This window comes from Photobacterium sp. 270122K (genome assembly GCF_059941365.1).
Window position 1 is genome coordinate 173,015 of the sequence record NZ_JBPOEN010000006.1, and the last position, 57,671, is coordinate 230,685.

General features: G+C 48.8%; 51 protein-coding genes, 1 pseudogene and 1 riboswitch (2 of these 53 running past the window's edge). Of the genes and pseudogenes, 23 read left to right on the forward strand and 29 right to left on the reverse strand.

Going from position 1 to position 57,671, the window contains the following annotated elements:
• Positions 1 to 2,963 carry the 3' portion of a DNA repair ATPase gene (locus ACSF8W_RS12710; RefSeq protein ID WP_500847692.1) on the forward strand. Its footprint begins 2,011 nt before the window's first position, so 2,963 of the gene's 4,974 nt are visible here — the last part of the coding sequence; its start codon lies off the left edge, out of view; it ends in the stop codon at positions 2,961 to 2,963.
• Positions 2,956 to 3,660 (forward strand): phospholipase D-like domain-containing protein, encoded by a 705-nt coding sequence (locus tag ACSF8W_RS12715; RefSeq protein ID WP_500847693.1) that lies wholly within the window; start codon positions 2,956 to 2,958, stop codon positions 3,658 to 3,660. The genes ACSF8W_RS12710 and ACSF8W_RS12715 overlap by 8 nt, the downstream gene beginning before the upstream one ends.
• A 95-nt stretch (positions 3,661 to 3,755) precedes the next feature.
• Here ACSF8W_RS12715 and ACSF8W_RS12720 read toward each other — a convergent pair whose 3' ends face one another.
• Positions 3,756 to 4,808, reverse strand: a complete 1,053-nt coding sequence (locus ACSF8W_RS12720) for a M15 family metallopeptidase domain-containing protein (RefSeq protein ID WP_500847694.1) — start codon at positions 4,806 to 4,808, stop codon at positions 3,756 to 3,758.
• A gap of 178 nt (positions 4,809 to 4,986) precedes the next feature.
• Positions 4,987 to 6,033 carry a ribosome small subunit-dependent GTPase A gene (gene rsgA, locus ACSF8W_RS12725; RefSeq protein WP_500847695.1) on the reverse strand — a complete coding sequence of 349 codons (1,047 nt, stop codon included), beginning with the start codon at positions 6,031 to 6,033 and terminating at the stop codon, positions 4,987 to 4,989.
• A gap of 386 nt (positions 6,034 to 6,419) precedes the next feature.
• On the opposite strand from rsgA, the gene ACSF8W_RS12730 reads away from it, so the two are divergent.
• Complete coding sequence (locus tag ACSF8W_RS12730) at positions 6,420 to 7,070, forward strand: GntR family transcriptional regulator (protein WP_500847696.1); 651 nt, start codon at positions 6,420 to 6,422, stop codon at positions 7,068 to 7,070.
• 107 nt (positions 7,071 to 7,177) lie between these two features.
• Here ACSF8W_RS12730 and ACSF8W_RS12735 read toward each other — a convergent pair whose 3' ends face one another.
• Entirely contained in the window at positions 7,178 to 10,576 is a 3,399-nt protein-coding gene (locus tag ACSF8W_RS12735; RefSeq protein WP_500847697.1) for a mechanosensitive ion channel domain-containing protein, read from the reverse strand.
• Between the two features lie 121 nt (positions 10,577 to 10,697).
• Positions 10,698 to 11,720: a Mal regulon transcriptional regulator MalI gene (gene malI / locus ACSF8W_RS12740; RefSeq protein ID WP_500847698.1), complete on the reverse strand. Its 1,023-nt coding sequence runs from the start codon at positions 11,718 to 11,720 to the stop codon at positions 10,698 to 10,700.
• A 309-nt stretch (positions 11,721 to 12,029) separates the two neighbouring features.
• On the opposite strand from malI, the gene malX reads away from it, so the two are divergent.
• Together malX and ACSF8W_RS12750 are read left to right on the forward strand one after the other, a co-directional pair.
• Positions 12,030 to 13,601 carry a maltose/glucose-specific PTS transporter subunit IIBC gene (gene malX, locus ACSF8W_RS12745; RefSeq protein WP_500847699.1) on the forward strand — a complete coding sequence of 524 codons (1,572 nt, stop codon included), beginning with the start codon at positions 12,030 to 12,032 and terminating at the stop codon, positions 13,599 to 13,601.
• A gap of 187 nt (positions 13,602 to 13,788) precedes the next feature.
• Positions 13,789 to 14,964, forward strand: a complete 1,176-nt coding sequence (locus ACSF8W_RS12750; RefSeq protein WP_500847700.1) for a MalY/PatB family protein — start codon at positions 13,789 to 13,791, stop codon at positions 14,962 to 14,964.
• A 123-nt stretch (positions 14,965 to 15,087) separates the two neighbouring features.
• Here ACSF8W_RS12750 and ACSF8W_RS12755 read toward each other — a convergent pair whose 3' ends face one another.
• Entirely contained in the window at positions 15,088 to 15,543 is a 456-nt protein-coding gene (locus ACSF8W_RS12755) for a hypothetical protein (RefSeq protein ID WP_500847701.1), read from the reverse strand.
• Between the two features lie 521 nt (positions 15,544 to 16,064).
• Here ACSF8W_RS12755 and ACSF8W_RS12760 point away from each other — a divergent pair.
• From ACSF8W_RS12760 to ACSF8W_RS12770, 3 genes are read left to right on the forward strand one after another with little or no spacing between them, the layout of a single operon-like run.
• Positions 16,065 to 16,394: a UxaA family hydrolase gene (locus ACSF8W_RS12760; RefSeq protein ID WP_500847702.1), complete on the forward strand. Its 330-nt coding sequence runs from the start codon at positions 16,065 to 16,067 to the stop codon at positions 16,392 to 16,394.
• Positions 16,394 to 17,569 carry a UxaA family hydrolase gene (locus ACSF8W_RS12765; protein ID WP_500847703.1) on the forward strand — a complete coding sequence of 392 codons (1,176 nt, stop codon included), beginning with the start codon at positions 16,394 to 16,396 and terminating at the stop codon, positions 17,567 to 17,569. The genes ACSF8W_RS12760 and ACSF8W_RS12765 overlap by 1 nt, the downstream gene beginning before the upstream one ends.
• A gap of 53 nt (positions 17,570 to 17,622) precedes the next feature.
• Positions 17,623 to 18,582, forward strand: coding sequence for a DMT family transporter (locus tag ACSF8W_RS12770; RefSeq protein ID WP_428480106.1), 960 nt, complete (start codon positions 17,623 to 17,625; stop codon positions 18,580 to 18,582).
• A gap of 114 nt (positions 18,583 to 18,696) precedes the next feature.
• Here ACSF8W_RS12770 and ACSF8W_RS12775 read toward each other — a convergent pair whose 3' ends face one another.
• The 6 genes from ACSF8W_RS12775 to ACSF8W_RS12800 all read right to left on the reverse strand — a co-directional run bounded on the left by ACSF8W_RS12775 (position 18,697) and on the right by ACSF8W_RS12800 (position 24,462).
• Positions 18,697 to 19,353 carry an SUKH-3 domain-containing protein gene (locus tag ACSF8W_RS12775; protein ID WP_500847704.1) on the reverse strand — a complete coding sequence of 219 codons (657 nt, stop codon included), beginning with the start codon at positions 19,351 to 19,353 and terminating at the stop codon, positions 18,697 to 18,699.
• Positions 19,338 to 19,724: a hypothetical protein gene (locus ACSF8W_RS12780; RefSeq protein ID WP_500847705.1), complete on the reverse strand. Its 387-nt coding sequence runs from the start codon at positions 19,722 to 19,724 to the stop codon at positions 19,338 to 19,340. The genes ACSF8W_RS12775 and ACSF8W_RS12780 overlap by 16 nt, the downstream gene beginning before the upstream one ends.
• A gap of 32 nt (positions 19,725 to 19,756) precedes the next feature.
• Positions 19,757 to 20,428, reverse strand: coding sequence for a GAD-like domain-containing protein (locus ACSF8W_RS12785; protein ID WP_500847706.1), 672 nt, complete (start codon positions 20,426 to 20,428; stop codon positions 19,757 to 19,759).
• A gap of 50 nt (positions 20,429 to 20,478) precedes the next feature.
• The gene (locus tag ACSF8W_RS12790) at positions 20,479 to 21,144 is read right to left on the reverse strand and encodes a hypothetical protein (RefSeq protein ID WP_500847707.1); all 666 of its coding nucleotides are present in this window, start codon (positions 21,142 to 21,144) and stop codon (positions 20,479 to 20,481) included.
• Positions 21,141 to 22,355, reverse strand: a complete 1,215-nt coding sequence (locus ACSF8W_RS12795) for a hypothetical protein (RefSeq protein ID WP_500847708.1) — start codon at positions 22,353 to 22,355, stop codon at positions 21,141 to 21,143. The genes ACSF8W_RS12790 and ACSF8W_RS12795 overlap by 4 nt, the downstream gene beginning before the upstream one ends.
• A gap of 175 nt (positions 22,356 to 22,530) precedes the next feature.
• Complete coding sequence (locus ACSF8W_RS12800; protein WP_500847709.1) at positions 22,531 to 24,462, reverse strand: BCCT family transporter; 1,932 nt, start codon at positions 24,460 to 24,462, stop codon at positions 22,531 to 22,533.
• Between the two features lie 185 nt (positions 24,463 to 24,647).
• A riboswitch (Lysine riboswitch) is annotated at positions 24,648 to 24,820 on the forward strand.
• Between the two features lie 87 nt (positions 24,821 to 24,907).
• Here ACSF8W_RS12800 and ACSF8W_RS12805 point away from each other — a divergent pair.
• Complete coding sequence (locus ACSF8W_RS12805; RefSeq protein WP_500847710.1) at positions 24,908 to 26,491, forward strand: Na+/H+ antiporter NhaC family protein; 1,584 nt, start codon at positions 24,908 to 24,910, stop codon at positions 26,489 to 26,491.
• Between the two features lie 191 nt (positions 26,492 to 26,682).
• On the opposite strand, the gene ACSF8W_RS12810 is transcribed toward ACSF8W_RS12805, so the two are convergent.
• From ACSF8W_RS12810 to ACSF8W_RS12820, 3 genes are all read right to left on the reverse strand, one after another.
• Positions 26,683 to 26,943 (reverse strand): methylated-DNA--[protein]-cysteine S-methyltransferase, encoded by a 261-nt coding sequence (locus tag ACSF8W_RS12810; RefSeq protein ID WP_500847711.1) that lies wholly within the window; start codon positions 26,941 to 26,943, stop codon positions 26,683 to 26,685.
• On the reverse strand, positions 26,874 to 27,182 hold the full coding sequence (locus tag ACSF8W_RS12815; RefSeq protein ID WP_500847712.1) for a hypothetical protein: 309 nt from the start codon (positions 27,180 to 27,182) through the stop codon (positions 26,874 to 26,876). The genes ACSF8W_RS12810 and ACSF8W_RS12815 overlap by 70 nt, the downstream gene beginning before the upstream one ends.
• 483 nt (positions 27,183 to 27,665) lie before the next feature.
• Positions 27,666 to 28,577 (reverse strand): LysR family transcriptional regulator, encoded by a 912-nt coding sequence (locus ACSF8W_RS12820; RefSeq protein ID WP_500847713.1) that lies wholly within the window; start codon positions 28,575 to 28,577, stop codon positions 27,666 to 27,668.
• 120 nt (positions 28,578 to 28,697) lie between these two features.
• Here ACSF8W_RS12820 and ACSF8W_RS12825 point away from each other — a divergent pair, with 120 nt between their 5' ends.
• The 5 genes and pseudogenes from ACSF8W_RS12825 (at position 28,698) to ACSF8W_RS12845 (ending at position 33,119) form a co-directional block, all read left to right on the forward strand.
• Complete coding sequence (locus tag ACSF8W_RS12825; RefSeq protein ID WP_500847714.1) at positions 28,698 to 29,132, forward strand: carboxymuconolactone decarboxylase family protein; 435 nt, start codon at positions 28,698 to 28,700, stop codon at positions 29,130 to 29,132.
• A gap of 45 nt (positions 29,133 to 29,177) precedes the next feature.
• Positions 29,178 to 30,197, forward strand: coding sequence for an LLM class flavin-dependent oxidoreductase (locus tag ACSF8W_RS12830; protein WP_500847715.1), 1,020 nt, complete (start codon positions 29,178 to 29,180; stop codon positions 30,195 to 30,197).
• Between the two features lie 47 nt (positions 30,198 to 30,244).
• Entirely contained in the window at positions 30,245 to 30,505 is a 261-nt protein-coding gene (locus ACSF8W_RS12835) for a hypothetical protein (RefSeq protein ID WP_428479422.1), read from the forward strand.
• A 506-nt stretch (positions 30,506 to 31,011) separates the two neighbouring features.
• A pseudogene (locus ACSF8W_RS12840) lies at positions 31,012 to 32,363 on the forward strand (sodium/glutamate symporter).
• 30 nt (positions 32,364 to 32,393) lie between these two features.
• Positions 32,394 to 33,119, forward strand: a complete 726-nt coding sequence (locus tag ACSF8W_RS12845; RefSeq protein WP_500847716.1) for a hypothetical protein — start codon at positions 32,394 to 32,396, stop codon at positions 33,117 to 33,119.
• Between the two features lie 74 nt (positions 33,120 to 33,193).
• On the opposite strand, the gene ACSF8W_RS12850 is transcribed toward ACSF8W_RS12845, so the two are convergent.
• The 10 genes from ACSF8W_RS12850 to ACSF8W_RS12895 form a co-directional block, all read right to left on the reverse strand.
• A complete protein-coding gene (locus tag ACSF8W_RS12850; RefSeq protein WP_500847717.1) occupies positions 33,194 to 33,853 on the reverse strand; it encodes a Bax inhibitor-1 family protein in 660 nt (219 codons plus the stop codon).
• 178 nt (positions 33,854 to 34,031) lie between these two features.
• Complete coding sequence (locus ACSF8W_RS12855) at positions 34,032 to 34,529, reverse strand: GNAT family N-acetyltransferase (protein WP_500847718.1); 498 nt, start codon at positions 34,527 to 34,529, stop codon at positions 34,032 to 34,034.
• A 167-nt stretch (positions 34,530 to 34,696) separates the two neighbouring features.
• Positions 34,697 to 35,053 carry a c-type cytochrome gene (locus tag ACSF8W_RS12860; RefSeq protein ID WP_500847719.1) on the reverse strand — a complete coding sequence of 119 codons (357 nt, stop codon included), beginning with the start codon at positions 35,051 to 35,053 and terminating at the stop codon, positions 34,697 to 34,699.
• A 31-nt stretch (positions 35,054 to 35,084) separates the two neighbouring features.
• Positions 35,085 to 35,681, reverse strand: a complete 597-nt coding sequence (locus tag ACSF8W_RS12865; RefSeq protein WP_500847720.1) for a thioredoxin domain-containing protein — start codon at positions 35,679 to 35,681, stop codon at positions 35,085 to 35,087.
• The gene (locus ACSF8W_RS12870; protein ID WP_500847721.1) at positions 35,678 to 36,289 is read right to left on the reverse strand and encodes an SCO family protein; all 612 of its coding nucleotides are present in this window, start codon (positions 36,287 to 36,289) and stop codon (positions 35,678 to 35,680) included. The genes ACSF8W_RS12865 and ACSF8W_RS12870 overlap by 4 nt, the downstream gene beginning before the upstream one ends.
• Before the next feature lie 67 nt (positions 36,290 to 36,356).
• Entirely contained in the window at positions 36,357 to 37,541 is a 1,185-nt protein-coding gene (locus ACSF8W_RS12875) for a YncE family protein (protein WP_500847722.1), read from the reverse strand.
• Positions 37,542 to 37,594: 53 nt separating this feature from the next.
• Positions 37,595 to 39,292, reverse strand: coding sequence for an Lcl domain-containing protein (locus ACSF8W_RS12880; RefSeq protein ID WP_500847723.1), 1,698 nt, complete (start codon positions 39,290 to 39,292; stop codon positions 37,595 to 37,597).
• The gene (locus ACSF8W_RS12885; protein ID WP_500847724.1) at positions 39,285 to 39,911 is read right to left on the reverse strand and encodes a cytochrome c3 family protein; all 627 of its coding nucleotides are present in this window, start codon (positions 39,909 to 39,911) and stop codon (positions 39,285 to 39,287) included. Before ACSF8W_RS12885 ends, ACSF8W_RS12880 begins: the two co-directional genes overlap by 8 nt.
• Positions 39,908 to 40,432 carry a copper chaperone PCu(A)C gene (locus tag ACSF8W_RS12890; protein ID WP_500847725.1) on the reverse strand — a complete coding sequence of 175 codons (525 nt, stop codon included), beginning with the start codon at positions 40,430 to 40,432 and terminating at the stop codon, positions 39,908 to 39,910. The genes ACSF8W_RS12885 and ACSF8W_RS12890 overlap by 4 nt, the downstream gene beginning before the upstream one ends.
• 76 nt (positions 40,433 to 40,508) lie before the next feature.
• Positions 40,509 to 41,510 carry a porin gene (locus ACSF8W_RS12895; protein WP_500847726.1) on the reverse strand — a complete coding sequence of 334 codons (1,002 nt, stop codon included), beginning with the start codon at positions 41,508 to 41,510 and terminating at the stop codon, positions 40,509 to 40,511.
• Between the two features lie 276 nt (positions 41,511 to 41,786).
• On the opposite strand from ACSF8W_RS12895, the gene ACSF8W_RS12900 reads away from it, so the two are divergent.
• Positions 41,787 to 42,761, forward strand: a complete 975-nt coding sequence (locus ACSF8W_RS12900) for a LysR family transcriptional regulator (protein WP_500847727.1) — start codon at positions 41,787 to 41,789, stop codon at positions 42,759 to 42,761.
• A 76-nt stretch (positions 42,762 to 42,837) separates the two neighbouring features.
• On the opposite strand, the gene ACSF8W_RS12905 is transcribed toward ACSF8W_RS12900, so the two are convergent.
• Entirely contained in the window at positions 42,838 to 44,076 is a 1,239-nt protein-coding gene (locus ACSF8W_RS12905; RefSeq protein ID WP_500847728.1) for an NRAMP family divalent metal transporter, read from the reverse strand.
• A 499-nt stretch (positions 44,077 to 44,575) separates the two neighbouring features.
• Here ACSF8W_RS12905 and ACSF8W_RS12910 point away from each other — a divergent pair, with 499 nt between their 5' ends.
• The 4 genes from ACSF8W_RS12910 (at position 44,576) to ACSF8W_RS12925 (ending at position 49,776) form a co-directional block, all read left to right on the forward strand.
• Positions 44,576 to 45,925, forward strand: coding sequence for a serine/threonine protein kinase (locus ACSF8W_RS12910; protein ID WP_500847729.1), 1,350 nt, complete (start codon positions 44,576 to 44,578; stop codon positions 45,923 to 45,925).
• Between the two features lie 6 nt (positions 45,926 to 45,931).
• Entirely contained in the window at positions 45,932 to 47,359 is a 1,428-nt protein-coding gene (locus tag ACSF8W_RS12915; protein ID WP_500847730.1) for a chromosome partitioning protein ParA, read from the forward strand.
• Positions 47,360 to 47,455: 96 nt separating this feature from the next.
• On the forward strand, positions 47,456 to 48,046 hold the full coding sequence (locus ACSF8W_RS12920; RefSeq protein ID WP_500847731.1) for a sigma-70 family RNA polymerase sigma factor: 591 nt from the start codon (positions 47,456 to 47,458) through the stop codon (positions 48,044 to 48,046).
• A 5-nt stretch (positions 48,047 to 48,051) separates the two neighbouring features.
• Positions 48,052 to 49,776: a hypothetical protein gene (locus ACSF8W_RS12925; protein WP_500847732.1), complete on the forward strand. Its 1,725-nt coding sequence runs from the start codon at positions 48,052 to 48,054 to the stop codon at positions 49,774 to 49,776.
• Positions 49,777 to 49,894: 118 nt separating this feature from the next.
• Here ACSF8W_RS12925 and ACSF8W_RS12930 read toward each other — a convergent pair whose 3' ends face one another.
• A complete protein-coding gene (locus ACSF8W_RS12930; RefSeq protein ID WP_500847733.1) occupies positions 49,895 to 50,785 on the reverse strand; it encodes a hypothetical protein in 891 nt (296 codons plus the stop codon).
• Between the two features lie 244 nt (positions 50,786 to 51,029).
• Between ACSF8W_RS12930 and ACSF8W_RS12935 the strand changes: the two genes are divergently transcribed.
• Together ACSF8W_RS12935 and ACSF8W_RS12940 are read left to right on the forward strand one after the other, a co-directional pair.
• Entirely contained in the window at positions 51,030 to 53,285 is a 2,256-nt protein-coding gene (locus tag ACSF8W_RS12935) for a hypothetical protein (protein ID WP_500847734.1), read from the forward strand.
• 273 nt (positions 53,286 to 53,558) lie between these two features.
• On the forward strand, positions 53,559 to 53,699 hold the full coding sequence (locus ACSF8W_RS12940) for a hypothetical protein (protein WP_500847735.1): 141 nt from the start codon (positions 53,559 to 53,561) through the stop codon (positions 53,697 to 53,699).
• A 92-nt stretch (positions 53,700 to 53,791) separates the two neighbouring features.
• On the opposite strand, the gene ACSF8W_RS12945 is transcribed toward ACSF8W_RS12940, so the two are convergent.
• Positions 53,792 to 54,169: a hypothetical protein gene (locus ACSF8W_RS12945; protein WP_500847736.1), complete on the reverse strand. Its 378-nt coding sequence runs from the start codon at positions 54,167 to 54,169 to the stop codon at positions 53,792 to 53,794.
• 63 nt (positions 54,170 to 54,232) lie between these two features.
• On the reverse strand, positions 54,233 to 54,544 hold the full coding sequence (locus tag ACSF8W_RS12950) for a monooxygenase (protein ID WP_428479391.1): 312 nt from the start codon (positions 54,542 to 54,544) through the stop codon (positions 54,233 to 54,235).
• A gap of 123 nt (positions 54,545 to 54,667) precedes the next feature.
• On the opposite strand from ACSF8W_RS12950, the gene ACSF8W_RS12955 reads away from it, so the two are divergent.
• Together ACSF8W_RS12955 and dcuC are read left to right on the forward strand one after the other, a co-directional pair.
• Positions 54,668 to 55,570, forward strand: coding sequence for a LysR family transcriptional regulator (locus ACSF8W_RS12955; protein ID WP_500847737.1), 903 nt, complete (start codon positions 54,668 to 54,670; stop codon positions 55,568 to 55,570).
• A gap of 203 nt (positions 55,571 to 55,773) precedes the next feature.
• Complete coding sequence (gene dcuC / locus ACSF8W_RS12960; RefSeq protein WP_500847738.1) at positions 55,774 to 57,126, forward strand: C4-dicarboxylate transporter DcuC; 1,353 nt, start codon at positions 55,774 to 55,776, stop codon at positions 57,124 to 57,126.
• Positions 57,127 to 57,314: 188 nt separating this feature from the next.
• Here the strand turns inward: dcuC and ACSF8W_RS12965 are convergent, their stop codons facing one another.
• Positions 57,315 to 57,671, reverse strand: the 3' portion of a protein-coding gene (locus ACSF8W_RS12965) for a hypothetical protein (RefSeq protein ID WP_500847739.1). 231 nt of this gene lie beyond the right edge of the window; the window shows 357 of its 588 coding nt (coding positions 232-588); its start codon lies beyond the right edge, outside the window — the gene reads right to left on this strand; its stop codon occupies positions 57,315 to 57,317.

Sequence of the window (57,671 nt, forward strand, 5' to 3'; positions counted from 1 at the left end):
AAGTCTCTTCCATGCTGAATGCCACGTCAGCACGGTTACGACAAAAACATCAAGCCTTGCGCGGTAATGAAGCCAAAGCGGAGTTTAGCTCGCAGTTCAAATTGCTAGCGCAAGCCGTCAACAGTGCGATGGAGCAAGCCCAAACCCCCGAACAATGTGATGATCAGTTAGCCAAGCTGATTGGCCTGCTGGAAAAACTGGAATCCCGCTTTGCCGATTTCGATGAATTTTTGGCCGAGATTTATACCAAGCGTGACGAAATTCAATCCACGTTAGAAGGCCATAAGCAGCAACTCATTACAGCCCAACAACGACGGGTACAGAACCTTAACCAAGCGGCCAACGTGACCTTTAACAGCATTGAAAAGCGGGTCACCCGTTTCGATGATATGGCGGCCCTTAACAGCTTCTTTGCCACCGATAACATGGTGCTCAAACTGCGCCAGTTAGCGGAATCAATGCGCTCGTTGGGCGACAGCGTGAAAGCCGATGCGGTCGAGAGCAAACTGAAAGCGGTGCAGGATCAATCCTTGCGCGCACTGCGTGATAATCAGGACATTTTTGAGCAAGGCGGCAACGTCCTACGTTTAGGCAAACACCGTTTCAGTGTGAACAAGCAATCGCTGGATTTAACCCTCGTCACCCACGAGGATGCGTTGTCGTTACACATATCCGGTACCGAGTATTACCAACCGATCGAATCCACCGACTTCCTCGCCCTGCAAGGCATGGCCGCGTTGGATGTGGCCTCGGAAAGCCCCACCGTGTACCGCGCCGAATATCTGGCCTATGCCCTACTGGATATTGCCCAGCGTCGTGTAGACGGCCAAACCATTGACGGCTTGCAGCAGGCACTGAAAGACAACCGTCTGCTGGCGGAGATCCAAGCCTTTGCCGCCCCACGCTACCGCGAAGGGTATGTGAAAGGGGTACACGATCACGATGCCGAGAAGATCCTCGCCGCTATTTTACCGTGTTACGAACAAGCCGGTCTGCTGCGCTTTGGCCAAGCCGAACGCGCCTCGGTCCTGCTGTGGTTAGCCGCACTAGGTTACAAAGACTATTTAGTGTGGTGCCAACAAGCACGTAATGCGGTCTTGATGCAGCAACATTTAGGGTCAAACACCGCGTTCGACAGCGTGAAAATGGCACTGCGTGATCAGATCGCCCCGCAAGCCAATGCGATCCCAGAGCAATGCGCCGAATACGCTATTGCCATTTTATCCGATGAAGGGGCGGCCTCGGTATTGCCGGTCGACATCAGCCGTGATGCCCTTGAACAGAGCGAAGCGTACCTGTCGTTCCGTCGCAGCTTAGGCTGGACCAACCCGCCGCTGCCGACCCACGAGGCCTTTGCCGATCACCAACAGTGGCTCACCGCGTATGCGGCGCACCAAGCGGCTGAAAAAGGCGATCAATCAGCACAAGCCTTTATCACCGAAGCGGCCATGCTCGCCACGCTGCAATCGGACGCCACAGATTCAGAGGAAGAAGTGGCGCAGCTCAACGTCAAAGCGGTCGAGTTTTCTTTGATGAGTACCATCAAAGGTTTACTGGGTGAGCACCCCCGCATGGACAACGGAACCCTGACCGTGGTGCTGGATGAATTCTTGCAACGCTGTGCACACCACCAGCACCAGACGATCCCACAGTACGATGCCTACCTGAAGCAGCGTGCTGATCTGCTCTCTGATGCCAAATCGCAACTCCGCTTAGGCGAGTTTTTACCCCGCCCACTGACCTCGTTTGTCCGTAACAAACTGATCAGTGACAGTTACCTGCCGCTGATCGGGGATAACCTGGCCAAGCAAATGGGTACCCTCGGGGAAAACAAGCGCACCGACTTGATGGGGATGTTATTGCTGATCTCCCCTCCGGGTTACGGTAAAACGACCCTGATCGAATATGTCGCCCACAAGCTGGGCTTGGTGTTCATGAAAATCAATGGTCCGTCATTGGGTCATCATGTGACCTCGTTAGATCCGCGTGATGCACCGGATCAAAACGCCGCGCGTGAAGTGGAAAAAATCAACCTCGCCTTTGAAATGGGCAATAACGTTCTGCTCTATTTGGATGATATTCAGCACACCCACCCAGAGTTTTTACAGAAATTCATTTCGCTCTGTGACGGCACCCGACGCGTGGAAGGTACCTGGCGCGGGCAAACCAAAACCTACGACATGCGAGGCAAGAAATTTGCGGTAGTCATGGCGGGGAACCCGTACACCGAATCCGGCGATATGTTCACCATCCCGGACATGTTGGCTAACCGTGCCGACATTTATAACTTGGGTGACATGCTGTCGGATCAGAAGAATGCGTTTGAATTATCATTCATCGAAAACTCCCTGACGGCCAACACCGTGTTGGCACCACTGGCTACCCGCGATTTGAATGACCTTTACCGATTGATTGACATGGCCCAAGGGGAAAATATCGCGCTAAACAGCCTGAGCCACCCGTATTCCGCCACGGAGGCCAATGACATTGTCGGCACGCTGCAAAAAATGCTGACCGTGCAGCAAACCGTGCTCAAAGTGAACCAGCAGTATATTGCCTCAGCCGCGACCGCCGATGCTTATCGGGTAGAACCGCCGTTTAAATTGCAGGGTTCTTACCGAAACATGAACAAACTGGCTGAGAAAATCTCATCCGTCATGACGGACGATGAGCTGCAAACCTTGTTGCAAGACCACTACCAAGGCGAAGCGCAAACCCTGACCAATGGCACAGAAGAAAACTTGCTGAAATTGGCCGAACTACGCGGTGAACTGTCGCCGGAACAACAGATCCGCTGGCAGCAAATCAAAGACGGTTACAGCCGCAAGCAACAAACCGGTGACGACAGTGATCGTGCAGGGCAAATGGTGCAGCAAATGGTGACCTTAAACCAAAACCTCAACCACGTGGCACACACCTTACTCGGTAACAATGCCCCCGCAAGGAAAGCGACCCATGAATAAATTCACCTTGGAAACAACGTTGGCGGCCAGTTTTGAGGACGTCAAACTCGATAACAATGAACGCCGCGAACTGGCGGCACAACTGCGCGAAGCCGATGTGCAACCCGACGATATCGCGTTTCTGCGCAATCGCGCCTTTGGCTATGTCCAGCAGCACATTCGTGACGGCGGTGAACCGCTGATCGCGTTAAAATGGCTCGAGCACGTGGTCAAACAATTTGATAACGCCCGTCCGCAACCGACTGGCCTGCTCGCGGAATCCTGGTTTTCGCCCGGGAGCACCTGTTTTGACGGGATTTGCCATCAGTTGCAGCATGCGTCAGCCACAGTCGACATCTGTGTGTTCACCATTGCCGACGACAACCTGACCAAAGTGATCCTCGATACCCACAACCGGGGGGTGAAAGTGCGGATCATCACCGACAACGACAAAGTGAACGACAGCGGCAGTGACATTGATTACCTCGCCCGCCAAGGTCTGCCTATCAAAATCGATAACACCGATTATCACATGCACCACAAGTTCGCGTTGTTTGATCAGAAGCACTTGATCAATGGCAGTTTCAACTGGACACGCAGTGCGTCCCGTTTTAACTCAGAAGATCTCACCTTAACGGATGACAAACGCCATATCGATGCGTTTTGTACCCATTTCGAAGGGTTATGGCGTAAATTCCCGGACTATCGCGGACGTTAATCTTATCGTGCAACGCTAAAACAACAACGCCCCCAAGCGGCCTCTTTCTCGTTGAAAGTGACTCACTTGGGGGCGTTTTCTTTCTCTTTTTTTCGCTATGTCAGCTTCAGGTGGGTCGGCACTGACATATTACGCGCCTTAGACTCAAAGAGTCTCATGTGGTCATGAATGAAATAGCGCTGCATATCCGAAATGTTAGGGCTACTGTACTCTTCCAACCAAATCGCACGTGCATTGCCTATATTCACCCACGGCCCGGAGGATATACGCACTTCATACGTGTCTCGCGGGCCATTGCGGTAGCGATACGAGGATCCCTTCACCGCCGTATTCAATCCATACAAGAACAAGGCTTTGGGATCGGGCTTCACCATTTGCATGTGCATCGGTTGTTTCAATCCGGCTGAGCCCGTATAAGCAAAGAGCTTATGCGGTAAAATGGTATTGCGTAGATGCCAAATTTTTTCCGGCAACCCGCTGTATGCTTTCATCCGCGCCATTTCAAACAAATCAAAATCGAACACGTGATGCACACCTTCCGTATCAACCCACTCAAGCACACCAATATCGACCGCCAAACCAAAATTATGCGCCGACTCGCCAGGCCCATGAATCGTCGCGTCCCAGACTTGATGGTGAAAATTGCGGTAGCCAAGGTTGGTATTATTAAAGTCTTTGCATCCCATAGCGATCCCGTAACCGTACATGTCGGTGACCACTTTGGTGGCGGCCACTTTCAGCTCAGGACGGATATTGTTCGGCAGGGTCGCCAAGCACGCCGCCAGTGTCATACTCGGACGAGCTAATGTGTAGCGCGTATTGTGAAATTTAAATAACGTCGCCGTGGGTGCAAAAGGGGTGAGCTTATTAAAGCTACGGTGGGTCGGTCCATCAACCGCGACCAAACCATCTTGCTTATTCAGTTTCACCACTTCCGTCTGATACAGAAAGATCGCGGCCAACGTTTTAGAACGTCGGATATTTGAGCCAAATGTGCTGTCTTCTGCGAGTTTGGGGATCCGCGTTTTAAAAGACGACAGGTGATGATTAATGGCTTTTTGTACGGTAAGAATATCTTTCGGCAGATTGCGTCCCCGCAACCCAACAGAGCCCGTTAACTTAAATTTTAGCGGGGAAGAATCGGACATATACTCAATCACCTTATTATAAATAAGATCGAGTATATTTTTATTGCCTCGTAATTTCCGCAAGGCGAAAACACCATGAAACGGTTCTTGGAGATAACTCAAACTGGCAGGTAACGGGGTGAAAACACGCAGGTTATCATTTTAGTCTCACCCCCATTTTTTACTGCAACAACTCGGCTTAATACCCTTTTTTATGGTGGCGCGCCGTTTGTTGGGTGCGGTTAATCATTTTGCCGAAAGCTTTATCTTTGGCGCGTTTTTCAGCCAAGGTCGCGCCATTCAGGGCTTGTTCACGCATGAGCTTTTGGTAACTCACCAAACGCCTTTCTGTGAGCTCGCCACGTACCAGCGCGGCCTGTACTGCACAGCCGGGTTCACCGTCATGGGCGCAGTCACTGAAACGGCACAACTCCGCCATCGCGGCAATTTCACTGAATGTCTCACTGACACCCTGCTCACAATCGCTAAGTTGTAACTCACGCATTCCTGGGGTATCCATCAGCAAGCCGCCTTGTGGCAACATTTTCAGCGCACGACCGGTGGTGGTGTGTCGGCCTTTGCTGTCGTCTTCACGGATACCACCGGTTTGCTGCGCGTCTTCACCAAGCAAACCATTGACCAAGGTAGATTTACCCACACCGGATGAACCCAAAAACGCCACCGTACGGCCGGTTTTGCAGTAGCTGTGCAACACCTGAATATCACGGGCGTCTAACGCATTCACCGCATACACGCCTAACAAAGGGTCTAGCCCCTGCACTTGCATACGCAAGGCGTCGACGTCTTCGCATTGATCCGCTTTGGTCAAAATGACCACCGGCTCAACCTCTGCGTCTTTGGCGATCGCCATGTAACGCTCAATACGGTTAAGGCTGAAGTCATGATTCAGTGAGCAGACAATCATGACGGTGTCGACGTTGGCCGCGATCAATTGGGTCGCCACTTTCGATCCCGGCGCCTTACGCTGAAATAACGACTGGCGTTCAAGGCCACGTTCCAAGATTAAATCGGCATTGAATAACACCCAATCGCCCACGCACACACGCTCACTGTCTGGGCGTTGCAGTAACGATAACGGCCCCTGCTCTGTCATGGCCACGATATGGCTACGGTGCTGTTCAATCACTCGACCCAGGGTAAAGTCCGTGAGATCCTCTAACGTCAATTGTTGCTGGAAAAAGGGACGCCAGCCCAGTTGTGGCAGCGTAAGAGATAAATCAGACATCGGTATTTCACCATCAATAATCAGAACAACAGCAAGACATATCGGTCTTCGCCATAATGCTGCTGAGCATACGCCACTTTCCCGCGTTTATAATTGAATATTTCCGACAATATGACCCATACGGAAGAATAAACACACACACCATGAACCATCGGGCGCTCCCCATTGAGGGATGCGTGATACATCACTGGACGTTCGCCTGCTTTTCGCAGGACAAGTCGGCGGAATATGCTGCGATCAGCGGGCTTTTATCGCGTTCTGCTGCGGATAGAAATCAAACTCTGATATGATTAAACCGTAATATCGGACGGTACGCTCAACCGTTATCCGTATGGACAGCAACAAGCCAGCAACCGGCATGACGCCAAAGAGATCCTTTGATACCCATGAAAATCAATAAACAAAGCTTGGAAGAACAAGCGACCGACTACCTTCGCCAGAAAATCGTCAACGGTGAAATGGCGCAAGGCGAAAAAATTGTGGAAAGTACCCTCGCCAAAGAGCTAGAGCTATCCCGCAGCACCGTGCGCATGTCATTAAATTCTCTGGCGCATGAAGGGTTGATCGTGCAAAAGCCGTATGCCGGCTGGCAGGTGATCTCGCTGGATGACGAAGATTTGTGGGAGCTTTACCACCTACGTGTCGCGTTAGAGAGCCAAGCAGCGGCCATGGCGGCAGAAAAAGCCTCTGAACAAGACAAAGACGCCCTGCGTCAGCTGTATCAAGACTACTGCCAGTTGTGTGAAAACAACCCAACCGACAGCCAAGCGATCAGTGAAGCGGATTTCAACCTGCACAAGAAAATTGTTGAAGCCAGCCACAGCAAGCGCATGGAAAAGATTTACAGCCAGATCGCCAACCAGCTGCAAAGCTATTTGAGCATCACACACGAAGATTACGATTTGGCACAAAGTGGCCTAAGTCATGCCGCCATGATCGACGCCATTTGCAGTGGTGATGCCGATCGCGCATGGCAAGAAGCCAAAGCTAACATCACCCCGTTTACCCAAATGGGCAGCACGCTCAAGCAAGGCTGATCCCGCTCACGCCCGTTTCTGCACAACAAATAACGCTGTCGCGCCTGCCCCTCGCAGGCGCACACTTTCATTCGTGTTATCCCTTACCGTTTTTATCCCAGCCTGCATCACTCCCGTACTGGTGGGGTTGAATGCCCGCTCTCTTTGGGCATGTCCCGCACATGAATGTCCATCTGCGGAAAAGCAATTTCGATCTGATGCTGACGAAACAGACTATCAATGTTTTTGTTCAGCAAATGGATGGTTGATAAGCGATAATCAATCGCCGTGATATACACCCGTAATTCAAAATCTAAACTGCTGCCACCAAACGCCAAAAAGAACACCGTCGGTGACGGCTCTTTCAGCACCAACGGATGCTCATTGGCCACTTGGTAAAGTAACTTCTCCACCTTATCGACATCTGACCCATAGGCCACCCCAATCGGGATCACGATGCGGGTGATGGGATCGGTGAGCGACCAGTTGATCAGTTTTTCCGTCAAAAACGATTTATTGGGCACGACAATTTCTTTGTTGTCCCAATCAATGATGGTAGTGGCGCGGGTCTTGATTTTGCTCACCGTACCGGAGAGATCGTTAATCGTCACAATGTCCCCAATGCGAATCGGCCGTTCAAACAATATGATCAAGCCCGAGATGAAATTGGCGAAAATTTCCTGCAAACCAAACCCCAACCCGACCCCAAACGCCGCCACCAGCCATTGCAACTTCGACCACTGCACCCCAACAATCGAACACGCACTGAGTACCCCCACCATCACCAGCAAATACCGGATCAAGGTCGTGACGGCGTACCCGGTGCCGGGCGCGAGATCCAATCGTCGTAACACCAGCAATTCCAGCAAACCGGGCAAATTGCGCACGGCAATCACCGTAACCATCACCACAATTAAGGCATAGAGCAAGGCTTGCAGGGTGATGTCCACCACCACAATGCCGCCTTCCCCCATCTCGCTTACTTGCCATACCACCACCCTATCAAGCCAGCGCGCCATTTCTAGCGCACTCGACCACAAGGTGAGCATAGCAATGACAAATCCAATCAGTGATAAACCACGCAGCAAGGTGAGTGACTGCTCACTGATCTGCTCCGCATCCAGCCCACTCTCCTCCACGTCTGGCAGCTCTTCCCGTAAATCAGCCAGCTCAGGATCTTGCTCTGCTTGCTCACGCTGCTGGGCAATCAGCTCTTCACGCCGCGCCAGCAAGCGTTGGTAATTAAGCTGACGATGCTCTAGCTTGAACCACCGCTCGCCCAACTGATACGCCATCAACACCCCCAGCACAATAAACAAACTGGCTTGTTGATAGGTCAATAAAATCCACGCGGCCAAATAGTATCCCATCGCGGCCACCACAATAATGGCAAGCAGCGAGCCGACCAACAGGGCTTGGGTTACCCATAATGCCCAACGATGATTCAACGGTGACGGCATCACCGCCGGTAAATGTTTGTGTTTTAGCAATAAGCTGTAAATGTACAACATACTGCCGATCAACAAGATAAACAGTAACCGCGATAACTCTGACGCACTTTGTCCTGACACCCATTCGGTGACATAAATGGACCACAGTAACACCACAAATACCCATCGCAGACGGCAGATGGCCTGATGCAGGCAGGTACAGATTTCTTCTGGCCAGCGCAAATGCTGGTTTAACACGCCTCCCTGTTTGGTGAGTTGATAGATCCACTCCACCACAAACACCCCAAACGCACTGGTTAAGACTAACGAGGAAAGATCTGCCGCCATGGCTGCCGGCCACAGCCAATGCATCCCCAGTGTCATTAATACAAACCATGATGGCAAAATCAGCGCTTGCAGCATCGAGAGAGACACCAACGCCATGGTGTGACTGAACCGATCTTTAATCGGGTGACCCAGCACTTTTTTCGCCTTGTCACTTACCGCATTGTCTCGCTTCGATAACGCCATATACACAAACCAACAAGCGACACTATAGAGCACAACCGCGGCGAGTGCCCAATACCGTTGTGCGACGGGAAAGGTGCTGAACGTGGTTTGCAACGAAGGCACAATATTGTCCCATTGCACCGCCTGCCAACGGGCAATACTGCGCCATAGCGGGGGATTACTGCGGATCCACAATTGTTGTTCACGCAGGAACACCCGCTCTTTATCTATCTCACTTTGATACAGGGTTTTCACCACTTGTAACCGCCCTAATTCGACAATGAGCTTGTCGTATTCTTCCCCTAACCGGGTGAGCAATTCACGGCGAAACTGGTGCACATGATAACGGGCATTTTTCTGCGGATCGGCGGCCAACGCGGCATCACTTGGCCGTGCTGAAGCGGCAATTTCAGTCGCCATGCGGTTGCGCAATTGGCTGATTTCATAGATACGAATATGGCTTTGAGCAATCGCATCAGGCACATTACTGTCACCAATATGTTGCGGTAAACGTTGCAATTGCGCCCGTAATGACGCACCAAAGGCTGTGCTTTGCCGCAACCAATCAAGATTCTCTTTGATCAGCCGTTGCTCATCTGACAATAACTGGCGTTCGGCTTCAAACTGCTGGCTTTTACGGCGCGCATTTTCAATCTCTACCAGCACGTGTTCCAACTCTTTGGCCAAAACCTGACTAGTGGCTATGTCTTTTTGCGTATCCGAATCGGTCACGACCCCCTCTTCGCCATACAGACTTTCTAACTGCGTTGCTTGCAGGATCATGGCTTTGGCGGAATCTTGCTCCACCTGTGCCAACCTGTTTTGCAACGTAATTTGGATCGGCGTGGCCAGTTGAATACGGGTCGTCAGTAACTGCTGTTCCAGTTTCAGTAAGCCGTCCCGTTCTTCCAGTGTTTTCTGCTGTAACACCAATAAGCTTTTCTGCAACACCAAATAACGTTGATTGGCCAACGCTAACCATTGTTGAAACTGATCTGCCGTGTCGTTATTCACCAACGCTGCTTCATCAATTTGGTTATTGAGCGCCACAATCTGTTTAGGCAATGTCAGGCGCGAAGCATCCAATGTATTCAGTTTTTCAGCGTTGGTTTTTAATGTGGCGCGCCACTCACTGACCGCCGCCCGCAAAGAGGCCAAAGCCTGTGTCAGATCGTCATAACTGCTGAGGGTGTTGATTTTAAACAGGTCGAGTGATCGTGCTTGTTCGATTTGCTCGGTAAACACGGCCTGCTGATGGGGGTATTGGGTGATCTGGGATTTGAACGTGGTTTGCTCATCAGTGAGCTTTTTGATGTTTTTCAGTGTCAGTGACAGGGATCGGTATTTTCCAATCAGCTCCGTGTCTGGCGGATCGACGGCAGACAAACGGCGAATTTCTGCGTCAACATAACTACGATCAGGCAAGTCAGCAGCCTGTACGGTGCTGCCAAGGCCTGTCATCATCAACAAACACGCGATGCACAGTCGCCACACGATGATGAAGCGACATGGCCGCCATGGCCATAATACGCCGGGTTGTCTGCCACCACTGTAGCTGTGTTTGCCGCGCTGCATCCCTGTCCACATGATCGATCCCTGCCCTCAAGAGTGGTTACTCTCAAGTGTAGTCGCTTTCGATGCATATCAATGTGTTAGGGTTTAAATGTTAGCGTTTAAATGTTCCCGTTTCGATGCCAACATGTAGGCATTACGCCGAGCCGCGAATGATCAAGGTGGAAGGCAGCACCACTTTCTCGGTGTTCTGCACCGGTTGTTTCATCCGTTGAAGTAATCGCTGCCCCGCCTGCTCACCAATGGCTTGCGCGGTCGATGACATAAACGTGAGCGGAGGGTGCGTCAGTTCGGCTTCCGGTACATCATCAAACCCTAACAGCGCCACTTGCTGGCCGATGTAATTGTCCCGCCCGACACTGCGGTTAGCCCGTTGCACCCCGTACACCGCCCCCAATGCCACCGCTGAACGGTGACACAGAATCGCGGTAATTTTTGGGTGCTGCACTAACAATGCCTGCACCGCGTGTGCTGCTGCCGTCTGGGTGCCTTCACATTCGATGACCCATTCATTTTTGAACGGCAAACCGTATTGGATCAACGCCGTGCAATAGCCGCCGATACGTTCGGCCCGGGTCAAGGAGTCCCCTTGTCCGCCGACATAGGCAATGTGGCGGTGTCCTTGTTCGATCAGGTGCAAGGTCGCCTTTTTTGCCGACTGGCTATTGTCCGGCACCACAAAATCCACCTCATCGTTCACACTGGCGCGCGCTACACACACCACGGGCACCCCCGCATCACCGAGCATTTTTAATACCCCTTGACTGGCGCCGCGCAGTGGACTGAAAGCCACACCGGCAACGCCCTGCTGGATCATCGACTGAATACAGTGTTCCAACCGCGCTGGCGAATCCCCGTATTGGGCCAGAAATAACATGTAGCCCTGTTTTTCCAGAGCTTGGCTAAAGCCCGCCGTGATCTCGGTATAAAACGGATCGGTGATGTCTTTGACCACCAGCCCGATCAGATTGGACTGGTTGGAACGCAAATTGGCCGCCGCTTCATTACGGACGTACCCCAGGGTTTTGATCGCCTCATTGACCTTTGTGATGGTCGCCTCGGAGATCCGCCCTTTGTTGCCTAAGACCAGCGACACGGTCGACACAGACACACCGGCATACTCGGCCACATCGGTAATTTTGATTTTCTTCTGGCTCATTAGCTGTTCGTATCAAAGCAAGTGGGAAGATAAGATATCCAAAGCATATTACACCCAAGTAAAACGTTCTACCTTCCCTTTCACACTTTTACCTCGATCACACTTTAAATCACCCGATTAAACAGAGCGTATTTTCGTGATCCACGTGGCGAAACCATTAGGTAAAACGTTTTATCATTATTTTATCGAAAGCAATACCGCGTTGAGTGCAGACATTATCCACCGTTGCCTCCGCGTTTTTTTAAATGATTTTGATAAAACGTTTTATCTACTCTACTCACAACAATAATACGGATAGGGGTTATCCATATGTCTCACTCATCGAAGAAAAGTACCTTGTGGGAATTTTTCCAAAGCCTTGGAAAAACGTTCATGCTACCGGTCGCTTTGTTGGCCTTCTCTGGTATTTTGCTTGGGATCGGCAGTTCGTTATCGAGCACCGCAGTGAAAGAGAGCATGCCATTTTTGGATATCATGCCACTTCAGATGCTGTTCATGTGGATGACCAAAATTGGTCTGGTCGCCTTTATCTACCTACCTCTGATGTTCGCGGTCGCCATTCCACTGGGTCTGGCACGTGAAGAAAAAGGGGTTGCCGCCTTTGCCGGTTTCGTCGGCTATGCTGCCCTTAACCTATCAATCAACTTCTACCTGACAGTAGCGGGCGTGCTGGGCAATGCCGAGCAAGAAGCGGCGTACGGTGTGAAGTCGATTCTCGGTACCCAATCTATCGATACCGGTATTCTGGGTGCGGTGATCGTCGGTATTATCGTGGCAAAACTGCACGCACGTTTCTACACCTACAAAATGCCTGACGCATTGGCGTTTTTCGGTGGTGCCCGCTTCGTGCCTATCATCACAACCCTTGTACTGGGTCTGGTTGGCTTGGTTGTCCCACTGATTTGGCCTTACTTTGCTGCCGCGATTAACGGCGTTGGCACCGGTATTTCTCACGCAGGTCCATTCGGCCCCTTCTTGTTCGGTGCCGGTGAGCGTTTGCTTCTGCCATTCGGTCTTCACCATATTTTAGTTGCCCTGATCCGCTTCACCGAAGCCGGTGGTACTCTTGATGTGTGTGGCAATACTGTTAGCGGCGCGCTGAACATCTTCTACGCAGAACTGTCTTGCTCAACAACCGATGGCTTCTCTTCCTCTGCAACAGCCTTCTTGTCACAGGGTAAAATGCCTGCGTTCCTAGGTGGCTTGCCGGGTGCCGCACTGGCGATGTACCACTGCTCTCGCCCTGAAAACCGCGGTAAAGTGAAAGCACTGCTGTTATCTGGTGTGGTGGCGTGTGTGGTAGGTGGTATCACCGAACCGCTTGAATTCTTGTTCTTGTTCGTGGCACCTGCACTGTACCTGATTCACGCTATCCTGACGGGTGTTGGCTTCATGGTGATGGGCCTGCTGGATGTCACTATCGGTAACACTGACGGTAACATCATCGACTTCTTCATCTTCGGTATCCTGCAAGGCACCGCAACGAAGTGGTACTTGGTACCGGTTATCGCGGGTATCTGGTTTGTGGTGTACTACTTCGTCTTCCGCTTTGCCATCACACGCTTCAACTTGAAAACACCGGGCCGTGAAATTGAAACCGCAGAGCAAATTGCCGCAGCAGTAGCCGGCGAGAAAACCTCTGGCTACAAAGGTGACATCATTCTGGGTGCACTCGGCGGTGCGGATAATATCCTTGCGCTAGATAACTGTATCACCCGTCTACGCCTGTCAGTGAAAGACATGTCATTGGTTAATGATGTGGTACTGAAAGCCAACGGTGCAATTGGTGTGGTGAAACTCGATGAACACAACCTGCAGGTGGTCATTGGCCCACAAGTTCACTTAGTGAAAAACGAAATCCAAGGGCTATTACCGGCATAATTGCCACGCTCATCAACCAACGGGAAGCGACAGCTTCCCGTTTTGCCGCTTCCTATCGCACTGGGCTTTTTGCTAAGTGTCCATTGCGATAGATGTTGGCCTTTCCAACACACGGTTCCACGCGGTTCGATACTGTCCTCCCGTTTAGGGCAACGACCAATCCGCACAACGTTATTCAGAGGTTGTTATGTTTGATTTTTCCACGCCGGTTAACCGCTACGGTACCTACTGCACCCAGTGGGATTATGTGCAAGATCGCTTTGGCGAAGCCGACTTATTGCCGTTCACCATTTCCGATATGGATTTTGAAACCGCGCCCTGCATCCTCGACGCCTTACAAACCCGCTTAAGCCACGGTGTACTCGGTTACAGCCGCTGGAATCACGACGACTTCAAGCATGCGATTACTGACTGGTTTGCCACTCGCTACCACGCACCGCTAGACAGCGATGCCGTGGTGTATGGCCCGTCGGTGATTTATATCATCGCACAACTGGTAAATCAGTGGACGGCACCGGGTGACGGTGTATTGGTACACACCCCTGCCTACGATGCCTTTGGCAATATGTTGACCGCCAACCACCGTGAACTGCTTGCCAGCCCGCTGCTCAAAACTGCTGACGGCTATGCCATCGACTGGGCGCAATTTGAAGCCCAAGCCGCCCGCCCTGACTGTAAAGTGTTACTGCTATGCAGCCCACACAATCCGACAGGCCGCGTATGGAGCGAAGACGAGCTGAAACGCATGGCGGCCATTTGCCACCAACACGGGGTGAAAGTGATTTCTGACGACATCCACATGGACATGGCGTTTAAGCCGTATATCCCGTGGTCACAGGTCGCAGTTGATCAGCACTGGGCAATCGTCAGTTCGGGGTCAAAATCGTTCAACATTCCGGCGCTGACCGGCGCGTATGCCGTGATTGCGGATCCCGATGCAAAAGCGGCCTACCTGAACCAACTCAAGGCGGCACATGGGCTGTCATCACCATCCATTCTTGGAGTTATTGCGCATATTGCGGCTTACCGCGAGGGCGGCGAATGGTTGGATGCCCTGAAAACTTACCTGCTCCAAAACCTGACCTTTGTGGCTGAGCAACTGCATCAACACTGTCCAGCAATTGGCTATCAAGTACCGGAAGGGACGTATTTGGCGTGGATTGATCTTAACCCGCTCAACATCGACATGGATGCCTTGCAGCAAGTGCTGATCAAAGACTACAAAGTGGCGATCATGCGTGGCGATACCTACGGCCCAGAAGGGAAAGGCTACGTCCGACTTAATGTGGGTTGTCCGCGCAGCAAAGTGGAAGCGGGCGTGCATGCGCTGATCGGTGCGATTAAGCAGCTGCAGCAAGGCTAAGCGACTTATTCCTCTTTATTTTTCTTCATTCCTCTTTATTGCTGACCGCAAGTTGGGTGGGGGCAGTGATGATTTATGTGGGTGGGCCACAATAAAAAGCCGCCCTTTCAGGCGGTTTTTTCATCACTGTGCTTTCATGACGTAATTATCACGCTTTTCAAAATACGCTTTTGCACGATTCACTTCGGCTGCATCCGGTTTATACACCGTCCAGCTATCTTCGATGTTTTTCTTGTAGCGGATCTCTTTGTGCTCGAGATCAAACTGGTAGTAAGGGAAGACTTCGCGCAGGTTAAAAAACATCGCCGGGGCAAAGAAAAGAATGTCTGCGGCTAAGTAGCCCCCGTTGAATTTCAACGGCATTAACCCGTACATCGGCTCGTGGCCTTCCGATTCCAACTTAAACTGATACTGGCCAAAACTGGTGGTGGAATAGGTCTGCTCAGGCTGCGTCTCAAGCATAAACTGCGGTTTATCATTCACCTGAATAGACACATCAGATTGAATCGCATCAAGGTTGGTGGTGGCCGAACAGCCCGCCAAAAGGGTGAACATAAGGGGAGCGATTATCTTTTTCACGGTAAAACATCCTGTGACGGCAAAACACTGATCATACCTCGCCACCATGAAAACACTATAGCTGCACTCTTAGCTTTCATTATTAACAACCTGAAAAATAACAATAAACCGCACGCAACAGTACACACTCTGGTTCCCACAGCCCGAAGCGGCGACAGCGCGAAAAAAACCTCAAAATGCAACACGATGAGTAAGCGATGCCCGTTTAACGCACTATCCATGCAGAAACCATGCAACACCTACACAATACGTGATGTTGTTCACAACTTTCATCAAAGATATTCGCTATCTCCCCAATCCACCCACATCAAAACGTCAATTTTATATTTCATATAAATCAGCACCTTGAACTTAAAATCACACCTTTCATACGCACTTTTCCCATCCCATTGTCCAGCCCACATTTTAAGTTGTTTCAAAAGACAGCCAAAAAATGTGACATTTGTCATATTTTGTCGTTTGTTCGACTGTATAATGCCGATTGTCCGACAATGAGACAATTAACACTTTGGAAGCACGCAATGAAAGCCATTACACTTTCTCCTACAGATAACGTTGCAACGCTACTGGGCGACGTAGAAAAACATGCATCCGTTGAAATTATTTCAGCGGATAACGAAGTGATCGCAGAAATCACAGCACTGCAAAAAATCACGTTCGGTAACAAGATCGCGCTTGGCAACATCGCGAGTGGGGAACACATTTTGAAATGTGGCCACTCAATCGGTAAGTCGATTGTTGAGATCCCGCTTGGTCAACTTGTTCATGTTCAGAATGTTCGCAGTGAACGTCTGGACATTCCTGAATCCATCATCGAAGAAATCATCAAACAAATGGGAATCGAACAATAATGACAACGACATTCAAAGGTTACCCGCGTCCGAACGGTTCTTTCGGCATTCGTAACAACGTCCTGATCGTGGCGATTGATGAGTGCTGTGAAGGTATTGCGCGTAACATCAGCAAAGAAATCGATGATTCTGTTGTTGTAACCAACCACTACACCTGCATGTACGGCGGCAATGAAGAGATGATCGATACGATCATTCACACAGCAACCAACCCGAACATTGCAGGCGTGCTGGTTATCGCCATGGGCTGTGGTTCTATCGACCCACAAATGATTGCAGAACCCGTGCGTAAAGAAGGCCTGCCTGTTCATGCCCTCACGGTGATCAAGAACAAAGGGACGGTCGAAACCATTAAAGATGGTATTGCGCTGGCAAAAGAGCTAAAAGCTTACGCGGATAGCATTGAGCGTATTGATGCGCCTGTTTCTGCGCTGCGCATCGGTATTAAGTGTGGCGGTTCTGATACCTCAAGCGGTCTTGCGTCTAACCCTTCTGTGGGCGCGGCCTCTGACAAGCTTGTCGATATGGGCGCAACCACCATGGCGGGTGAACTGCTTGAGTTGCTGGGCTGTGAAGAGATCCTAAAAGCACGTTCTGTGACCCCTGAAGTGGGCGAGAAAATCGCGCGTTTGATCGGTGAAGATTTGCAGCGCTGGCACGTGATCGAAGGCACGGAAACCATGTCTATCGGTAACAGCGTCGGTGGCCTGACAACAATCGATGAAAAATCACAAGGTGCGATGCACAAAACAGGCACTCGTCCTATTCAGGACTGCCTGCGCATTAACCACCTTCACCGTGAAAAGCCAACCACGCCAGGTTTCTACCTGACAGAAACCACCATGCTATGTGGTGGCGCGGCAATGCACTTTGCCTCTCTGGGTTGTCAGTTGATCCTATGGACAGCGGGCGCAGCGGGTTTCAATAACTCTATCGTGCCGGTTATTCGCGTATCCGGTAACAGCTCTTTGATCACAGCAGACATGGACATCAATGCCTGCGGCATCATGGATGCGACAGACACGATCGACAATGTATCGAACACGATCATCGATAAAGTGTTCAACGTGGCCAACGGTGCAACAACCAACCTTGAAGGTGTGGGTTACGCGTATGCGTCGCTGTACCAGAAAGATCAGCGTTTAGAGCACGTCATTCAGATCTGCCCTCAATAATCACCGTTGCGTTTCAAAGGGGCGAAACAGCCCCTTTCTATGAGATAAAAAAAATGAGTAATGCTACTCCGAATAAATCACTTGGCTTAACCCTTGCGCTTATTTGTGCGGCACTATGGGGCGCGTCGTTCCCACTGGGTGGCGTACTGGCCGGTAAACTTGACCCTGTTGTACTGGCTATCGCACGTTATGCGATCGCAACACTGTGTTTTGTGGCTGTGTTTATGTTCTCTAAAAAACACACACTGAAGAAGATCCAGAGCAAGAAAGATGCCTTCCTGCTAATGGCTGCGGGTATCTCGGCACAGGCCGTGTTCTTCTACTTCACCATTTTGGCGTACGAGTACACCTCGTCTGGTGAGATCGGCGTGATCAACGGCATGGCACCGTTCCTGACTATGGCGGCGGTGTTTGTGATTGATAAAATCAAGCCAACAGCACCCAAAGTGTTCGCGGTTGTACTATCGCTCGTGGGTGCCGGTATCATCGCGTACGATCCATCGAACAAAATCCAAGGCATCAATCTTGGCCACTTGTTCGCGCTGTGTGGTGTACTGGGCTTCGTGACCTACAACTACATTTTGGGTAAATTCGGTTCTGACTTGAACTCACGTTACGACCTGTACTCAAGCAGCTTCTACCAGTTTGCGTCTGCAACGGTGGCACTCCTGATTCTGGGTATCTTCACAGGCGCTGACTTCAGCTCTGCAAGTGTTTTGGTTGAGAACGGCAAGCACCTAGGCAGTATCCTGGCGCTGGGCCTACTGTGCTCTGGTTTCGCTTACGCCGTATGGGAACTGGCAACACTGAAAACACAAGATGCGGTTATCACCACCATGGCACTGAACGTATTGCCGCTATTCGCAATGATCGTGGCGTACTTCCTGCTGGGTGAAACGATCACGCTGCAGAAGCTAGCAGGCGTTGTGACCGTGGTTATCGCACTGTGTATCTACACCGGTGGTGACAAATTCATGAAGAAAAAGCCTGTGGCAGACGCTGCCGCAGCGTAATAACGCGTTGTCGTCAAAAGGCTGTCAGTGTTCGCACTGGCAGCCTTTTTTTCTGCTTTGAAGCGTTCCATATGCATTCGGCATGCATGAAGAAACTTGTTCATATGGAAATTATTATTTTTCAATTGGATATGGGATCAATCCAATGTTTACATCGTACAACCATGGTGCAGATTCATTCGCATTGAAAAGGGTTCGTCGTAACCCTTGACTCAAATAACGCTCACTTCCATTAGGATGTTTGGAACACATGCTACTATCAGGATAATCAATGGCTATCCAATCTCTTTCTCCTAAAATAACAGCCTGAACAAATTCCTGTAAATTAGCTCCCAAGAAATAGAGTTCTCCACATAATAGATAAAAATTACCATGGTCATCTATAAATATATAACCAGAAAACTCAGACATCACACCTAACGGATAGAAATTGAAAGAAAGATGATAATCATCATTAGCCTCATCTATATATTCATGTGAACAATCAAAATCATCACTATCAAGAATCAATGTTCTTTCTTGTGTATCAGTTTCAAGGATCAAGCCATCTAAATTAGCTATAATATTCTTTGCTGTATCACTCATTGAATAATGTGAATATTCATTAGGTAATTCAACTTGGCGTTCAGAGTACCAACCTACCGCATTCAAATAATCGTCATACTTTTTTTCACAATTCGTTGTCCTTTCCGAAACCATCTCCATCCTCATAGATATTCCATCCACACCAGCCCCTGCACATTGATCATCCGCTTTTAAAGCTCTACACACTGTCTCATACCGATAGCCAGTGGTTGGTCAATAAACTGCTTCCATGCCATAAAGAGTTTAAAAAATCGAACGGTCTCAATATCAGAATAAATATCATCATCAAGCTGACAATAAATACGTGTGATATGCTTATTCATCTCCGCCGAATACATCTCTCCTCCCCACTCATAACTATCAAGTTCACCACTCATGACTAAACTGAGATTTTTCGCCCCTTCACCTGCCCAATCTCGCATATGCTCTAGCCCTAATCCGCCATCATCGGATAACACTTGCGAGACAGGATCGTAATTAGGATGTAGTGGTGACTCGTTGATACAACCAGGGAAAGGTGAACAAAATCTGCTACGTACAACAAATTCAAATTTCATCAATTCATTCTTAATGATGACAACAAAACCTATTATTTACCGTAATGCTTCACTACATTACCCACCATTGATGCCATATCAATAATTTCGGCATCACCTAAATCCGCCATGAGCTGCAAAAAGACATGCAAATCTTCTTTTTCCATCTTATCCGCAGATTTCTTGCCCCCCATAAACAAGGACGGGGTAAACACCATCACCTCGTCTTTACCAATGACTCCGTACTTTTTTAAAACCGAGCTGAAAAAGGGTGTTGAGTTTGCTTCAATATCCACGTCGTCTGGCTCTTGGAAGCCAAAAAATCGCTGAATTGCAATTCCCCCTTCGCCTCTGGCAATTTTCTGTTCATCCCCCTCACTTGTCACGATCCAATTTAAATGTGGAGCAATCTCCAATGAAGCCCCTGTGCGTTCTCCCCATAAGTAGAGAGTGCCATAAGCATTGCGCGCAATAACATGATAATTGTCGTAGTCAGCAAAGTCTGTGCCAGAGAGATACGCTTCGGCGACACCCTCAAACTCGGCAGGGTCGGTGATCCAGAACAACCCGTCCAGAAAGCCAGAAAAACCAACTTGCTGCCAGTATTCCAACAACTGATCGGGAAGGATACCGCGATAGGCTTCTATTTGTTGTTCTGTTGCTTGGATATATTCAGCCGGCTCACCAAATTCTTCCAAAAATATATCCAAATCTTCATCAATCATATCTAATTTGTACTGTTATTCAGGTTATACATAATATCAATACGCACAACCTAATCGAATCTATTTGACCATCGTTCAAGTAGTTCTCCCAAATTTTCAATGTTCCATTTTCTATTTAAATTTGAATCAGGAAGGTCATTAATAAGAACAAACACAGCATTTAGCGAATCTTTAAAATCCACCCAATCATAAGTTTCAATTACCCTTAATAAATATGTCATATCAACATGAATAACACCAACCAGAGAAAGAATCTTATCAATTAATGGCCTTATTTCTTCTTTCGCAGTTAATGTCAAGTTACCTCCAACTTCACCACGCCGATTAAACTCCCTCTCCGCATATCTCATGTGATATTTTAAACAAGATGTTAGCATATCGTTAAATACATCATCCTGCTGTGAATCAAATCTATTGGGAGAAATAATACACTCTAAATATAAATCGTTATCAATGTAGAAAGAAAAATAATCGATACCATTTTTCACTCCCCAAGCGGAGAGTACTTTTGATGCTTCGATTGAAATGAGAATGTTTATTTCATTTTTTTCAAATGTAATCAAATTAATGAGTTCTTTAACTCGTATTTGAGATATATCTTCATCCTCACAATCTAGAACATCATCAATATCACTAATTAAATTACCATTACGATCATGATGACAATAAAGAATATTGTATACCGACTCCCCTAAAATACTTTTAATCCCACTCATTCAGCCACCTTTTTAATATACTTTTTATGAATGCAACCTTTTATCAAGCATTCATTATCTCTTATTGCATGCTCTAAATCTACCGTTGCTCGCATAAGCTTGTCTAAATTTTTAGGACTTGAATGTGCATTATATCGCTCTTGAGCTTTAGTTATTTCCTTTTTCAACTCACTCTGGACTCTCTCTGGCGTCACAATTTCAACATCATGAACTTTACCAATATCTATATCAACTTGAAGTTTTTCCGTATCAATTACTATCCGCTCCTTACCATAATACTTTGCTTCAACTCCATCTGAAATCGCTGTTGTTGATGTATACTGGCTGTTACTCTTCGCTGGCTCTGAACCTCTAATATGTTGTTGAATTGTAATTTCACCAGAAGGGTTCGCGGGACTTAAATAGTCTCCTTTAATATAGGATTTTCTATATCCTTTTCCATTTAATTCAGATTCAAAATAATCATCATAACGCACTACACTAACAGGTATAATATTTGACCTGTTTGTATTTTCTAGAACCTTATCCGCCCATTTTCCTGGAATCGCTGTTACCGCCATCATCCCCAGACCTTCTAAAGAAGGGTTTGAAATAAAGTCTTTTGCTGCTTGTGCGGTATCAATTACGCCTTCAGCAAGCATTGACGCAGGATCTATATTTACTGGAGTAATACCTTGTGAAGCAGGATTAGCAATCGCCTCCGCCAAATCGAAACTCGGCACCTCAACCCTCTTTTCTTGCGGTGCTGACACTTGCCTCCCAACTTGAGGAAGACTTTTCGTTTTTCGTTCAGGAGGCGTCGCCATCATGGCCTGCGTTTGGGGCGCTGGGCTTGACGCTGGAATATGGGTTCTACTTCCTTGGGGCGGTGGAGGGATAAAGTTGTCAACGAGATACACAAGCAATTCACCCTGCGTCATCCTGTCACTTAACTCTTCAATCATGCCCTGCTTAGGAATATGGTGCTGAAGTGGCTTATAACATAGACGGTGGTACAACATGGGGAGATCAAAAGGGTATCCCCAGCGAGTACTGTGACTTTGAAGTAAATGCTTAGCCCAATATTTATTTTGGTATTGCATTAACGGGGATTGTTCGCCAATGTTCATTCTTCGATGGCGGGGAGTGATGAGGTAGCAGCGACCTAACCCATCAATGATCCGTATCCGATAGAATTTAGCTTCAGCAATGGGATCGCTAAAAAGTGCCAACGTTGCTCCTCGCCCCGCCACACATAAAAAAACCGCCCTCGCGGGCGGTTTTGGTTTCGGTGTCATGGCACCGTTTTATTGACTGACTTTTCTCTTATCAAGCACGGTACCTGACGGTACCCACGGGGAGTTGTCGTTCCCTGACATGACTCCCCGCCAACATGCCGTGGCTTGCTTAGGCTTTGGCTTCGAGTGCATCCGCCTCAGTGGCTTCTTGCTCAAGACGCGCACGCATCAGCTCGTCAAACAACTTACGGGCTTCTTGCGCTTGTTCAGACGCTTGCAGTTTGTGTTCTTTGGCGGCCATGGCTTCATCGGTCAAACGCTTGATTTCGTCTAACTGATCTTGTGGCGCATCACCCAGCTCCATGCCAGACTCCCCTTTCGACAAGGCCGTGGCACGAATGGTTTTCTTTAAATCCCAAATCGCGTTCAGTTTCTCACGCTCTTCTTCCGCCGCTGCAACCGCTTCGTCTTTCAGGCGTTCAAACTTGGCCATCGCCACGCCTTCTTTTGACCATGGATCAACATCTGGGAATTCTTCAATGTTAATCACCGGATCGATGTAGCCGTCTTGGTGTGCCAAGTCGAGCGTGGCGGCTTTCACACCCGAGATCATGAGCATCACCGAAATCACCAGCAACGGTAAACCACCCACAATCGCAGCGGTCTGCAACGTCGCCAAGCCGCCCATGAACATCAGAATTGATGGCATGATAGACAAAGTGAATGCCCAGAACAGACGGTTCCAACGCAATGGATCTTCCGTTACATTGTTTTGTACCACCGACGCCAGAATGAACGAGATCGAGTCAAACGTGGTGGCGGTAAAGATAATACATAGAATCGTAAACACCGCGATGACCATGGTGCTCATCGGTAGCTGTTCAAGGATAGAGAAAATGGCACGGGTTGGGCCTTCGCTATTCAAAATGCCGACCACATCAAGCTGGCCAGAAAGCTGTAGCGACAACCCGTAGTTACCCAAAATCATGAAGTACAGGGCACAACCCATTGAGCCAAAGAAGATAGCCCCTGACACCATCTGCTTGATCGTACGACCACGCGAAATACGTGCCACGAACAAGCCCATACTTGGCGCAAACACAAGCCACCATGCCCAGTAGAAAATGGTCCAATCTTGCGGGAAGTGGGTATCTTCAAAGGTGCCATAGCCACCAAACGGTTCAGCCCATGTCGCCATCACGAAGAAGTTAGACAGCATACGACCCAAAGAATCCAAACCGGTTTCCAGCATGAACAAGGTTGGGCCCGCCACCAAGACGAACGCCAACAGACCGAGTGCACCCCAGAAGTTGATGTTACTTAGCACCTTGATCCCTTCATCCATCCCTTTATAGGAAGAGTAAGCGAACAATGCCGTACACAACAACAACACGCCGATTTGAGTCGTGGTGGTAGAGGGAACATCAAACAGGTAGCTGATCCCTTCGTTGATCAACGGGGCAGCTAAACCCAATGTGGTCGCGGCACCGCCCAACAAACCAAAGATGAACAAGATATCGATAACCTTGCCCCACTTACCGTGGCTGCGCGCTTCACCGATCACCGGCATCAACGCGGCTGACACTTTCAATACAGGCTGTTTACGCACATAGAAAAAGTAGGCAATAGGAATCGCGGGGATCATGTAAATAGACCACGCTACCGGCCCCCAGTGGAAAATACCGTAAGTGGCAGCCCAACGTACCGCCTCTTCACTGCCCGGTGCGAGCTGGAATGGCGGGCTTTGGTAGTAATAGGCCCACTCGATAGTCCCCCAGTACAGAATACTGGCACCGATACCACCACAAAACAGCATAGCTGCCCATGAACCGGTTTTGAACTCTGGCTTTTCATCCGCATCACCCAGTTTGATCTGGCCAATATCGGAGAAAACGATGTAGATCATAAAAAAGAAGGCGCCGATACCTAACGCTAAATAAAGGAAGCCGAGCTTGTCGGTCATAAAGGTTTTGGCGACGGCGATCCACTTAGCGCCTTCTTCTGGGAATAACATCAGCGGGATTATGACGGAAAACAGTAATCCCAGCGCCCCGAAGAACGTCGGCTTATCGATCAATTCAAAGTGTTTTTTTAGCAACACGTTAACTCCTATGTTTACATTTTGCTTCCTGTGCGTAATGCGATGATCACAGGTATTAACAATTTCTCAAAATTAATCTTCTAATGGTAACGATAAAGAAAGTTTATTATCCACTCACTTTGCACACTCTCCCTATATAATACTTGTGTTGCTGAACTTGGCTGTTATGATGGCGCAGCAAGCCCTTAATCAGTAGAGGCGCGCTGCCTATCAGTAACCGTGCGGAGGATGATCCCGATGATGCCGGAGAAAGGAGTCAGCGCCGAAGTGACTGCAGTTATCACACTCAGTCGCTGGGTCTGTGTCAAATAGGCACAGAACTGCCATAGTATTTTTCCTATGGAGCGCTACCTGAAGGGGTAACAAGTCTTTGTCATTCCTTCAGACGTCTTCGTTACACCTCTTTTCGGTAGATCTCCACCTTGATGTTGTAGGTGTTGAGATTATGATCCTCACAAATTTTTCAGACTCTTTATTGTCTGTCGTTCCGCCACTTCTGGCGGTCATTTTGGCAGTCACGACCCGTCGCGTTCTGCTTTCACTCGGTGCCGGTATTGTTGCGGGCGCACTGATGCTAAACCACTATTCCCCACTAGCCACCGCTCACTATTTATTCAATAAAGTGCTTCACATTGTATGGGCTGACGGCAGCTTAAACAGTGACAACGCCAATATGATCATTTTCATGTTGTTGTTGGGCGCGTTGATCAGCTTAATGAGCGTATCGGGGGCGACCCAAGCGTTCGCCGATTGGGCTTCTGTGCGTTGTAAAGATCGCCGCAGTGCCAAATCCCTGACCGGCCTGATGGTGTTCATTTTCTTTATCGACGACTTTTTCCATAGCCTGTCTGTTGGCGCAATCTGCCGCCCTGTGACTGATCGCTTCCAAATATCCCGGGCAAAACTGGCCTATCTGCTGGACTCCACCGCGGCACCTGTGTGTGTATTGATGCCTATCTCGTCATGGGGTGCGTACATCATCGCTTTGATTGGCGGCATCATGGTGGCGCATAACGTGACCGATCAGAGCCCAATTTCCGCGTTCGTAGAAATGATCCCAATGAACCTGTACGCCGTGTTTACACTGGTAATGGTACTGTGTGTGATCGCGTTCCAGTTGGATATCGGTCCGATGCGCAAGCACGAAGAATGGGCGCTGGAAGGTAAACTGTGGGATGAATCCCGTGGTCGACCTACCGGTCTGGATATCGAAACCCCAGAAAACAGCAACGGCGGCATGATTGATATGGTACTGCCTATCCTGACGCTAACGCTGGCGACCGTGTACTTCATGATCGAATCAGGTGCGACCGTGCTGGCAGCCAAAGGCTTGGATTTCAGCGTAATCGGTGCGTTTGAACACACCAACGTAGGCTCTTCACTGGTTTACGGTGCCATTTGTAGCTTGGTCGTGTCTATTGCATTGGCGCTGCGTTTGAAGCTAAGCGCGAAAACCTGGATGCAAGCCGCGCCTCAAGGTATCAGCGCAATGATGCCTGCGATTGTTATCTTGTTCTTTGCATGGACCATCGGTGCGGTTGTCCGTGACATGAAAACCGGCATGTACCTCGCATCAATGGCGAACGGTAACATTCCTGTTGAGCTACTGCCTGCTGTTATCTTTGTGCTGTCTTGCGCCATGGCGTTTGCGACCGGCACCAGCTGGGGTACTTTCGGTATCATGCTACCGTTGGCGGGTGACATTGCAGCAGCGAGTGACATTCAGATGCTACTCCCAATGCTTGCTGCGGTATTAGCAGGCGCAGTATTCGGCGACCACAGTTCACCGATTTCAAGTACCAGTATTCTGTCGGCGACTGGCGCAGGCTGTCACCACATGGATCACGTACTGACGCAGCTACCGTATGCGACCTCTGTGGCGTTCGGTGCCCTACTGGGTTACGTAGCGATTGGTTACACCCATTCAGCGTGGATTGGTGTGGCAGTGAGCGGCGCATGGTTCGTGCTGTTCTGCTTGTTTGCGATGCGCAAAAACCAACCCATTATGGCAACGGCCAAAGCGCAGTGAACCGTCAGTAAGCAAGAACACAAGTAAGTAACCACTTACATAAAAAACATCAAGCACCTTCGGGTGCTTGATGTTTTTTTGGGGCGGAATTGTTCGATACATCGTTACTCTCTCATCAAACACCCTAACGCCGTTATCGAGCATTTTAACAGGCTCGAATGATTCATTATTGACTACGGTGGATATAAAAATCACCCTTCGTGTTGCTGATCGTTCTTTTCATAATGCGTTTCTATGTGAAGTAGCTGAGCCTTTAAGTCAATCCCCCCACCATAGCCAATAAGCTTTCCCGTCGCGCCTATTATCCGATGGCAAGGAATCATAATCGATATAGGATTATTACGATTTGCGCTCCCTATCGCTTGGTATCCTCCTTTCATCCCTAACTGTTGGGCAATATCCTTATAGGAAGAGGTATGGGCATATGGCACCTCACTAACTTGATGCCACACTTTTTTTGAAACTCAGTGCCTCGTAAATCTAGCCCAACGGAAAAATCTTTCCTTTTTCCGTCAAGATAGTCACTGATCTCATCCTTTGCCTGCTCAATATGCACATTTTTTGTGTTTCTTTTATATGTCTTATACGGTAAAAAATGCTCCTGTCCCGGCAAGTACAATCCGGTAAGCCCCTGCCCACTCGCTGTGAATGTAATCATCCCCAATTTACTCTGCAGTACATCTAAGCACATGATTTAATTCCTCTCTTGATATCTATCCCTTTTGATGTGGTTTTAAACTCTTTTATTGAATTCATAGAGCCCAGCAGGCTTGCGCTAGAAAACAATACACCACCGACTCATTGTCAATGTTAATTACTCACTCAAAAACTCAGAACGCCCCTTGTGTTCATAACACCGTGAGCACAGATATAACGCTTGTTGACTATCCATTAGTATCACCACAAGCGCCGCTATTTAGCCGTGTTAATACATCCCAATATGACGAAAGCTAAATAATGCAACCCCATACACAATGCATTTTTAACGTATCTCTCGAAACCAATCATGTGATTTGCCACCAACTTAAATGCCGTTTATTACAGTATTCTCACACGACTTGCGCTTTAGAACATTCGGAATAAGTAGCCAACAGATATCAAATTTTTAACTTTCAGCACTGCCTTAGTTATGCGTTAGCATGTGGTAAGCCATAATTAAGGCTGCAACCTCTGTTCATGCCAGCACGGGATTGACGACGCTTAGCTCTTTCACCAAAAAGTCTAACCAGGCTCTAACGTGAGGCTTGGGGTACTCCATACCTTTGTATATTGCATAAATTTCACCACTACCCGTCTCAGAAGAATGCGTTACCCAATGCGGTAAAACCTCGACTAACTGCTGAGATTTCAAATACGGCTCAACCATCCATGTCGACAGTAACAGTACGCCTGAACTGCTAAGGGCAGCACTCAACAACGGTGAACCGCCCTTAGAAACTAAATTACCCTTGACCGGAATTCGACGTACTTCTGCGCCGTTTGAACAATAAAAATAATACCGCTTTCGTCCCTGGCCAATGAGCAAACAATTGTGAGACTGAATATCTTCCGGCTGTTTAATCTCAGCATGTGTAGCTATATATTCCGGTGTCGCAACCAATGACGTGAGGTTCGTCATTAATCGACGCGCCTTGAGGTTACTGTCTTGTGGTGTGCCGATACGAATGGCGACATCAATGTTCTCACTGTTTAAATCGACCAAGTTATTATCGAGATCGATTTCAACCGTCACTTTGGGGTATTGCGCTAAGAAGCGAGGCAAGAGTGGGGCTAACACTAAGTTACCAAAGCTTTCAAACACAGAAATACGCAACACCCCTTGCGGTTCAGCCCGCTCTCCTTTCATTTCAGAGATAAGCTTATTGGCATCAAACAGTATTTTTGTCGCTTGATGGTAAAAATACTCACCTTCTTCTGTTAAAGAGACACTCCGTGTACTCCGTCTAAACAACGTTGATTGTAACGTGTGCTCTAGATTATCGATGGATCGCGAAACCGAAGACGGTGCCATATTCAGTACTTTCCCCGCTTTAGAGAAACTCCCAGACTCGACAACCTGAGCTAAAATTTTAATTTGATTTAACATTTCTCACCTTTGCATATTTCGCAAAACTCATTTCATTTTTAGTGGGATTCTTATCGCCTTTATTTTAGCGCACAATGCTTCCTGTCGATAAGACGTACTAACCGCATTGAGGATAACATTATGAACAGCCGCATTGATATTGCACAAACCCAACCACAAGCACTTAAAGCCATGTTAGGCATAGAGAATTACCTTTCAACGACAGCGTTATCTGCTGAATTAAAAGAGCTTATCAAGCTGAGAGCATCGATGATTAACCAGTGCGCATATTGTATCGAAATGCACTCGAAGGAAGCGTTAAAACTGGGCATGGCGCAACAAAAAATCTTTGCGCTTTCTGCATGGAAAGAATCGCCGCGTTTTGATGAGAAAGAACAAGCCCTTCTGCAATTGGTCGATGAAATGACGTTAATTCATCAAGATGGGGTATCTGAACCCACTTACCAAGCTTGTATTGATCACTTCGGTGAACAAGAAACCGCAGAAGCCATGATGCAAGTTATCATGATCAACGCATGGAATCGCTTTGCTCTTGCCACCAAGATGCATCACTAATAACTGTTATCTCACGGAATAATTGGCTGACTAAAAGGTACCACCATGAAACTTTCTCTTTGCTTACATACTGAAAGAAGTCACGTAAATATTCGTTATGAAGACGCTTACCAACACTTTGTACAGCTCTGTAAGCAAGGAGATCGTAGCGGTTTTTATACCATCTGGACTGGTGAGCACCACGCAATGGATTTTGCAATATCACCGAACCCATTGTTGACCATTGCTGCATTAGCCAGTCAAATTCACACAGCCCGTTTAGGGACAGCCACGATTGTTGCCCCTTTTTGGCACCCGATTCGATTAGCAGGCGAAATTGCATTTACTCACCAAATCACTGACGGTCGCTTAGAGGTTGGGTTATCAAAAGGGGCCTTTCAATATGAATACGATAGACTCAGCGACGGGGTAACCAATTCACAAGCGGGTGACATGCTGCGTGAACAAATCCGCGCGATCCGCGCTTTATGGCAGGGGAATTATCGCCATCACGGAGACCATTGGGCATTTCCAGAAACCTCTGTTGTGCCAACCATTGCTGATGGCGCTCAGCCCCCCCTTTGGATCGCAGCGCAAAGCCCAGATACGGTTAAATTTGCTATTGATCACGGTTGCCACGTTCAAATGACGCCGCTTTGGATGGGGATGGAAAAAGTAAAAGAAAGCATCGCAATATTTAAACAAGCAGCGGAACATGCCACGCATGATGCTAAATTGTTACTGCTTCAACACGCCTACATTGTTGAAAATGAGGAAGAAAAAAAAGTCATTCTTAAGCATTTCAGCCAATACTACAGTGAGTTTGTGGCATGGTTTAATCAAACCAACACTGTCTCGCAAGGAAGGTTACAAGGTGAGGTTGTGGTTCAAACGGGTTTCACTGTGGAGGACTTGGAAAAAAATCTACTGATCGGCACCGCAGAGGAAATATTAGCAACGCTAAACACATACCAAGCATTAGGGGTGAGCGAATTCGCCCTATGGCTGGCAAACGGGTTAGGTTATGAAAATAATAGCCGTTGTTTAGCAGCATTTTCACAAAGCATTTTGCCGAAATTTCAATAGCTAACCATACATACCATACCGTTTCTAGCCGCCATCTTTTAGGTGAAATAATTATGAATACAGTAGAAATGTTAGGATACCTTTCATCAATAATTGTCGCTCTATCACTGACGATGAAAGACATCATTAAGCTACGCGTCCTTAATTTCATTGGGTGCTCACTGTTTGCAATATACGGGCTCATGATCGATGCTTGGCCGGTTGCAGCCACAAATGGTTTTATTGCGGGTGTGAATATCTATTTCATCGCAAGGATATATTACGATAGCCATACCCAAGAGAATAGTTCTGCCACCGCAGAACAATGAATATCATTACATGGACGTCACCTAGTCAGAGGTTTCTCCCTTTAAAAACAAAACAATTTAGGCTAAAAATGAAATAGCTATATTTGCAATCAATATAAAATATCACTAGGATAGCCTCCTCTTTACACAAGAGTATTCAAAACAATTTATACTCAACCGAAGTAATAAATCCAAGTCATTCAAATGTGCGTTTCATCGGGAATAGAATGGCTTAACAAAAGCCAATGTCATTATTCTCGCGCACCAATAACTGATAATAAAAAGAATATTAAAAATCAATTAGATATAGATAGCTGCATACATTTCGTTTTATCCCTGCTGATAAGCGAGCATAATCACAGCTATATTTATTATTTTTAAAGGTAATCGGTTATTTTCATTGAATGTAATGGATATATCAATGAGTGTCATTTCATAAAATCTACAAATGACAAGTATGCGCAGTTTTTCATTCAGAGTGCAAACATGTAGAAACGGTTGAGTTCATTTATATTATTGGAGGTTCAATGCCACAAGGTCTAATGTTAACAGACTTAGCGATTGAGGCTTTTTATTATTGGTTGCGAAAATCCTACGTGTTCATTTGACGCTATTACAGCGACTTTATATTCCTTCAGCGGTGTTGGCTGGATTATTAGGTTTGATTTTTGGTCCTGCATTATTGGATGTGTTGCCATGGACGAACACATTCACTGCAAATGCCGGCCTTTTAACCGCCGCTTTATTTTCAGCGCTGGGTTTAGCCACTGATATACCATCCCCCAAAGTAGTCGCCCAGCGGGCTGGATCGTTATGGGCATTCAACCAAATAGCATCTGTTTCTCAATGGCTATTTGCGGCTATATTTGGGTTATTTCTTACCACTTGGGTATGGCCAGATCTTAATCCGGCTTTTGGTGTAACACTGTCATCAGGGTTTATGGGAGGCCACGGTTCAGCAACCGTGGTTGGAGATATATTAACAAAACTCGGTTGGGAAGACGGGTTCACGCTAGGGTTAACCTTCGCAACTGTCGGTATATTCCTTTCTATTTCTATTTCTATTGGAATGTTACTCCTTCAATTTGCATTAAAAATGGGATGGATTAGCACTTTTATCACATTTTCAAACATGGATGAATATCAACGAAAAGGACTCATTAATCCTGCAGAACAAAAAGCCGTAATGAATGACACTATGTCATCTCTTTCTGTTGACTCTTTTGCCATTCATGCAGCCTTAGTCGTTCTTGTTACCGTTTTTCTTATCTTTCAGCCGATTATTTATCCTCTTTTTTTGACAAAGTACAAATACCAACCTTTGTTACCGGTTTTCTTTCCGGAATGCTGGTACGAATGGTAACCAAACAAACCCAAGCTGATAAATATCTATGCGATACCACATTCAATCATGCCGCTGGCATCAGCACAGATTATCTGATTATCTTTGGTATATCCGCTATTAAAATTACTGTTCTTTCTCAATACTTACTACCTATGGTTGTATTAGCATTCGGCGGAGTCTGCTTTACACTTTGGTTAATACTGTGGGTTGCCCCACGAATTTTAGGGAAAGGTTGGTTTGAAAAAGGTTTATTTTCATGGGGATGGTTAACAGGGACGGTCGCAATGGGTATTGCTTTACTCCGTATTGTTGACTCAAAAATGAAAGGAAATATTCTTGATGACTATGCGATTGCGTATGTACCCGGTTCAATCACTGATATTTTCATTATTTCATTATTTCATTATTTCATTAATGCCCATTGCGATGTATAACGGGCTTCACTGGCAAGCCTTGGGGATAGGATTACTATATATTCTCGCCGTACTTTTTGTTTGGCGGTTTATTTTAAACCGAGCCCCCTGTACAAACTGATTTATTAGGTTGTTAATCGTGAGGAGAGGTATGACACAGATCAGTGGCACCATACAAACACTGCTGAATGATGGTGATAAACGGACACGTCTTGCTGCGCTTACTCAACGACGGCGGGAGAACACTCCAGATGAGGCCTATGCCATCGGAGACTTTTATTTTGGTGCCTATGAAACGGAATGGGTCTCTCCTTACACGAAATCAGCGTCCAATTTACACGCAACGGTGATGGTGTTGTTGCAAGATTGGGCATCTAACGACTACCTGGCTCAAGTATTCAGACCTGCGTTAGCGTCATTGGGATTAGACCCTAAGTTACCGACGTCGCAACACTTAAATATGCTTCTCAGGCGCCACCTTGGGCTGGCACTGAATGATACCTATGCGACGAATGTGTATCCCTTTATTAAAAAAGGATCATTATCGGCCGCAATGACGTGGCGAGGAATACTTGAGGGTGCTAGGCGATATGCATTGCCCCAAATACAGATCATCGCCCCGAAAATCGTGATTTGCTTAGGGCTTAATGTGTTCAATGCGATATCTGTCGCTAATGGTGGCGTGCGCTACAAACGGCTAGAAGCGGCTATTACCACTCCTTTTTGCCTTGCTTTAGAAAATGGACACTGTTGCTATGTGTTTGCACAAGCACACACAGGCTTCCATGGGCAAACGTCTCGAAATCGCATAACACGTCAACAAGTCGATCTGGATTGGGCATCGATGATCACCCACTTACCCAATATAATGACGTAATCTCATAAAAGGTCGCACTGTTTAAAAGTGCGACCTTTTACGATCATAATGTGTCTTCTAACACATTCTGCGCGTTAACGACGCCCCATGATACGTAAGATACGCAAGAACAAATTGATGATATCCATATAGAGCGCCGCCGCACTGTCGACCGCATTATCCAGCGTTTTCGGGATCTGGTTTGCCCTTCCCCAGTCATAACCAATGTAACCGCAGAAGATGATCACCACCGCCCAATCGATCCATGCCTGGCGGATCCCCAGCACAAAGATCTGAAACAACTCCACCAGCAACACAATCAGCAATGAGATGCACAAAGTACCGATAATGCGCTTGAAGAACTGCGGAAAAAGCGTGCCTAACACCATCATGCAGCCAGTCACAAACCCCGTCACCTTGATCGCGTCCAACACTAAGTTAGGATCATAGCGCGACACCACCACATTGATGATGAGGCCAAATGGCACCACGACAAAGTTATAGCCGATGAAACTCACAACAGGGTTGTCGGACGACCGGAACAGGTACACCCCAAAGAAGCAACTAGCAAAGTAACCGATGATAAAAACCCACGGCGAAACGGATAACACCGCTTCGACCGGGATAAATAACACCATCAGCCAATTTACGAAAAAGCCCCAACACAGCACCATGCCAATAGTGAAGTTATACAAACCATCACTGATCACGGGATCATCGGTTTCAGTTCGATCAAAGACATTCGACGCCATCATCGCGTGTGCTCTCCTTAACAATACGAAAGATATGTCGAAATGTTACCACTGTGGACTGTATGATTTTCAACCAACACCCCGTTCTCATCGCTACATTGTTGATTTGGGAGATGGGGCGCAGAAGAGGCGTAATACACCAAACGCCTTTTGGCGCTTGATGCATTGTGAAGCAGTCAGATCATAAAAACTTTTCAATCAGGATCTCGTCAATGTAGCGATCACCCAATTTACCGTGCTTCTTGGCCGTACCGACGACTTCAAAGCCTTGACGCAAGTAAACCGCTAACGCGCGTTCATTGTCTGCACGCACATACGCGAACAGTTTCTCGTAACCTTTTTGCTTGGCCACTTCAATCGTCGCGGCAAACAGTTGCTTGCCCACCCCTTGACCACGGCTGTCCGCATCCACGAACGTGCCGATGATACCCACATGATCAAAGGCTTTGGTGTACGACGCAAACGGCTCAACATTTTGGAAGCCCAATACTTGCCCGGCTTCATTGATAGCAACCTGAAACACACCGCGTTCAGGGAAAGCCTGAATAAAGGCGACTTCTTCCTCTGCCGTGAACGTGCAATCCAAGATGGTGTATAGCCCTTCGGTAATAATCGGGTTCAGTACATCAGTGATCCCTTGGGCATCGTTGACGGTGGCAGCTCTGACAATCACACTCATTGTTTACTCTCTTATAATTGTATGACTTATTGTTTGGCGCGCATTGTAGTGACGTTGATCCGCGATGGATAGCCATTCTTACGAAAAAAAAGGGAGGCCTATCTTGACCTCCCTCCTCTCATCGATGCCATTCGATCTCGTCTCTGTACCGATCGGTTGTCGCTTCATCAAAACGTTTTTTGCTGTGCCAGATACTGCGCCATGGCGCGGATTTCGTTATCACTAAACGGCTGCATGGCCACTTCCATTGGCACGTACAAACCGTTCTTACGGCGCTTGGCTTTGTAGTCAATCATCTGGTTATACAGGTAGATCTCTGACTGACCGCCGATTTTTGGGTACATCGGGATCACCGGACCGTTTCCGGCTTCGCCGTGACACTGAATACAGCCGCCCCGCCCCGGATTTTTATACAGTTGCTCACCCGATTCCGTGGCACTGCCATCACCCGCAGCGAAAGCGGATGAAACGCCGCCCACCGCGAGCATGCTCATCACCACACCCATTCGCACATATCGCCCCATTATTTATCCCTCTTCTGTCTATCCGTTCTGATTATTCGTGTACTTGCTGTGTGGCTGTGCTCAGGCAGACCAGCCAATCCGTTAATACCTGCGGGTCGGTATGCAGATACCCGTCTGCGCGATAACGCGCCGTGCCGTTAACCGTGACCACGGTAGCGGGCAGCCCTTTGAACCCCAATTGGCGTACGGCGTTAAAATCGTCAATGAACGCGGTGCCCAATACGGCCACATCCAATTTTTCGAACGTGGCGGTTATCGCGGGCATATTGTCACCCACATGCACCGTTTCTATTGCGACGATAGGCATAGCAATAGCAGTCATCGAAACCGCTGACTGAGTACTCACTAACGCTTGCTTGAGACTGGCCAGCATCGGCAGTTCTTTGCGGCACGGCGGGCACCATATGGCCCAGTAATTCACGAGTGTCACTGGCGTGTTATTCACAGCGGCAAACACCGACGCTGGCAAGGCCGCTTTTATTCCCTCAAGGGGAGCATTAATGGCCACAAAGGGCGCCGGTACCGCACACTGCGATACCGCTTGATCGGCCAATGCCGGTGACGCGCAAGCAGCACTGAGTACCAGCAGACCGACACGCCATTTCGCTCCCACACGCTTTCGGCTCACGGGATCTCCCTCGCGATCTGCGCGGCCATTTTTTCGGGGCCATCCCCGTAGCCGTACACATCAATCAATTCACGATCCGGCCCGTACAAGTACATGTAGGTGGAATGGAACACTTCATACAAAGCGGGCAACGGCGGGTACACCGGTTTGCCATCACGGGAATAGCCATACGTGCTTTTCAAGGCTTTAGCGACCGCTTGGGTTTGTGCGTCAGTGCCCACTAACCCGACCAAGTCAGGATGAAAATACCCCACGTATTGCGACAGGTTCGAGGCGGTATCACGGTGTGGATCAATCGAGATAAACAGGGGCACCACCTGCTTGGCCTTGTCGCCCAAGCGGGTCATCACACCGGCCATATCCATGGCGGTGGTCGGGCAAATTTCCGGACACGAGGTGTAACCGATGGCGATAAACAGGTATTTATCCGGCCACTGCGTTTCTGTCACCGCCCCCATTCTTGCTTCGTTGAGGGTAAAACGCAGCGGCGCCGCCTGAGCGTGAGAAAGTGTCCCTATCACGGCCAGCATCATCCCGACAACGCGGCCTACCCGCCAGCCTGTGCGCGACCGACGTTGCGCCTTCATCTTGTGTATTTTATGCATCATTTTTACGCATCCTCGCATTCCTTGTTTATGCCAACGAGCTTGATCACAACGGCTTGCTTACAATGGCTTAGTGGCAGATGGTATTAGTGAGCCCCATTGCAATCAGATGCGGGGCTTTCAAGCCCGTGTCTAGCGCAGGCAACAAACGCTCTTTTCGCAAATCGACCACCAGCAACTGGCTGTTATCGCCTTGGGTCGCAAACAGGGTTTTAGAATCGGCCACCACCACGACATCCCCTAGCGGTGCCGCCAGCGGAAAGTGCTTAGCTTCGTCTTTACTGGTCAGGTTGAAAATATTCAGCCCACTTTGGGTGGCGACCACACCAATACTTTCCAACCAACCCGTGCGAATTTCGGTGGTAGTATCTTTAACGTCGATGGTTTTCACGGTTTGGCCAGTCCAGGTATTGACCACCAGCCCTTGGCCGTTCTGCGCCGCTAAAATCATGTGTTCACTGTCAGAACTCACATACGGACGCCACGGGGTAGACTGTAGCGGAATGCGAGCAAATTCCTGCCCCATAAACAGATCCCACACACTGACGGTGTTATTGGCCAAATCCCCCACCATCACCAAACGGGCATCCGGTGAAAGCGTCACTTCTGAGACGTTGCCACCGCTACCCAGTTGGATCTCCGTGATCGCTTCATCATGCACCCGCCAGATTTTGGTTTTGCCGCTGGTTTGATCGGTGATGTAGAGGTTGTAGCCGCCGGTATCGAAGTTGAAGCTATACGGCATCGCGAGGTGGGGAATCGTTTCAAGGTAGGTTTTAGTGAGCGGCGCAAGCATCACCAGTTTATTTTCCAGCGCCACCGCCACACGGGCACCATCTGGGGCAACGGCCAATGCATGCGGAATGCTCTCGACCGCCATGGCCCAGTGGGTTTTCTCGACCAGATCATAAATGTAGACCTGTGGTGTTTTGCCGTCGATATAGAGCAGCATGTCTTGCACATCCGACACTTCCATCATAGTCGGCACGGCTTTTAAGGTTAAGGTATCAATGTGCTTGTGATAAAAGGTATCGACCACCGCCACGCGGGGGGAATGTTTATCGGTCACGAACGCCCAGCGGGCACCGTCATCATAACGGCCGGGTTCATCGGCCTGACAAACACTGGTCAGTAACTGGGTACATAACAAAGCGCCGGTGAGCAGTGAGTTAAAAACAACCGGCCTCACGATGGATTTAAAAGCGACAGATGTCAGCGCCATTGCGCGAAAAAGAACAGAGGTTAATACAGTCATACGATCTCCTGTGCCCCCATGAAGGGGGCACTGAATTAAGGTAGGAAAGAAGATTACGGGTTACGGATACAACGGGCGTAGAATTCCACGTCCTTGCTCATCCCCAGACCGGAGCCGATCTGGTAACCCTGTGCCCAGCCTTTATTACCGGTATCGGTACGGTGATCGAGCATCTCTGGGGTTTGATCTTTCTTACGCGGTGGCAGCGGACGCACAAACAACGTTGGCCCCGGTAAGTCAGTGGTATTACTCCAGAAGAAGTATTTTATTGGCGTATTGGGGAAGAATTCTTCATCAATCGCTGGCGAGGTCTTGTTGTAGTTCACAATCGAGACCAACTCTTTGATGTTCGGCAAGCGCCAATCTTCATAGCCCGCGTAGTCGAGGTTTTCACAGTAATCGATCGAGTCCAGCCAATTACGGCGTTGGTAATCGATGTTCTGCTGCCACATACGATCCGTGACTTTCTCGGTCACGGTGCCGTCTTTGTTATCGACGTAACGCATGTTGTGGTAAGCCGCGCCGTTATCCGCACGCACACAACGCACCAACTTGGTGGAGGCCGTGTGCTGACCCATGATGTGCCCTTCAGGGAAACCAATGTGCCAAGCGTGATCCGGGTGGTCACTCACCGGGAAACCCCACACCCCCGAGCTCAGACGCGGCATGTTCAAGAAGGCATCGGTATTGATTGCCGGGCGGAATTCCCCCAGATCCGCAATACTTTGCAGCTCTTTCATCAACGGATAACGCCAGTCGTCATAACCATCCAGTGACAAGTTCTCACAGTAGGCTTCACCTTCTACGGCTGTCATCCAGATGCGGGAGGAATCGCGTTCCCACATCAGCTGGGTATTATCATCAATCACCACCTTGCCGGATGGGCTGATGGTGTAGCTCATCGGGTTTTTCGGGTAATCGATGTCTTCGCCGTGCTTGTCGATGAAGTTCTGAACCTGACCGGTATCGGGCAGCTTGAACCCTTCCACCGGTGGCATGCCTTTACCGGTAATGAACTCTCGACGGGCAATCGGGGTGTAGAACATGCCCGTGACATACGCCACGATGTCAGCGTAATCATCTTCGCTGTGCATTTTGGCAAACGGTGCCATGATGGCGGCTTGGCGGTTGGTGCGCTTGCCGTCACGGTAGGCGGTCATCTGCTCAAACACGTACGCGGGCATCTGGCCTTTCAGCGGCGGGTAAGCAGGATTGGTACTGGCACCCTGCTCGCCATGACACATCTTGCAGCTCGCGTCATACTTCTGCTTACCGCGGGCATAGGCGTCACTCTCAACCACGTCTTTACGCGGGTTCCATTTCATTTGGCGCTCACTGAGCACCAAGGAGAAATCTGCAATTTCTTTGGGCGGAATGGTATAAACGTATTCTTTCATCTGGGAAGAGACGCCCGCCTGACGCTCCATGTCCATGTCCACAAACTGATCATAGAAATATTGCGGATCAAAGCCTTCCAGTTTCGGGCTCAGGGTCTCCGGTACTTCTTCCACCGCTGGGCGGTGACAGCCTAAGTAACACGCATAAATGTTGCGGTTCGCGACTTGGCGTTCTTGTGGGGTTAAATCCGCCGGGGTACGGCGAATGGTGTAATCTTCGTAGCCGTTATCGATGTCCGTCACTGGGATGGCAGGCGCTGCGATGGCCACGCTGCTCATGCCCATACTAATACCGGTAAACAGGGCAACCGTCAGGCAACCAGCCAGCACGGACGTATTGAATGACTTATCCATTGTTTTCCACTCCTGAGAACTGTGCCAAATCACGCAATACCGACTCTTCACGCAGACGCATGTCACGCTTCAACCCTGGGTGGGCAATGTCGTAGTGGCAGCTTGCACACTGCCAGGTGCTGTCGGTGTCTTTGCGGGCAAAGGCCAACTGGTGGGTTTGATCAGAAATCGGTGAGTTTTCCGTTGCTACGGCCGCACGTTCTTCTAAGGTGCGGTGGCAATTCACACAGCCAGAATCAAACACATATTCCGTGCGTTTGGGGTGCAACGCGTCGTAATCCAGTGCATCCATTTGCAACACATATTCGCCCCACAGGTGACGCATACCCGAGGTGCCTTTCACCCACAATTCTTCCACCACATTGGAATCGGGCAGGTGGCAAGACACACAGTCGGCCACAAAGCCTTGTGCGTTATTACCGCCATGCACACTTTGTTTAAAAGTTTCCGCCATCGGCGTCATGGTGTGGCAACCACTGCAAAATTCGTTGGTGCTCAGGGCATGCATCACTTCACTGGCTGGCAAGGCAGCCAACAAGCCGAGGCCACCGCCGATAGTCAAGATAGCGGCAAAGACGGCGCCTTTAACACTGCGGATCCCCTTCAATAATGTTTTCATGCTTTATCCTTTGCTGCGGGCTGTGCGACGCGCACGGCATCTGCCTTTTTGGCTGCCTGCTCAGCAGCGATCTGTACTGAGGTTTTCACCTCTGCTACACACGTCGCGTTAGGGTCAAACGCCAACCACAATTCCACCGGGTAGTGCTCACCGGCTTTCGGGGTTTTCGTCAGGTTGAACAACATGACGTGTTTGCCACCCGGTGCCAGTGACAGGGTTGTATTGGGCTTCACTTGCACTTGGGGAATACGGGTCATGGTCATCACCCCATCCACATGGGTCATATCATGCAATTCGGTGTAGCTAGTCAATGCAGGAATGGCCGCGCCGTAAAGCGCTTCTGGGGCAGGTAAACGCAACGATGCGGTTTCTGAATCCGGTTGATAATTCACAGTAAAGTACAGGCCGGTTTTATCCGTCCCTGGGGCAGGTTCACGGATCACACAATCAGTGACCGTGACCGCCGCATGGGCCGACAACCCACTCAAACCGAGTAAGGCTGAGCAAAGCAAGCGTTTCATGGTTGGCTCCTTGAAGGATGAGGTAAGGCAAAATAAGAAAGAGACGATTCACAAGATCAATGAGAGAGAAGCCGCCTTAGAAAGACACGATCAAACCCAGATTGATGTTGTCGTCTTTGGCTGTCGTCGGCTTGTCTTCGCTGTACAGGGCGCCTTCAGCAAACACGGCCAAGTGCTTGTTCAGATCATGACGCACGTTAACTAACCCCAGTACGTCGTTTTCAACGGCTGCGTTGTTCCAATCCGCGTATTGCGCACCTAGGCTGAAAGCGGTTTTTCCATAGGTGTATTTTGCTGACACACCATAGACTTGCCGCTCACCAAACGGCGCGTCATAATCAAACTCCGCCAGTGCGCCAAAATACAGGTCGTTCCACTGATAACTGGTTGCAATCAACGTACGCTGACTATTTTGCTCAGTACCAACCGGTAGCATCACCTTGTCTGTCCACGAATGGTTTACCACCAGGCTGAAATTGTCTTGCTTGTAGAGCGCACGCAGGCCGATGATGTCCGCATCATTGTTGTTGCTGTCATTCGGGCTCACGACCGCGACTTTAAACTGGACACCGCTCATCCACGGTGTCATGTACGCCAACTGGTTCGTGGCATAACGCTTACCGCCAAACAGCATGTTGTCGCTGTGACGTTCCATGTTGTTACTTTCAAAGATATCGACCTTGCTGTACAAGTCCGCCCAGGTTCCCGTGGTGCCCGAACCAATGTACAACCCGCCCCACGGCGGTAATATGGTGATGATGTTGGCTTCACGCACAATCAGATCGTTATCTTTCGCGGCAGAATGCTCAGATTCCGAGTATTCCGCTTCCAGCTGATAACGCACTTTTAGCTGCTTGTAGCCTAGGTTGCCGATGGCGCCGACTGTCGCTTGGTAGATATCGGTGGTGTAATCCTTGTCTTGGTGCCAAGCGGCTTGCGCACGGATATCACCGTAGATCGTCGGCATCGGCGCACTCAGCGACTCTGCCGGTAACGTGGACTCAGCCGATAAGTAAGGTGTAAAAATGGCGGCCGGCAGTAATGCCAGCGCAAAAGGGAGGTGTTTATTTTTATTCATATCTCAGCCACAACTTTAAATAGTTTTTCACGGTGGCGAGTATATGAAGAGCGATGGCAAGGGAGAACCAACCGAACGGCATCGCAGCGATGCAGATAATGCATGCCGGCAGAAAAACGCATCTATACGTTATGAAAACATGTTAAATCAATATATTAACTGGCATTATCTCAGCATCACGGACAATGCACACTCCAGTGCATATACAGTTCAAGCATGAGATTGCAGCAAAGTGCTGGTAACATACCAAAGGTTAATGATAACTGACGCAATCACATGGCCTTTCCTATCGATACACTTCGGATGTTCTGCCTGCTGGCACAGAAATTGAATTTCACTGAAACCGCCAATAGTCTGAATATCAACCAGTCGACACTCAGTCGTAAAATCCACCAGCTTGAACAGACCACCCAGTTGCGCCTGTTTCATCGCGGCGGCAATCAGATCCACCTGACACCACAAGGACGGGTCTTTCTCGCGTCGTGCCAACGTATTTTACAAGACTGGGATAACACCCTTGATAGCCTGCATGACGATCAGGACTACCTCCGTGGCGAGATTAAATTGGGCTTACTGCACCCGATGGCACGCTGGCTAAGCCAAAGCTTTTTGAGTACGTTTTGTGCCAAGCACCCCCACATTCGCCTGCACCTGACCACGCTGCACCCGGCGCATCTGCGTGAAATGGCCGACTGCGACATCATGATCGCCCCCTTTTTGCCGAGTGATCAGTCGTTGGTCGCCAAGCCGTTGGCCAATTATCGTCGTGTATTCTGCGCGTCGCCGCAGTATATTGCCCGGCAGGGTATGCCACGTCATCCGCATGAGTTATCGCAGCATCAGTGCATCACCAATACCAATTGTCCGAATCAAGAGTTGAGCTGGAAGTGGGAAAGTGAGGCGGGATCAGGCGTGGTAGATGTAACGGGGATTGTCTCGACCGACTCGGTCGACATTGCGACCAATTTGGCGTTAGCGGGCATGGGCATTGCGCAGATCCCCTTCGATCAAATTACGCATTATTTGGAAAAAGGCGAGTTGGTGGATGTGTTTAACGGGGCGTACTACCAATGGGGACAGCTCTATGCAGTATACCGCTCTCGCCAGTACACCGCAGAACGCTTTGCGGTCTTCATGGCAGAGCTACGCCAATACATCAGCAGCCATTGCAGCGCACACAATGGGCCTTACCGGATGACGGCGATGTCAGTGCCTGCGCCATCAAATTCCGCCTCCGCCTGGCCCGTGTAAAACAAAAAAAGCCGCCACTTCAACCAGAAGTGGCGGCTTTGTCTTACCCATTTTTAATCATGCATCACATCAGTCATTAACCGATGAACTTACCCATGAAGTTACCGATGTTGCTGAAGCTTGCTGCCGCCATCACGACCACAATCACCGCACCCATTGCTGTCAGGTACACAGGGTGTTGGTAGTCGCCCACGATGTCTTTACGGCGTGTTGCTGCCAGTACGGTACCCAGTACAATCGGCAAGATAATGCTGTTCACCAAGCCCGCTAGCATCAGCAGCAGCAGTGGCATGTTCATGAACACGGTACCCAAGCTGGTCAGTATGATGAAACCGACACACCAGGCTTTTTCGTTACGGGCAACCACTGGGAACAGGGTCTTAATCAGGGAAATCGCCATGTACGAGTTACCCACCACTGAAGTGATCGACGCAACAAACAACACGAGACCGAAGATGAAGTAGCCTACCTCACCCGCACCGTGACGGAACGCGTCAGCCGCAGGGTTCGCGCCGTCCAGCACAGCACCCGTTGCAATCACACCGAACACCGCCAAGAACAGCAGAATACGGATCACCACCGCGATAGAGATACCGGCCCATGCCGCTTTCTTGATGGCACCGACTTGCTCTTCACCCTGTAGGCCAATGTCGACCAAACGCTGTGCGCCGGTGTAGTAACCGCCTACCGCACCACCGACAATGGTCAGGGTTGGCAGTAGCAAGCTACCCATATCCGCTGGCATCACGGCGGCGACCATGGTGTCACCCAACGGGGGTAAGCTGGTCATTGCGACATACGCAATCAATACCACCATGAACAGGCCAAGGTAACGCGCCATCTGATCCATACGCTTTGACGCGTTATGCACCACAAACAGCAAACATCCAATCGCACCGGTAAACAGGGCTCCCCACGTGGTGTCGACACCCGTTAATACATTGATACCCAGCGCAGAGCCGCTGACATTACCGAAGTTAAACGCCACCGCACCCAGTGCCAGTAGCACACCAATAAAGTAGCCCATGCCCGGGGCCATTTTGTTCGCGATGTCTTGAATACGCAGACCCGATACACCCACGATGCGCCACAAGTTCATCACGATACCGAAGGTGATAAACATGGAGGCGAACACAGGGAATGCCATGTCCATCTTGTAGATATTGGTAAAAACAGCCGTTTGCGTCAGAAAGCCCGGACCGACAGAGGTGGTGGCCATCAAGAAGGCGACGCTTAAAATTGCTTTGTTCTGCCAAGAAGCTGGCTGTGATAGATCTGCGCGGGTTGCGCTGCAAGTAGAAGTGCTAACGGTCATGCCAATATCCCAAAAAAATTGTCTCTCTCTTTTATAAAAACAGAAAGACAACTGACCGGGATCAGCTGACCTAGCAGATGGGAGAGCCCAATAACGACAGGTGTCCCGCCGAGAGCAATCGTTTGCTGGGCGCGGATACTAATGATTAACCACAAGTGTGTCAACAAGAAATATTGCCACTCTTGCAAAATTCATTGCCCCCCTCTTTTATCGGGGCAAAACAGGCAATCTCACGCGAGTGCACATGTCTAAACAACCGCATAAACGTGATCGCCTGCATTTCTTGACACCTTCATATTCGCACCCATGCGACATATACCTTTATGGCATTTACAAAGCCAAGGCATACAAACCGCTTTCATATGAAAAATTCACTTACAAAGCATTAGCTTGGCATCAAAGCGAAGTTGAAATACAATAGTGTACAGGCATAATTTTGCGATCAATATCACGGAATATAATGCCGCGTTATTTCCTCTCTGCGATTAAGATGTAAGCCGTGACAGTCAGTTCAAGTATCACACAAGTATATTACGATTTACTCGACCTCGACGACGCCGCACAACAAGCGCGAATACTTGAGCTCGCCCTTTCGCACCCGGCATTGCATCAGCAATTGCTGCCTCTACTTGAAAACAGTACACCCCTCACACAATTACTGGGGTTTCACATTGATCAACTGGTCAAAGATGATATTGATTTCGGTGGCCACAGTATAGGTAAGTACCAACTTACGCATGAACTGGGTCGTGGGGGCATGGGCGTGGTGTATGCAGCACACCGTGCAGATGAGACCTTTGAGCAGCAACTGGCAATCAAATTTATCCAGCCGACGCTAATCCAGATTTTGGGGAAGCGCGCACTGTTTACAGAAGCACAACTCTTAGCGCGCCTGAATCATCCATGTATAGCGAAAGTGTTCGACGGCGGGGAATACCAAGAGTGTGTCTATATCGTGATGGAAAAAGTAGCGGGGAAAACCCTCGATCGCTTTGTGCGCGAACACGCCCCTGACCACCGAAGCAAACTGACGCTGTTTAAACGGATTTGCCACGCCATTGAGCATGCACACCAAAACCACATTCTGCATGCAGACATCAAACCCGAGAATATTTTGGTCGATCGCGATTGTCATCCCAAATTACTGGATTTCAACCTCACGCAGACCTTTCACCGTCAAAACGACATTGATGCGGGTACGCTCGTCGCGTTCAGTGAGCAATACGCCAGCCCTGAACACCAAGCCGGCCGTTTCCTGACTCAACAAAGTGACATTTTCTCGTTAGGGAAAATATTGGCGATGCTGTTCCCACTGGCAACGGGGGATATTCAGGCCGTGATTGACAAAGCCACCGCAGACGAACCACAGGCGCGTTACGCCAGTACCACGGAATTGCGTCAAGACATTAACTCTATTTTGTTGTGCCGGCCTATCTCTCTCAAGCAACACCTTGTGTTGTATTGCACGCAAAAGCTGATCCAACGCCGTCCCTTCCCGAGCGCCATGGTATGCCTGTTGGTGATCAGTGCGATGGTATTTTCCTCTGTGCTGGTCATACAAAACCGTCAATTAGCCGAAGAAAAAATGGTGGCCGAAAACATGATGTTTGAAGTCACCAGCATGATGTTTCATGCCCGTGGTAGTGAGAACGCCTTACTGTCTGTCAGTGCCATGTTGGACCTGTCGCGTCGACGCATTTTATCCAACCCGAATCTGCCCAAGTCGGTGAAGCAACGCCTACTCATGATCATGATGACACCCGCGCCTGACAAGCCCAATCTGACCCCACCCAAACAGGGTGAACTGCAATGCCTCACGCCCACCCGTGGCTACGCCAATCAGGTATAAACAAGCATGAAAAACGCCTTACTTTCCGTTATCGCACTAACTGTGTTCTCACCCGTTGCTCTGGCCAGCGTACCGCAAACCGGTTATTTCATTGATGCGCCCGTCACCGGACTGTATTACGAGACCAGCTCTAACCTGCAAGGCTTCACACAAAAAGGCGCATTTAACTACCATCCTGGGGATGTGGTCAGTTTTTATCTGGGTAAAAACAATAGTGACTACTTACTTACTAAACTGTCCGGACAAACCGTGATCACCCCAACGCTGTCAACCACCATGCCCAGCCGCAGTATCAACATGACGCGTTTATTGCTATCGCTGGACGAAACCCCGGAAGATCAAACAGAAATCGAGTTAATGGGGGAAATGCTGGCCGACCCTGCATTTCAGCGGCAACTGCGCATGCTAGATCTGAACCTGCTCGATAGCTTGAAAGACAAACTGGATGTGGAGTTAGTTTCGGTGGATGAAGCCGTGGCACACCTCAACCAGAGTGAGCAGTTTATTAAACAGCACTTTACCTCTGAGGAGGTGATTTTCTCGCCACTGAACCGCCGTTTGACCAATATTTTGATCAAAAAACGCGATCACGGTGGCCGCTACTGCATTTTAGATCTGCGCTACATTCACCGGCCTCGCCACAACACGCCGATCGGTGAAATGCATTACATGATCACCCCGTCTGACATTGTGCAGTATCCGGGGATCGGGGATCGATTCCATGGCTGCTACCTCGACCCTAACGGTGCATTAACCAAAACCATCAAAGAGCCCATTGGCAACTTTTCCAACATGCAAGGCTTAGTGGGTTGCGATGTTAAGGGCTGTACCCGCAGCGATCTCAATGGCTTCCTCGTGGACAACTATGACGATGAGGGGGATTGGAAGTACCGTACCCTCGCACTCAATTTTGATCCCACGACACAGTTATTCATGGAAAAGGTACAAGGCCTAGGTCCGATGCCGCATATCCGCCATACCAACCAAAGCGAGATGATGTGGTTTACCTTTCCACAGGAAAAAAGACAACAAATTGCCTATGACGGGATTTGGAAAGCCACCACGTTTCAACAAGCAGACATGCTTGATGCGTGTTTGCTGATAGAAAAAGATCTAGTATGGCAAGGCCCATTGGATACCGATAACTGCCCGACAAATCGCCGTCACTATACGACCAACGTGACCGCACAATATGGGGACATGTGGTGGCTGAACACCACCAATCAGAAAGCGAATTTAGGACAAATGAACGTCACAGTTCGCTGGTACCCGCAAGGCCAACCGTCGGCACTCACCACCTGGGAGTATTTACCTGCGGGTCCAAACTGGGATCAAGGCATGTTGTACCGTTATCAGCAAACCCTGACGCGTCACCCCGATGGCACTGAAAACTTACACTCCCACACCATTACCGAATTCACGAAACAAATCTAAATCCGCCGATAGAAACCACACGGACAATATGCAGTATTGCCCGCTAGATCGACGGATTAACAGACATAACGCAGACCACCGCTTCAGGAGCTCGACATGCAAGGATCGTCATCTCAACCACTAACGAAAATCATTCAGCAGTGGCAAACAGGTAATAAGCAAGCAGAAAGCCAGCTGTATCAGTTCGCGTATCTGCAACTACGTAAAATTGCCCAACAAGAGCGTGCACGCAACGCTGAAAAATACGGTGTCGACAATCATGTACTGGCCGACAGCATCAGTAGCACGACAGCACTGATCCACGATGCTTATCTCAAAATGTCAAACAGCGATATGCCTGACATTGCCAACAAGCGTACTTTTTTCATGATGGCAGCCAAGGTCATGCGCCAGATCCTGATCGACAATGCACGCATGTTACAGGCACAAAAACGCCAACAACTGACCCGTATTGCCAGTGAACGTGATGCCAATACACACGATGACCGTTTTGAACAATTAATGATTATGGACAAAGCGTTAGACAGCTTCAGTGTCCGCTACCCACGCCAGTCAGATGCGTTAAAGCTCAAATATTTAATGGGTCTGCAAAATCAGGAAATCAGTGAATTGCTGGAATGCAGCGCAAGTCTGATTGAAAAAGATCTCAAATTCTCACGCAGCTGGCTGCAAACGCGGATGGCCTAATCGGCATGCAAAACACGAATATTAAGCGCCTACTTGGCGTGGTGATCGCAACGGCTTGTGCCGGTCTGTATTGGACCAGCGTATCGTCTACTGCCCATGGCTCAGCAGACAAGCAAACGACCGCTGACACACATCAAGCAACCGATACCCCACTTACCTCACAGGGAGGGGATTTGTCATCCCCTGATGGACAGGCCACGATCTTGGCGCTAACGTCTCGCCCCGACGCATTAGCCGCCAACCGCACGAGTTCATCACCGAGCAGCACAGCAAACGATAAAGCGAAAAAAGCCCCCCCCAAAGCAGCCTCACCAAGTGAACAGCAAGACGTAAGCGACACACAAGGCGTATCAAACGCGTTGCGTGATAACACCGAAATATCACAAGATACAGTGAGTACAACCGCTGATTCTCTGACAGACTCCCATCAAAGTAAGGGGAGCTCCCCTCGATATGGTTACCCACTCGGGAATACCCAGTCGCAAGTATGGGAGGAGTTCGTTGACCACCAAACCGAAGGGATGAACTACCCGCCACAGATCAACCATGCGGTACGGGAACAGCTGCAAAAAATCGTCACCAATTGGGTCTTTACCCAAGACATGCCTGTGCGTTATTCCTTACCGGTCGACAACCTGTTTACCGACCCGGAAGGCGATCCAATTAGTATTCGGGCGTATATCTCCATTCCTGGCGTACAAATTTCGCCCAGCAATACCACCTTACGCGTCCAAGGGATGCCGCAGACATTTGTCAATATCCCCACGTTGGTAATTGAAGCGCAAGATGATCAGCATGCCCACCAGCAGTGGGTCACGGCGCATTTCACCTTACGTCCGATGGTTCCACCTGCAGAACAATCCCCTCACCCGCTGGAAGGTGAGACATTATTTCGTTTAGACACCACCCAATTACTCGGCGGTACCAACTACAACTATGAAGTGGTCTATTGCCAAGCCTGGCGCTTTAAAAATGGGCTGGCCTTTTATGCGGCTTCCGACAATAAAACACATTGTCCGTTAGACAGCCAGTTGCAAGAAATCGGTGAATACAGCATCGATGACAACAACGATCTGATTGTCACCAGCACCCCATCCGCCATGCATGGCAAACAACGCTGGAAGGTGAAATGGATGTACGACTCTTGGTATCGTCAAGGGGTCAAAAACCTATTTACCACGGTCTATACCGATAAACACGTAGAAAGCTATACCCTGCAACGTTCCCGCTCCGCCATGGAAGCCCGCCTGAACGTCGAGACCGGCCGTGTACCTTTCGAGATGGAGATGTTTGACTATTTGGTACCACTTAAAAACGGGCAATTTTTACAAAGCATCGCCGGTAATTACGTCTACCTGTATGGGCCACACGATACGTATCAAGGACTGGACTCTGACTGGAATTTACATTCCCCGTTACGAGACTTAACCTGTGACGAGGTCTTACCGTTCTGGCAAAGCAGTGTACTTGCCGGCGAAGGGGAAACCGGCGACATTATCGCCAATTCAGCTGACCCATGGAGCAGTGCGCCTATCCACTGTGGCGTACACTACCGCGATGATTGGCAACGCCGCTATGTGTACTTCGGGCTGCAATATTACCACTATGATTATTTTGTACCGGGGAATATCTACAGTTTCGTCATCCGACCGAAGCCCGAATATGCCCACATTGTTGAAGCGTTTAAGATCAACCTGCGCTATCACAACCCTGATTACATGAAGCCGTGATCGGAAAAAACAGGGCATCACAAGGATGCCCTGAAAAGGATAGTTAACGTCAAGCGTTAAACCACTTCTAGACAATTGGCCGCACAATTAAGGCAGTTTGCAGCCAAAACACCACAAATTAAAAATTCCACAACGCCTGAATACCGGTATTAAAGGTATAGGTTTTTGCTTCAGGTAACCAAGCCGTACCCTGCTTCCAGTCGCCTTGGCTATCAATAAAGCGGACCGTTTGCGGATCAGATTCGGCACGGAATTCGTACCCCAGCATCACAAACCAGCCCAAGTGCAGCCCTTTCATCACTTCGTAGCTCAGTGTGCCTTCCAGCGATGTACGGAAACCGAAATCATCGAACGACACATTTTCAAACTTGGTATTTTCAGTCACGCTCCAAATGGGCACACCGGCGATCCAACGTCCACTGATCCGCCATTTATCCTGACCTAAGAGAGTCCCGCTGTCGTATGCGACACCCGCATCCATGAAAATATCGGTCGATTTTTCTTCCCAGGTATCCCCTTCTCGGAATACCGGATTTTCATACCCGTTCAAGCCTTTCAACCCGTAACGCTTGTAGGTTTGATACGTCAGTGATGGGCCGAAGACAAAGCGGATATCATCACGCCATTTGTAATGCACCAAAATATTGGTCGAGGTGCGCAAGTACTCGAATTGGTTTTGCTGATAAGCGCGACCTTGGCTGTCTTCCCATTGCTCGGTTGAGCCCATTGGCGTGAACGTCGCTAAAGCATCAATGGAAAAATCGAACTTCTCATTCACGTAGTACAAACCGCCCGTGTTCAACACCGGGCTCGACGTGCTCACATCCGACACTGCACCTCCACTGCCCATAAAGGCTTCTTGGTAGGTGATATTCTCCACACCGACGGTGAGATACGAATACCCATAATCATCGGTATTTTCCTCGGACGCCCATGCTGGCGCCGTCATGGCCACCAGCGAAACAACCGATGCCACACCCACGCGGCCTAATCCACACCACATTTTCATTTTTGTATCCGTTCACCGTCAGTCATAAAGAGGGCGTGGATATTAACCAAGATTTTTAATTTTCCAATATCCCAACATATAAAAAAACAAAAATATTTTTTACGGTTTTTTTTCTCTTTTCCGTACCTTGTTTCCCCCTCTTTCACCCTTTATAAATAGCCACCTTGCCGCGGGTAGGCTTACCCCATGGCAACAAAAATTCTAAATTCCCGCTCGGTTTTTTCTTTAGAAAGGAATGTACGTAATGAAAAAGGTTAGTTTACTTGCCGCATCTGTCGCTTTTGCTCTTGTGGGCTGTGGCGGCGGTTCTGACAACAATACGGATGGCAACACTGGCACCAACCCACCAGCACCGGGCGGTGTCGTGATCACCGGTTTCGATGGTTACTTCAAAAACGCGGCTGTGTTTGTTGACCAGAACGGCAACGGCGTGTGGGACATGGCAAGCGAGCAATTGCTAGGCATGACCAACGAAAAAGGCCAGGTAACACTCACTGAAAAACCTACAGGCATCATTGCGCTACAAACCCTAACTCCAGGCGGCGAAATTCAGAAAAATTTCATCAAAAAATACACAGAGCATGCTGGCACGTACACTGTGGATATGGATCACAGATCACAAGCGATGGCGCATGAAGTGGTATTCCGCGCACCAAACAGCTCTGACGTGATTTCACCGATCACTGACCTTGTTACGCTGGAAATGAAAAACGGTAAGACCGTAGAAGAAGCGGAAGCGGCAGTTAACCTGGCGCTGGGGGGTACAGAAGAAGCACCTATTAACCTTTACAGTGACTTTGTAGCAGGTACAGATGCGAACCCAGAACTGCACAAAACTGCGCAGATCCTAACAGAATCGAAAGCGGCTAACCCAGATAGCTACAACAAGAAGGCGACTGAGATTGCCTCTGTCGCGAACAAAGAAGTTGGCGAAATGACGGATGAAGAAATCAAAGACGTCAACAATAAGCCAGTGATCGAAGTAACGCCTGAAGGTGAACTCACGCCAATCACCAACAGCAAGTTGATCGTTGATGCCAGCATCAAAGAAGCACAAGCAGCAAAGTTGAAACCGCTGAAAGAGAATGAAGATTTCACTGACATCGTGCTATCAACCAAAGGTTTGTTCGTCGATACGGATCAGGATGCTATCGCACTGACAGTAACTGATAACCTAGCAGGTACAAACATCATGGTTAGCTATGATGCTGCGTTGGACACCATCACGCTTGCATCAACAGCGCAAATTACGAAGCCTGGCACTTACAGCATCACCATTTCAGCGAAAGACATTAACTCTGATAACGCTGAAATGGGTGACGTTAAAACGGTATTTACCGTAGAGATTCTTGCTAATAACTTAGTGCCTGTTGTTAACTCAGCGGAAAAAGAAACGCTACAGGCTCAAATCAATGAATGGGACCTACGCGCAGGAGAACCATTCAACCGCTCTATTAACGTGTCTGCACTCTTTGAAGACAAAGATGGCAGCGTAGTGAGCTACTGGGGTACAGCGATCACCGTTCATGGTTTATCTATCCCAGATGTTGATCAACCAGAGCAAACCATTGAAGGCACACCAACCCAAGCATACGTAGCGGGTGAAACCTTCCATATTGTTGTTGCCGATGATCGTGGCGCAGAAGCGTATACGTCATTCACACTGCCTGAAGTAAAAGAAGCGTATGTACCAGAAGATAAACACCCGCTGGAAGGGAAAACTTGGTACTACCTAGAAAATGGTAGTGATGGTGGTGCAAACGACTTACACCACTACGAGCGTGTCTGGTGTGAAACCATCAAGTTTGATAACGGGACGATTTACGGTACTAAACGTACTCTAGTAAACCGCACTGCTTGTACTGAGCCAACGACTGAATGGGGTACTTACGAGGTTGTTGATGGCAAGATTGTGACTGATGAAGCGATGTCTTACGCGCTGGACACACAACTTGATGCAAGCAAGATTGCAACCGGTGCACAATTTGTACAGTTCAGTGAAGAAGGTATGAACTCTCTGTACACTTACTTCAATAACAAAACAGATGCACAAGCACGTATCAATGTTCAGTCTAACGCAGAGTATTTTGACCGTGAGTTCCCGATGTACCTACCTGATAGTGACGAGCAAGTAACGCCTCGCCTAGGGGTTGTGAGTATGGCATTAACAGAAAAGAATCCAAGTGAATTCAATGCTTACATCAACTTTGATTTGGAAGGGCAGAATTTTACCTGTGATACATTGAATAAATACTACCCGTATTTTGCATTCACTGGTGATGATTTAGGAAATGGTCAAAAAGAAATTGGGGGGTTCTGTAATACTCGTACAGAAGATAATATTCAATATGTTAGCGTGCATTTCGATCTAAGCCAGGTACCCAACTTGGAAGTAGGCAATGTGTATAGCATCATTGGTTCAACGATTGGCGAAAAAGGTCAATATGTTGAAAACGTACGTTTCAGTGTTGAATGGAATAGCACTGGCGATAACGAATAATTCGTCAGCCTCTCTGAAAAAGCCCTGCATTGCGGGGCTTTTTTCAACAGCAATATGACATCACGTTACTCACAATAACACCGCTGACCGATTACTCAGCGCTAGTAACACGCTATACAAAGGACTGTTCCACCATGACCTCGCCAGCCCCTTGCGCCCATCGCAACGTCACACGCGTAAAGCGTAACCTCTTCCAGCGCCTCTTTTTCAAAGCGGTTTACCAATGTAAAGACTGCCAACACATCTTGACCCTGTAATAACCGGACACCTGTGATGAGTGACAATAAGCACAAACTACGCCGACGCATTAAACAGCAACATAGCGCCCACCTACAGGCGGTTAAAGCACGCTGGATGAAAAAGCTGTCTCACGACCTTGGGGGACACACGGCAGAGAAAAATACCGCATCGTAAGCAACAAACTCAGACAAAAACGGGCCATTTTTATGGCCCGTTTCTGGTGGTATCCTTTTTACAAACAGCTCGATTCAGCGCTGAGATATCACTTAGCCCGCATTCCATCGCCACTGACGCACGCTGACTATCAGCATGACCGCAAAGAAAGCCGGATCGCTCCATCCAAAACCGGTAAAAATACCCGTGATACCCGCATACAAGGTGATCACCATGCCTAAGGCATTTGTGAACAGCAGCCCTTTGACCAATTGTTTGCCTGCCGTTGCGTCTTGCACGTCACGGAACAAATAGCTGATCATCGCAATGCCGCCCAAGAAAATGCTGTTGTGCTGCGACAAAAAGTACGCGTATTGATCATTCACCTGCACGCCGTACATCGGCCACATCCACGCAGGTAAAACAAAAAGCGCAAACGCAAAGGTGCCATAAATGGCGGTATGTAGGGTAAAAAAGGTCTTATTTTTCATTGTTTCAATTCGTTATTAGCGTAGAGAGGTACTGTACGTCATGGGGTACTTAATGCGGCCGCTTTACAGCGCAAATGTCGCTTGGTTAATGGTTGATAAATCCGCATTCACGTTAAACACGCGCCCACGGATCCCCGTGAAACCCATCTGGGTTAAACGTGCCGTATGCATCGTCAAATACGCTTGCGCCGATGCGGCATCGGCAAACAGGTAAACCCCACCCGCCAACTGTTCCGCTTCATTTTCTGTCCAGATTTTCCAAATGAACCCCGGCTCTTCATTAATAGAAGCGGCCAGTCCCGCTAACTGCGTCGCCATTTCCTCACCAAACGGCCCCTGATGATTAAAATCCACTTGCAGCAATGTCTGTGTCATCGTCCTATCCTCAGTCTTTGTCATGTTTTGGCGCACGGCCATATGGTTTGAGTGATATATTACTTAGATAAATTAGACAAAAAAGTTCATAAAACTGCGCGTTACTGTGGAAAATACTGACAGATGAGATTAAGAACAACGATTGATCAATGGCTTACCTTGCAAGAGATTGACCGCCACGGCAGCATTCAGGCCGCAGCGGCACACTTAAATAAAAGCCATACCACCTTGATTTATGCGGTACGAAAACTGGAAGACCAACTGGGAGTCACACTGCTGACAATCAAAGGCCGCCGTGCCGTGCTCTCTGACGATGGCAAAGCCTTGGTGCGCCGTGCCAGCACTATGTTGGAACAAGCCCGCGATTTGGAGCTGATGAGTCAGCAACTCTCACAAGGGATTGAATCTGAAATCACCATTGCGGTGGATCACCTGTGTGATCGCCAGTGGCTGTATGCGCCATTGGCGGCTTTTCTCGCCGACAACACCACAACCTCGGTACAGATCATGGAAACCTCCCTGTCCAGTACCACCGACGCGGTCGTGTCAGGTAAGGCTGATATCGCTATTATCAACTTGCCGATCACCAACTTCCCAGCAGAAGCCATTGGGGTGGTCAGCTTGATCCCTGTTGTCGCCCAGCACCACCCGTTAGCGCAAAAGCCGGACTTGCAGATCAACGATCTCACGAGCGAAACCCAAATCGTGATCCGCGATCTCGGTGCTGATACCAAGCACGCGACACGCGATGTGGGCTGGCTCAAATCCCAACAACGGATCACGGTCGATAACTTTGACCACGCCTGGCAAGCCGTTAAGGCGGGGTTAGGGTTTTGCCGCTTGCCGCAACATTGGTTAGATGAGAGGTTAGATGCGATGGGGCAAGCGCCTGTTGTACCGCTCGCGGTGGCCGAAGCCCATCGCTATCAGGTGCCCATCCACGTTACATTACCGCTCGGGGTAAAAACCGGTCCGGCGGCCAAACAGCTGTATGCGTTAATTTGCGCGCACGCATCCCGCCCTTGATATGTAAGGGAATTGTATTTTCCCGCCGTGAATTTTGTTTTTACTTTTCGAGCAAGTCGTTATTGAGTAAAGCATTTTTTTGATGGGGGTCATGATTGTGTAAAGCATCGCCGTACCATGACAAGTTGTGATCGTTTATGAAAAAACAATTAAATAATATAGCTATCAGTAATTAACACTCAACTTTGACTGGAGCTTTTTAAGTGGTCACTATTTTTAGCCTTGCTATCATCTTCTCTGTCGGGACGCTGATATACAAAAAGTTTAACCCACAAACCACCTTGTTACTCGGCGGTATCATTATGATGGCTGCCGCTATCATTACCCAGACCGGTACCCCGCTGGCAGAAAGTGCCTCAAGCGGCAATTCATGGCTGGATATCTTCACCTTCATCAAAAATACCACGTCTAAAACCGTCGCCGGTTTGGGTTTGATCATCATGGCCGTTGGCGGTTTCGCCAAGTACATGGATCACATCGGTGCATCGCGCGCGTTGGTAAACATTGCGCTCAAGCCATTGGGGTTCTTTAAATCACCGTATTTGGTAATGGCGCTGGGCTACATCATCGGCCAGCTCCTGAACATTTTCATTCCAAGTGCTTCTGGCCTTGGTCTGCTACTCATGGTAACGCTGTACCCGATTTTGGTGCGTTTAGGCGTCAGCAAAATGTCCGCGGTGGCGGTTATTGCGACCACAGCCTGTTTGGACTTGGGGCCAGCATCTGGCAACGCTAACTTGGCAGCGAAAACCGCTGACCTGTTAGTCACCGAATACTTCTTTGATTACCAGCTACCGGTTGCCGTTGCGACCATGCTGACGATTGCCGTGCTGCACTTCTTTGTTCAACAATGGTTTGATCGCCGTGACACCGACAAAGGACAGGTTGATATTCAGGAAGAAGAAACGACCGTTGCACCACCAAAATTCTATGCCTTGTTACCGATGATCCCACTGGCATTGATCATGGCATTCAGCCCAATGTTGTTCACTGCTGTTAAAATTGACGTGGTAACCGCCATGTTCATTTCGATTGCGGTTGCGATGTTGTGTGAAAGTAAGCGCCACGGCGCACGCAATGTATTCAAAGATATCTTCGTGTACTTCGACAGCATGGGTAAGCAGTTTGCCCGCGTGGTAACCTTGGTGATTGCCGGTCAGGTGTTTGCGCACGGTATGAAAGTGATCGGTCTGCTGGACAGCGTGATTGATCTGGCAATTAACGCCAGCATTTCACCGTCTCTGATGATCATCATGATGGTACTGATCATCACATTGGCAGCAATTTTGATGGGTTCGGGCAACGCACCGTTCTTCTCGTTTGCTGCAATGGTGCCAGATATCGCGAACAAAGTGGGCATTAACGCGGTTGCGATGCTGATGCCTATGCAGTTGGCTTCGGGTATTGCCCGTTCAATGTCACCGATCACCGGTGCGATTGTTGCAGTTGCTGGTGTGGCAGACGTGTCACCGTTTGAGTTGGTAAAACGTACAGCCATTCCAATGATTGGTGCGTTGATTGTATCAACGGCTATGTCTCTGATTATTGGCCTGTAATCATAGGCCTGTAATCATAGGTCTGTAATCACTGCTCTTTATTCACAGGCTTATGGTCATCTGGCATTGATTAAAACATCACGATTGCCAGTGAGGTAAACCGTATAACGCAACATGCCGATAGGGAGACCTATCGGCATGTTTTTTTATCTGCATGGCACACGGTGATAAATAGTGTACGACAAGCGCTAATAACTCAGTTCAAATTTTACCGCGCCGCTGTCCACATCCACCGAATCATCGGATTCCAACTCCCCGCCCGCTTCCACGGAAATACTGAAATTGTCTGTAGCGTTAAATTTGATGCCTCCGCCAAATTCGGTCGGATCAATCGCATCTTTATCTTGATACACACTGTGGCTATCTTTCATCCCATTACTTACAGGGCGACTCCCCTGCCCATAAAACTCCACCGCCTGATTCGCCAGTTTAGAATTATCAATAAACACCTCACCCAACGGGCGCTCGCCGGGGGCGACATCTTGAGGGGGTAATGCAGGGATTAATACAGCGGTGCCGGATAACGATGGCAATGGGTCTTCTGA

Coding starts and splice junctions, on each gene's coding strand:
- ACSF8W_RS12905 (WP_500847728.1), bottom strand. CDS start 44,076: ATGACCGTTAGCACTTCTACTTGCAGCGCAACCCGCGCAGATCTATCA.
- ACSF8W_RS12770 (WP_428480106.1), top strand. CDS start 17,623: ATGAGTAATGCTACTCCGAATAAATCACTTGGCTTAACCCTTGCGCTT.
- ACSF8W_RS12760 (WP_500847702.1), top strand. CDS start 16,065: ATGAAAGCCATTACACTTTCTCCTACAGATAACGTTGCAACGCTACTG.
- ACSF8W_RS12900 (WP_500847727.1), top strand. CDS start 41,787: ATGGCCTTTCCTATCGATACACTTCGGATGTTCTGCCTGCTGGCACAG.
- ACSF8W_RS12790 (WP_500847707.1), bottom strand. CDS start 21,144: ATGAGTGGGATTAAAAGTATTTTAGGGGAGTCGGTATACAATATTCTT.
- ACSF8W_RS12735 (WP_500847697.1), bottom strand. CDS start 10,576: ATGTGGACAGGGATGCAGCGCGGCAAACACAGCTACAGTGGTGGCAGA.
- malI (WP_500847698.1), bottom strand. CDS start 11,720: ATGAGCCAGAAGAAAATCAAAATTACCGATGTGGCCGAGTATGCCGGT.
- ACSF8W_RS12870 (WP_500847721.1), bottom strand. CDS start 36,289: ATGATGCATAAAATACACAAGATGAAGGCGCAACGTCGGTCGCGCACA.
- ACSF8W_RS12820 (WP_500847713.1), bottom strand. CDS start 28,577: ATGTTAAATCAAATTAAAATTTTAGCTCAGGTTGTCGAGTCTGGGAGT.
- ACSF8W_RS12920 (WP_500847731.1), top strand. CDS start 47,456: ATGCAAGGATCGTCATCTCAACCACTAACGAAAATCATTCAGCAGTGG.
- ACSF8W_RS12940 (WP_500847735.1), top strand. CDS start 53,559: ATGAGTGACAATAAGCACAAACTACGCCGACGCATTAAACAGCAACAT.
- ACSF8W_RS12715 (WP_500847693.1), top strand. CDS start 2,956: ATGAATAAATTCACCTTGGAAACAACGTTGGCGGCCAGTTTTGAGGAC.
- ACSF8W_RS12880 (WP_500847723.1), bottom strand. CDS start 39,292: ATGGATAAGTCATTCAATACGTCCGTGCTGGCTGGTTGCCTGACGGTT.
- ACSF8W_RS12925 (WP_500847732.1), top strand. CDS start 48,052: ATGCAAAACACGAATATTAAGCGCCTACTTGGCGTGGTGATCGCAACG.
- ACSF8W_RS12935 (WP_500847734.1), top strand. CDS start 51,030: ATGAAAAAGGTTAGTTTACTTGCCGCATCTGTCGCTTTTGCTCTTGTG.
- ACSF8W_RS12780 (WP_500847705.1), bottom strand. CDS start 19,724: ATGAAATTTGAATTTGTTGTACGTAGCAGATTTTGTTCACCTTTCCCT.
- ACSF8W_RS12895 (WP_500847726.1), bottom strand. CDS start 41,510: ATGAATAAAAATAAACACCTCCCTTTTGCGCTGGCATTACTGCCGGCC.
- ACSF8W_RS12860 (WP_500847719.1), bottom strand. CDS start 35,053: ATGGGGCGATATGTGCGAATGGGTGTGGTGATGAGCATGCTCGCGGTG.
- rsgA (WP_500847695.1), bottom strand. CDS start 6,033: ATGTCTGATTTATCTCTTACGCTGCCACAACTGGGCTGGCGTCCCTTT.
- ACSF8W_RS12955 (WP_500847737.1), top strand. CDS start 54,668: ATGAGATTAAGAACAACGATTGATCAATGGCTTACCTTGCAAGAGATT.
- ACSF8W_RS12875 (WP_500847722.1), bottom strand. CDS start 37,541: ATGACTGTATTAACCTCTGTTCTTTTTCGCGCAATGGCGCTGACATCT.
- ACSF8W_RS12945 (WP_500847736.1), bottom strand. CDS start 54,169: ATGAAAAATAAGACCTTTTTTACCCTACATACCGCCATTTATGGCACC.
- ACSF8W_RS12855 (WP_500847718.1), bottom strand. CDS start 34,529: ATGAGTGTGATTGTCAGAGCTGCCACCGTCAACGATGCCCAAGGGATC.
- ACSF8W_RS12825 (WP_500847714.1), top strand. CDS start 28,698: ATGAACAGCCGCATTGATATTGCACAAACCCAACCACAAGCACTTAAA.
- ACSF8W_RS12850 (WP_500847717.1), bottom strand. CDS start 33,853: ATGATGGCGTCGAATGTCTTTGATCGAACTGAAACCGATGATCCCGTG.
- ACSF8W_RS12845 (WP_500847716.1), top strand. CDS start 32,394: ATGACACAGATCAGTGGCACCATACAAACACTGCTGAATGATGGTGAT.
- ACSF8W_RS12950 (WP_428479391.1), bottom strand. CDS start 54,544: ATGACACAGACATTGCTGCAAGTGGATTTTAATCATCAGGGGCCGTTT.
- ACSF8W_RS12930 (WP_500847733.1), bottom strand. CDS start 50,785: ATGAAAATGTGGTGTGGATTAGGCCGCGTGGGTGTGGCATCGGTTGTT.
- ACSF8W_RS12915 (WP_500847730.1), top strand. CDS start 45,932: ATGAAAAACGCCTTACTTTCCGTTATCGCACTAACTGTGTTCTCACCC.
- ACSF8W_RS12890 (WP_500847725.1), bottom strand. CDS start 40,432: ATGAAACGCTTGCTTTGCTCAGCCTTACTCGGTTTGAGTGGGTTGTCG.
- malX (WP_500847699.1), top strand. CDS start 12,030: ATGTCTCACTCATCGAAGAAAAGTACCTTGTGGGAATTTTTCCAAAGC.
- ACSF8W_RS12730 (WP_500847696.1), top strand. CDS start 6,420: ATGAAAATCAATAAACAAAGCTTGGAAGAACAAGCGACCGACTACCTT.
- ACSF8W_RS12805 (WP_500847710.1), top strand. CDS start 24,908: ATGATCCTCACAAATTTTTCAGACTCTTTATTGTCTGTCGTTCCGCCA.
- ACSF8W_RS12830 (WP_500847715.1), top strand. CDS start 29,178: ATGAAACTTTCTCTTTGCTTACATACTGAAAGAAGTCACGTAAATATT.
- ACSF8W_RS12765 (WP_500847703.1), top strand. CDS start 16,394: ATGACAACGACATTCAAAGGTTACCCGCGTCCGAACGGTTCTTTCGGC.
- ACSF8W_RS12885 (WP_500847724.1), bottom strand. CDS start 39,911: ATGAAAACATTATTGAAGGGGATCCGCAGTGTTAAAGGCGCCGTCTTT.
- ACSF8W_RS12815 (WP_500847712.1), bottom strand. CDS start 27,182: ATGTGCTTAGATGTACTGCAGAGTAAATTGGGGATGATTACATTCACA.
- ACSF8W_RS12750 (WP_500847700.1), top strand. CDS start 13,789: ATGTTTGATTTTTCCACGCCGGTTAACCGCTACGGTACCTACTGCACC.
- ACSF8W_RS12785 (WP_500847706.1), bottom strand. CDS start 20,428: ATGATTGATGAAGATTTGGATATATTTTTGGAAGAATTTGGTGAGCCG.
- ACSF8W_RS12720 (WP_500847694.1), bottom strand. CDS start 4,808: ATGTCCGATTCTTCCCCGCTAAAATTTAAGTTAACGGGCTCTGTTGGG.